Raw genomic sequence first — 40696 nt, forward strand, 5'->3', positions numbered from 1 at the left:
GGGCCGCGGGCCGGCGGCGGCCGGACCGGTGCGGTGCGGTGCGGAGTCCCTCGAAGCGGCGGCGCCCGCCGCGCCGGAGGACGGAGCGGCGCCACGGCCCCGCATCCTGGTCGCCGAGGACCATCCGACCAACCGGCAGGTCATCCAGCGGCAGCTCGCCCTGTTGGGACAGACGGCGGACATGGCGGAGGACGGCGCCCAGGCGCTGGCCCTCTGGCGCGAGAGGGATTACGCGCTGCTGCTGAGCGATTGCCAGATGCCGGAGATGGACGGTTTCGAACTGGCCCGCCGCATCCGCGCGGAGGAGGAGACCGGCGGACGTCCCCGCCTGCCCATCGTCGCGATCACCGCCAACGCCATGGCCGGCGAGGCCCAGCGTTGTCTGGCCGCGGGGATGGACGACAGCGTGCCGAAGCCGCTGGAGATCGGCCAGTTGCGCCGCATGCTGGACCGCTATCTGCCGTCCGGCGCCGCGCCCGGACCGGAGGGGCCCCCCTCACTTTCCGAGGCGGCGGACAGCGGTCCCGATGGGCCGCCAATCGACGGCCCTCCCATTGATGTGGGCGTCCTGGCGACGCTGTTCGACGGGGACATGGAGTTCGTCGGGCAACTGCTGCAGGAGTTCATCGTCTCCAACAGCGCCAGCCGCGACCGGCTGGTCGCCGCCCACGAGGCGGGGGATTGGGACACGGTGCGGCAGGCGGCTCACAAGCTGGCGGGGTCCTCCCGCACGGTCGGGGCGCGCGATCTGGCCGCGGTGAGCGACGCCATCGAGCTGGCCTGCGTGGACCGGCGCCTGGACGGGGTCGGCGCGCTGGTCGCCCGCGCCGACGCGGAACTGGGCCGCGCCGCCGTCTTCATTCACGGAATGGCGCCGGTTCGCTGAGACGGACCGGCGTCCGCTTCAGCAAACCGGCGCCGGTCTCACCGTTCCGTCAGGCGGCCATGGGCCGTAGGCCGCGGTCGCGGACCAATGCGTCGAGCCGCCGCTGGAAGCCGGCCTTCGCCTCGTCCGGCAATTCGAAATGGACGTGGCAGTTGTGGGCGTCCACCGAGACCACGCTGAAGGGCAGGGGAACGCCGATGCCCTCGATGTGCAGCGTGCCGCGCGTGCCGGCCATGGCGCCGTCCCAGACCTGCAACGCCGCGCCGCTGGACGACAGGTTCTGCAGGCGGCAGGTCCGGCTGCCGGTGGGCGTGTCGGCGCGGACGGGCAGTTCGACCGCGTAGCGGGTCTCGCGCCGCCGGTCCACCTCGCTCATGGACGTGCGGACGACACGGACCAGGATGTTGCGCAGATCGTCGATGCTGCCCGACACCTCGTCCGCGAAGACCCGGACGTCGGCGGCGCGGTCGCCGGTCACCTTGGCCTCGCCCGACACCTCGGCGATGCGGTGCGACACCTCCCGCGCGGCGTCGGCGGTCTGGTTGACGTTCCGGCTGATTTCCTGGGTGGCGGCCCCCTGCTCCTCCATCGCGGCGGCAATGGCGGCGGCCACCTGATCCACCTCGGCGATGCTGCCGGTGATGGCGGAGACGGCGGCCACCGCGTCACCCGTCGCCGCCTCGATCCCGGCGATCTGGACGGCGATGTCCTCGGTCGCCTTGGCGGTCTGGTTGGCGAGGCTCTTGACCTCGCTGGCCACCACGGCGAAGCCCTTGCCCGCCTCCCCGGCGCGGGCCGCCTCGATGGTGGCGTTCAGCGCCAGCAGGTTGGTCTGGCTGGCGATGTTCTGGATCAACTGGGCGACGTCGCCGATCTTCTGCACGGCGTCGGACAGGGATTGGATGGTGCCGCGCGCCTGATCGCCCTTCTGCACGGCGCTGCGGGTGATGCTGCTGGCCTGGGCGACCTGGGTGCCGATTTCGTGGATGGAGGCGGCCAGTTCCTCCGACGCGGCGGCGACGGTCTGGGCGTTGCGCAGGGCCTGTTCCGCGGCGGCGGCCACGGACTGGCTGTTCACCCCCACGGCGCCCGCCGACTGGGCCATCGCCTCGGCGTTGGAGCCCATGCGCGAGGTCTGTTCGGCCACCCGGTCCACGGCGTTCCGGGTTTCGCGCTCCACCGTCTGGGCCATGTTCTCCAGGGCGTTGCGCTTGGCGGCCTCCGCCTGCTCGCGCTGGCGTTCCTGCTCGTCGCGCATGCGCTGGTTCTCCAGCCCGTTGGCCTTGAACACCTCCACCGCGCGGGCCATCTCGCCGATCTCGTCGCGCCCCTCGGCCCCGGGAACGGCGGCTCCGTAATCGCCGCCGGCGATCCGCCGCATGGATTCGGTCAGCCCCCCCACGGGCCGCACGACGCGCAGCACCACCACCGCCATGCCGAGAAGTGCCATGGCGGTGCCGACTCCCAGCAGGATCCAGGAGGTCATGGCGGCGGCGCGATGGGTCGCCTGAGCCTCCTCGTAGTTTTCCCCGGCGATGCGGACCTGGAGGTCGATCAACAGGCCGATGCGGTCGGTGACGGGGTCGATGGTCTGGTACAGCTCCTTCCGGACGAAGCCGTCGAGCGCGCTGCCATCCTTGGCCGACAGAATGCCGATCAGCCGCTCGACCGCTTCGTCGGCCTTGGCCATGTCCGGCTTGATCTGGGCGGCGAGGGCCGCCTCCTCGGCGTTGAGCCTGTTGGCGAGGTAGGCGGACCAGCGCGATCGGATGTCGTCCTTCGCCTTGCGGACGGACGACAGGCTCTCGTCCCAGGTGAAGTTGCCGTTGCGGGCCTTGTGCGAGGCATCGACGACGAAGACGGCGTAGGCGTCCGAGATGATCTTCAGATCGCGCAACGGTAGCACGCGTTCGTCGTGGACGGAGCGCAGACCGTCGTTCGCGACGTTGAGCGCGCGCAGCCCGACCAGATCGCTGAGCCCCAGCAGAGCCCCCAGCAGGCCGAGGACTGCAAGCAGGATGGATTTAATAGTGAGTCGCATGAAATGCTCCCCGCGGGGTGTTCTTGTCCCCGCCTTTTCTTGATCGTCTGGGAGCGGAATACTGAATTTGAATTCGTAAAGAAAGAGAAAAGGCCGCTTTCGACATTCCGTCATACGATATCATAGACGCGGAAATGCATGGCGGCCTTTGATCGTTCCTTTTGCTTATTTCTTTTGCAGCGTCTTGCTTATTTCTTTTGCAGCGTCGTTTCGCCGCAGCAACAAAAGGTTTCAGTGAACCTTCGTCTCGTTCCCATGGTCGCGGCGATAGATATGGACATGATAGGCAGCCATGGGATTGCCCCGGACATAATCCACCAGACGCCGCTCCGTCTCGGGCGTGGCGTTGCGGATCAGCATCTGCCAGGCCGGTTCCATGGTGGCGCGCCGGGTTTCATCGTGGGGAAGCATGATGAAACCCGCCCATTCGGGCCGGAAATCGGACAGATAGCTTTCCGCGTAATGCCGCATCATGGCCGGGTCGTTGACGTTGACCGTTTCCATGTTCTCGAAGCAGACACGAAGCTGCATTTCCCGTCTCCCTCGTTCCGCAAGCGTCGATGCAACGGATATGTGAGGTTTCCGGCGCTTCTGCACCTGTCCGAAAGGCAGGGGCGGATATGCGGAAGATCGTTCCGGGGGGCGGCGCGGCGCGAAGAAACCCCTTTCCGCAGAGCGGAAAGGGGTTCTAGTCATGGCGGATAGGAGAGGGAGACGACCGGCACGCCGGCGGCGAAGGCCGTAGGCCCGCCGGTGCGTTCCTCAACCGAACTTATAACTGATGCCGTAACCGCCGCGCGGGTAGTCCCACTGAATATTTTCCTTGTCCTGGCAGACCACGCGGCAGGTGCCGCATTCCAGGCAGCCGTCGGTGGCCAGCGTCACGCTGCCGGTCTCGTTCTTGGTGTAGCAGGCCGCCGGGCAGCAGACGGTGCAGGCCTGGGACTCGCAGGACTTGCAGACCGCGTCGTTGCGGATCTGGATGTGCGGACGGCTCTCGTCCACGATGTAGCGGTTCTGGTACAGTTTCTCTTCGATCTTGACCATGATGCTCATCGCACGGCCCTCACCAGCTTGATTGCGTCGCCGACCAGCCCCAGGACCGACCGCTTCTTGACGAAGGACTTCATGATCTCCTTCTCCTTCGTCTTCTTGTCCACGCTGTCCACGGTGAACCAGTTGTGGGCGGCGGCGGTCAGCGTGTCGGGATAGGCGCCGAAGAACTGCTTGTTCTCGTGCATGATGCCCGGCAGGTTCCGGTACTTCTTCAGGTCCTTCATGATGAAGCTGTCGTCCAGTTTCTTCTTGTAGGCGGCGAGGTTGGCGGCGTTGAAGGACTTGCCGGCCTGCTTCAGCTCGATCACCGTCTCCGCCGCCATGCGGCCCGACGCCATGGCGAGGTTGGAGCCCTCGCGGTGGGCGGCGTTGTTGAAGTGGGCGGCGTCGCCGACCACCATCCAACCGTCGCCGTAGAGCTGCGGAACCGCCTTGTAGCCGCCCTCGGGGATCATGTGGGCGGCGTATTCCTTCATCTCCGCCCCTTCGATCAGCGGCTTGATGACGGGGTGGTTCTTCAGGTCCTCCAGCATCTTGTAGGGCGGGATGGCGCCCTGCTTGAAGTCGGAGATCAGGCAACCGATGCCGATCGTCAGCGATTCCTTGTTGGTGTAGAGGAACGCCGTGCCGACCATGCCCTTGGTCACCTTGCCCATGATCTCGATGACCACGCCCTCGTCGTCCTTCAGGCCGAAGCGCTGCTGGATCAGCTCGGGATCGATGAACAGGATCTCCTTGACCGCCAGCGCGACGTTCTGCGGCGCCAGCTCCGGCTGGAAGCCGGTGCGGCGGGCCAGCAGGGCGTTCACGCCGTCGGCCATGATGACCACGTCGGCGTGGATCTCGCCGCCCTCGCGATCGGTGCGCACGCCGATGACCTTGCCGGACGGGTCGCGGATCAGCTCCGTCACCGTGGTCTCGCAGATCTGGAGGCCGCCGGCCTCGCGGATCTTCTCGGAGAACCACTTGTCGATGTTGGCGCGGATGATCGTGTAGCGGTTCGGCGTCTCGCTGTTGAAGGCGTCCGACCGGTAGTTGGTGCCGATGTAGTTGTCGTCGCCGAGCAGCCAGATGCGCTGTTCGATGATGTGGCGCTCGGTCGGGCAATCCTCCCGGAAGTCCGGGATGATCTTTTCCAGCTCGGCGGCGTACATGATGCCGCCCTGGACGTTCTTGGCGCCGGGATATTCCCCGCGCTCAAGCTGAAGGACGCTGAGGCCCTGCTTGGCCAGCGTGTAGGCCGCCGCGTTGCCGGACGGGCCGGCACCGATGACGATGGCGTCGAACTTTTCGACCATGGTCCTTGTGGCTCCTTATCGTCCGGAAATCAGCCGGCCAGCCGGTTGACCGAGAGGCGCTTGCCGAAGGCGTCGGTCAGGGCAGGCAGGATGGTCAGCGCGTCGCCGACCAGCCCGAGATGGGCGAAGTCGAAAATCGGCGCGTTGGCGTCGGTGTTGATGGCCAGGATCAGGTCGGACTTCTCCATGCCGACCCGGTGCTGGATGGCGCCGGAGATGCCGGCGGCGATGTACAGTTTCGGGCGCACCGTCTTGCCGGTCTGCCCGACCTGACGGTCGAAGCCGGTCCAGCCGGCCTGCACCAGCGGGCGGGTCACCCCGACCTCGCCGCCCAGAACCTTGGCGAGGTCGAAGACCAGCTTCAGGTTCTCCGGCTTGCCCAGCCCCTTGCCCGCCGCCACGATGATGTCGGCGAAGGCGAGCTGCGCCTCGGTCTGCTCGCGGTCGGCGATGAAGCTCAGCACCTTGGTGATGACGTCGTCCTCGCGGAGCGTGGGGAACACCTCCACCACGCGGCCGGTGCGGCTGCCGTCGCGGTCGGGCATGGACATCACGCGCGGGCGCACCGTGGCCATCTGGGGGCGGTAGGCCAGCGTCTGGATGGTGCACAGCAGCGTGCCGCCGAAAGTCGGACGGGTGGCCGCCAGCGACCGGTTGTCCATGTAGATGTCCAGCTCGGTGCAGTCGGCGGTCAGGCCGGTGGCGAGCGTGGTGGCGATGGCGCCGGCCAGGTCGCGGCCCAGCGTGGTGGCGCCCAGCAGCACGATCTCCGGCTTGTAAGTGTTGACCACGTCGGTCATCACCCGCGTGTAGGGATCGGTGCGGTAGTCGGCCAGGACCGGATCGGTCACCTTGTAGACGACGTCCGCGCCATAGGTGAATGCGTCGGCGCAGATGGCGTTCAGGTCCGGGCTGTCGGCGCCCAGCACCACGGCCCCCACCTCGACCCCCAGCTTGTCGGCGAGCTTGCGGGCCTCGCCCACCAGCTCCCACGACACGGAATGGACGGAGCCGCGCTCCTGCTCCACGATCACCCAGATGCCCTTGTATTCCTTCAGGTGCTCGGGCAGTTGGAACTTGCGTCCCTGCGGCTTGCTTGGTTCGCTCATCGGGATGTCTCCGGCGGAGGATTCGTCAGGAACGGCGCGTCACAGCCCGGCGGCGGCGCGGGCGAGCAGCTCGTCGGCGAGTTTCGGCTGGGCGCCGAGGATGGCCTCGACCGCGGCGGCGGCCATCGCCTCAGCGCTGGGGGCCTCAGCACTGGGGGCCTCGGCCTCGATCATCTTGGCCTTCTGGGCGCGCGGCTTCGGCACGAAGACCTTCGACACGACGGTGGGCGAGCCCTTCAGGCCGACCTTCGTCTCCTCGGCGCCGGTGGTGTCCTTGCTCCAGGTCTTCAGGCTGTAGCGGGCGGAGCGGAACATGTCGTCCATCTTGCCGAAGCGGATGGTGTTCGTGCCCTCCAGCATCGTGATCATGCAGGGCAGGGCGGTCTTCAGCACCTGCACGCCGCCTTCGGAGCGGCGGTGCACGACGATCTCCTTCGCACCCTGGTCGATCGATTCGATCTTCGTGATGTAGGTGAGCTGCTGGAAGCCCAGCCGGGTCGCGATGCCCGGACCGACCTGCGCGGTGTCGCCGTCCACCGTCTGCTTGCCGCAGAAGACCAGATCGACCGTCTCTTCCTCCGACAGCTTCTTGATCGCCGACGTCAGGGCGTAGGAGGTGGCCAGCGTGTCCGAGCCCGCGAACTTGCGGTCGGTCAGCAGCACCGCGTCGTCGGCGCCCAGCGACAGCGCCTTGCGAAGCGAGGTTTCGGCCATCGGCGGCCCCATGGTCAGGACGGTCACGCGGGCGCCGACCTTGTCCTTGATCCGCAGCGCCTCCTCCAGCGAGAAGAGGTCGAAGGGGTTGATGATGGCCGGGACGCCCTGACGCATGATCGTGTTCGTCACGGGGTGGATGCGGATCTGGGCGCTGTCGGGCACCTGTTTGATACAGACAACGATGTGCATCCCGGTCTCCTTGACATTCCGCCGCCTGTCGCGCGGCGTGGCTATGGTCTTACCAGCAAGCGGCGTGCCAGTTTTGTGCGGATGCGGTAAGATACTGATATCAATCATTTTTTCCGGCGTTGAGGGATTGTCGCAAAAACGACAAAGGACGCGCGTGTCGGCTTCTCAACAGGGCGCCGCTCCGATGGCCGGTCCCGGGCCCCGGTCCGCCCGCGCCCGCCCGGCTTCTGTCGCCTACCGGACAAACCCGACAACGGCCGCCGGGCCATGGCCTGAAAACGAGACGGCCTGAAAACGAGACGGCCTGCGGACGCTCGCCGGGATGGCGGGTCCGCAGGCCGTTCTGGAAACGGAGGATGGCGGGGATCAACCCGGCAGCAGGGCGTCCAGCGGGACGAAGCGGTCGGCCATCCGGCGCGCCTCTTCCTTGTGGACCTTGAAGGTCTTCTCCGCGATGGCGTTGGACGCCACGAAGTCCTGGTAGGCGCGCTCCAGATGGGCGTGGTAGCGGGCGGCCATACCCTCGTCGTCCAGGGAGTCCAGCCCGGTGTCGGCGGACAGGTAGTCGTGGAAGCGCTGCAGGATGTGCAGGCGGTTCACGTGCACCACGCGCTGCTCGTAGGTGACGCCGAGGAAACGCAGGAAGTCCTCCGCGGTTTCCAGATCCTCCAGATCGTCCTTGAAGCTCATGGCGGGGTCCTTTCCGTTCAGATGACGTAGTGATCGGCGCGTGTGCCGGTGTCGTGGTTTGCGCAGGCGTCCTGGTCGCACAGGTTGCCGCAGCTCCGGCAGGCGATGCCGTCGAGCGGCAGGTCGTCCAGCCGGATGGCGTCGAGCGGGGCGGGACGCGCGGCGTCCTCCGCCGCGTGGGCCTCCAGCCGGGCCTCGATGCGGTTGATGTGGTCGATCAGGCAGGCGATGGCCTTGCCCACCGGGTCGGGCATCAGGTGGTGGTCCAGGTCGATGCCGTGGGCCGCCAGACGGCGCTGGGTGTCCGGGCGGACGACGCGGCCCGGGATGCCGACCACCGTCATGCCGTCCGGCACGTCCTTGGTCACCACCGAGTTGGCGCCGACGCGGCAGTTGGCGCCCACGGTGATCGGCCCCAGGATCTTGGCGCCGGACCCGACCAGCACGCCGTCGCCCAGCGTCGGGTGGCGCTTGCCTTTGGTCCAGGAGGTGCCGCCCAGCGTGACGCCGTGATAGAGCGTCACATCGTCGCCGACCTCCGCCGTCTCGCCGATGACGACGCCGGCCCCATGGTCGATGAAGAAGCGGCGGCCGATGGTGGCCCCGGGGTGGATGTCGATGTTGGTCAGCGCGCGGGCCAGATAGGACAGGAAGCGCGCCGGCCAGCGCAGGCCCCGCCGCCACGCGGCGTTGGACAGCCGGTGGATGACCAGCGCGTGGATGCCGGGGTAGCAGGTCAGCACGTCGAGGACGTTGCGCGCCGCCGGGTCGCGGTCGAAGACGCAGGCGACATCCTCGCGCAGGAGCCGCCAGAGGCTGGTCTCGTTCACGGCGAGGTCCGGGTGGGCGTCGATCGCGGCCATGGGGTCCTCCGGATCACGAGGGGGCGCAGCTCCAGCGCGTGGCGTCGTCGTGGAAGGCGACCAACTCCTCCGCGGTCGGGGCGCGCTTGGCGCGGGTGGCGAGCGCCCGTACCCGCGGCAGCACCGCCTGGGCGGTGGCGTCGTCGCAGGCGATGCCGAGCTGGCCGTAGGCCATCTTCACGCCCGCCGTGCCGGAATGTTTGCCCAGCACGATGCGATGCTCGCGCCCCACCTCGGCGGGGTCGAAATTCTGGTAGGTGGCGCGGTCGCGCAGCAGCCCGTCCACATGGATTCCGGCCTCGTGCGTGAAGACCGCGTCGCCGACGATGGACTTGTTGACCGCCACGGGACGGTTGGAGGCGCGCTCCACGAGGTCGGAGATCGCCCCCAGCGCGCGGGTGTCCACCCCGCTGTCCAGCCCGTAGAGCACCTTCAGCGACACCACCACCTCCTCCAGCGGGGCGTTGCCGGCGCGCTCGCCCAGGCCGTTGACGGTGGTGTTGACGTGGGTCGCCCCGCCCAGCACCGCGGCCAGCGAATTGGCGTTGGCGAGGCCGAGATCGTCGTGGGCGTGGATCTCGATCTCCAGGTCGGTGGCCCGGCGCAGCCGTTCGATGCAGGCGCGCGTCTGGAAGGGGTCGAGCACGCCCAGCGTGTCGGCGAAGCGGAAGCGGCGGGCGCCGGCCTCCTGCGCCACCGTCGCGGCGGCGATCAGGAAATCCATGTCGGCGCGCGAGGAATCCTCGCCGCCCAGGCTGACCTCCAGCCCGTGGTCGCGGGCCGTCTTGACCTTGCGTTCGATTTCCGACAGGGCCCAGGCGCGGCTGCGCTTCAGCTTCCTGGTGATGTGGATGTCGGAGACGGGCATCGACAGGTTGACGAAGCCGACCTTGCAGTCGAGCGCCGCCTTCAGGTCGGTGTCGTGCATGCGGCACCAGACCATCAGCCGGGCCTTCAGCCCCAGCGCGGCCACGGCGCGGATGCCCTCACGCTCCTCCGGACCCATGGCGGGGATGCCGATCTCAAGCTCCGGCACGCCGGCCTCGTCGAGCGCGCGGGCGATGGCGATCTTCTCGTCGAGCGTGAAGGCCACCCCCGCCGTCTGCTCCCCGTCGCGCAGCGTCGTGTCGTTGATGATGGTGGAACCGGCCTTCGGCATTCGGTCACATCCTCAATTGGGACTTAATCAGCGGCGGGTCTTGCCCCCTCCCTAACCCTCCCCTGCGAAGCGGGGGGAGGGAGGGGACCCACGAAGTGGGGAGGGTGGGGTCAACGGGGCCAGGAGGTGTGTCGCAGACCGGGCCGGGGAACCGCGTCCCGGCGGGTGTCGTCGGGCGGGTTGCCAGGGCGCGGGACCGGCCCGGCCTGCGATCTCGGTGTTACGAATAAAAGCTCTTACGAATAGACTGGCGCGAACTCCTTCGGAGCGCCCGCCTGCGACCAGTAAGGCGACAGCGAGCGCAGCTTCGCGATGATGCCGGGAACCACCGCGATCACCCGCTCGATCTCCTCCTCCGTCGTTTCGCGCGACAGGGAGAAGCGGGTGGCGCCGTGGGCGGCGGTGTAGGGCACGCCCATGGCCCGCATCACGTGGCTCGGCTCCAGCGACCCGGAGGTGCAGGCCGACCCCGACGAGGCGGCGATGCCGGCCTCGTTCAGCAGCAGGAGGATCGCCTCGCCCTCGATGTACTCGAAGGCGACGTTGCAGGTGTTGGGCAGGCGGTTGGCCGGGTTGCCGGTGACGAAGCAGTTCGGGACGGCGGCCAGGATGGCCTGCTCCAGCTTGTCGCGCAGCGCCTTCACCCGCGTGTTCTCGTCGGTCATGTGCAGCAGCGCGAGCTGCGCCGCCGCCCCCAGCCCGACGATGCCCGGCGCGTTCTCCGTGCCGGCGCGGCGCGAGCGCTCCTGGTGGCCGCCGCGCAGCATCGGGCGGAAGCGCAGGCCGCGCTTGACGTAGAGCGCGCCGATGCCCTTGGGGGCGTGCAGCTTGTGGCCGGACAGCGACAGCATGTCCACCGCGCTGTCGGCGAGCTTCATCGGGATCTTGCCGACCGCCTGCACCGCGTCGGTGTGGAACACCGCTCCCGCCGCCTTGGCGAGCTGGGCCAGCTCCTCGATCGGGAAGATCGTCCCGGTCTCGTTGTTCGCCCACATGATCGAGACGATGGCGACGTCGGGCGACAGGGCCGCCTTGTAGGCGTCGAGATCCAGGTTGCCCTGGCCGTCCACGGCGATGCGGTGAACGGTGTAGCCGCGCTTCTTCTCCAGATAGTCGCACAGCGCCAGAACGGCGGGATGCTCGACCACGCTGGTGACGATGCTCTTTTTCTTCGGATAGGCCTCCAGCGTGGACAGGATGGCGGTGTTGTCGCTCTCCGTGCCGCCGGAGGTGAAGACGATCTCGCTGTCGTGGGCGGCGCCCAGCAGCGCCTGCACCTGCTTGCGCGCCCATTCGATCTTGCCGCCCACCGCGGCGCCGAAGGCGTGCATGGAGGAGGGGTTGCCGAACTGCTCGGTGAACAGGGGCAGCATCTCCGCCAGCACTTCCGGATCGACGCGGGTGGTGGCGTTGTTGTCGAGGTAGATGCCTTGGGTCATGGCGTCACGCTCCCGCCGGCAGGAGGGAGGCGGGCTTGACGCGGACGAACTCGCCCAGCGCCTCGACCAGCTTGGCCTGCACGCCCATCATGGTGCCGGCGGACTGCGAACAGCCGGAGCAGGCGCCGGTCAGCCGGACGTAGATGTCCTTGCCGTCGATGTCCACCAGCTCCACGTCGCCGCCGTCGCGCTGGATCTGCGGGCGCAGCTCCTCGATGGCGACCATGATCTTCTGCATGCGCTGCACGTTGGTCAGCTTGGCCGGAGCCGCCGGGGCCTCGGCCTTCGGGGCCAGCGGCTTGATGGCGTCCAGCCCGACCGTGCCGGGGGCATGGGCCTTGGGCGGGGCCAGCGCGCCGGTCTTGGCGAGCACGGCCTCCAGCACCTCCTCGATCTTCTCGTGGCAGGTCTGGCAGGACCCGCCGGCCTTGGTGTAGTGGGTGACCTCTTCCAGCGTGGTCAGGTTGTTGACGGTCACCGCGCGCTCGATCATCGCCGCGTCGATGCCGAAGCACTTGCAGACCAGTTCGCCTTCCTCGTGGTCGTCCACCCACTCCTCGCCCTTGAAGTTGGCGATGGCGGCGCGGAGCGCCTCGGCGCCCATGACCGAACAGTGCATCTTCTCCGGAGGCAGGCCGCCCAGATACTCGGCGATGTCGCGGTTGGTGACGGCCAGAGCCTCGTCCACCGTCTTGCCGATGATCATCTCCGTCAGCGCCGACGAGGACGCGATGGCCGAGCCGCAGCCGAAGGTCTGGAACTTCGCGTCCTCGATGACCTGGCTGTCGGGATTGACCTTCATCATCAGCTTCAGGGCGTCACCGCAGGTGATCGACCCGACCTCGCCCACGGCGTTCGCCTCGTCCAGCGCGCCGGCGTTCTTCGGGTTGAAGAAGTGTTCCTTGACCTTGTCGGTGTAGTTCCACATGACGCCTTGCCTTTCCCGCGTTACCGGGCCCGAAGTGATCGGGTTGGGGAGTGTGTTCGGAGTTAGTGAGCGGTGCCGCAGCCGCCCGCCGACGGCGCGGAGGAGCAGCTTCCCCCCGGACCCGCCGAGAAGGACTTGCCGCAGCCGCAGGTGCTTCCCGCGTTCGGGTTGTCGAACTTGAAGCCCGCGCCCTCGACCCCTTCGACGAAATCGACCACCACGCCGGTCAGGAAGGGCTGGCTGGTCGGATCGACGAAGATCGTCACCGGGCCGAAGGTCAGCACGGCGTCTTCCTCGCCTGCCGCGGCCTCCAGCCCCATCTGGTACTTCATGCCGGCGCAGCCGCCGTCGGCCACCGCGATGCGCAGGCCGGCCGCAGCGCCGCCGGACTTCGCCAGCACGCGCTCCAGGGTGTTCACCGCCGCATCCGTCAGGGTCACCATGTCTGCCGCCTCCAAATGCTCCGTCGGGCATGCCGACCGATCTCGCCAACAGTGACAGCAAGCGGCGTGCCAATTCATAAGTAATTGATTTTTCGTGATTGTCGGATCGATGGGCTGACGCCTTCCCGACAATTGTCGGGTCGGACCCATGTCGGGTTTGCGACATCCTGCGACGAAAGGACGCACAATTTGTTTATGGGCTTTTCGGAAGGGCGCGGGCGGCCCATACAGGATCGTCGGTCGGGCGCACAATGGCGCACAACAACGGCCTGACAACTACAGATGGGGACAGGCGATGGACCGGCCGGTCGAACTGCGGATGTCCAACGGGCGCATGGCCTTCGGCGACGTGCCCGAACACATCGACGAAAAACTTCAGGCGGCGGTGAAGGCGCGCCCCGACGCCGCGGCCTGCGAAGCCCTGCTGTGGGAAGCGCACCGGCTGGGGCCGCGCGTGCTGCCGGTCTTCTACGCGCTCTACAAATTCTACTTCAACCGCAAGCGCTTCACGGACGCGGAGCGGGTGGCGATGATCGGGCTGGACGCGGCGGCGCGCGAAGGCGGCTATGCCGGCGATTGGCGGAGCCTGCGCGCGGACAGCACGGACTGGACGACGGAGGGCGCGCCGCGCTTCACCCTCTTCACCCTGAAGGCGCTGGCCTTCATCAGCCTGCGCAGTGAACGGGTGGAGGAGGCGACGGCGATCCTCGGCAAGCTGGCGGAGATCGACCCGCAGGATCAGGTCGGCTACGGCGTCATCGCCGCGCTGGCGAAGGGGTTGGACGGCGCGGCCGGTGGTCAGTAGCGGGGCAGAAGGCCCCGTACGTAATCGCGATCGACGTTGGCCTGTGCCCCGCCCACCGCTGCGGCGCGCAGGGCGGACGTCGAAAATTCCGGGGGAATGTCCACCCGCTGCACGCCGCCGCCGGGGGAGATTGCGTTCTGGAAGAAGGCGCGCAACCGATCGGCCTGACCTTCGAACGACGGTTCGGCGGCTTGGCCGGAACCGGCGGTTAACGGCTTGAAGACGGCATCCTCCAGGGAGAATTCCGAATTCTTCGCCACCTTGCGGGAAGAGGGCAGGCCGGCGCGCTCCGCCAGGATGGCGGCGGCGTCCTTCTCGCCAATACCGCGCAGCGCGTTGTCGATGCCGTCGAAATCGACGCCCAGCGACTTCAGCTTGTAGGCCGCATCGCCTTCCTTCCTGGTGTAGTTCAGGCGGGAGTCGGTGAAATCCATTCCGAAGAAGCCCGGCATGACCAGGCGGCTCATGCCGGAACGGTCCGCCGACAGAAGAGGATTGAGGCTGCGCGCCGCCAGGGTGTCCGAGGTGGCGGCCAGATCGCCCTCGCTCATCGCCGAGGCCAGCTTATCCATCAGGGAGGAGCGTTGCGTGAGCGTGCTGCCGAGCGCGTTGCGCAGGTCGTCGGCGCTGGTGGCGTCGTTCCGGAGCAGGGTGGCATGGTCGTTGTTGAACATGCGCGCGGTTGCGGCCACGGCGCTGCTGCGGGCCTGTTTAAGCCGTTGCGTCAGGGCGTCGTGAACCTCTTCGCCGGAGATCTTGCCGCTGTCGACGAGGCTGACCAGTTGGGAGCGCTGCTTGTCCGACAGGGCTTCGAACGCGGCGAGGGACTCGCCGCGCAGCGACTTTCCCAGTTCGCTGAGCGACACGCTGTCTTCCGTGGCCGCCCGCCCGCCGGACACCGCCTGGGTCTTGGCGGTTGCGGAAGACCTGGACGTTCCGAACGAACCGGCCAAGGGCGAGGATATGGACGTGGTATCGGACACATTCATTCCAGACCCTCCGCGGTTCGCCGCTCAACCGTTCATCGCAGGGTTCAGAATGACAACTTATCCTATGGTTGTCTTGGGCGATTTTGTCACGGGTTCCGGTGAACGCCTTCGGCGTCAGTCTCCGGCGCCGAAGCACACGGCTTCCGCGCCGCAGTCGCGGCAGACCGGGGCGCCGCAGGGGATCAGCCCGTCCCGTGCGCAGAGGAGGCGGTAGAGGAAGACCTTCCACCGGGTGCCGGTCGCGTTCAGCAGGGCCAGCGATTCGAAATGGCGCTCCATCAGCGCCGCGAGGTGGCTCGGTCCGGCCAGCCCCAAATCCCGCCACAGCTCGCCGCCGTCCAGCATGGCCCGCGCGATGATCGCGGCGAGCCATTCCTCCTCCTCGATGCCCAGCGAGCGGTGGGCCAGCAGGAGGGCGGCGATGTCGTCCGCCTCGCTCCGAAGAAGCGGGGGCAGGGGGGTGGGGGAGCAATCGGGAACCGGCATGCCCTCTTCGAAGGCACCGGGGTCGAAGGCGCCGGGAAAGTATTTTCCGAGGAGATGGGTCAGCGCCGGATCGTCGAGACCCAGCGCCCCCGGACCTGCCGGCCAGCGGCGGGCCAGGACGCAGGCGAACAGATGCGCGTCGAAGACATTGCAGCGTCCCTGGCGGTCGGTCAGCCAGCGGTACAGCAGCGTGGCGTCGCCCGCCCCCGGCGGGGCGGTGTGCAGGATGCCCATGGCGTCCATCCTCCGGGGGCGGGCGGGCGTCAGGCCGCCTTGGGCAAGTGGGTGATGCAGCTCTTCGAGCAGACCTTGCCGCAGCTCTCGCAGCCGATGCAGTTGCCGGCGTTCTTGACGCTCATGACCTTCTTCTCGGCCTCGTCGTCGAAGGCGTCCACGATGTCGCCGTCCTCGGTGATGCCGATCAGCTCCAGCACGTCGCGGCCACAGACCTTGAAGCAACGGCCGCAGCCGATGCACATCTTCTGGTCGATGTTTTCCACGAACTTCGGCGTCCAGGCGGCGCCGCCGCGGGTGGTGCCGGTCACGAACTCAGCCATCGTCTGCTCCTCAATCGGGCTTGGTGTGTCGTTTGGTGGGGTATGGGCGCTGCCGTTGCCCCACCCCGGCCTTCCCCCGCTATCGCAGGGGAGGGTGCCTTCTGCGAAGCGGCGGCCATCCCCTCCCCTGCGATAGCGGGGGAGGGTTAGGGAGGGGCAAGGTTTGTTCAGGCGGACGCCTTCTCCAGCGCCTTCAGCTCGGCGCGCTTCTCGGTCAGGGTCCTGTAGGCGTCGTAGGTTTCCTGGGCGACCTGGAGGATCGACTGCCAGTTCTGCGGCAGCTCCTCCGACAGGTCGTGCAGGTCCATCTTCTTCTGGGTCGCGCGGGCGTTCAGCTTCTTGACCTCGTCCTTCAGGGCGTCGATGTCGGACATGTCGGAAACCTCACAGATCGGCGACGTCGGGGTATTTGCGGATCAGCGCCACGGCCTCTCCCACGATCTTCGCGCCGTCGGCGGCCAGCTTCTCCAGCGACGGGAAGCCGAAGCGGTGGACGTCGCGCAGATGCTTGGACACGACGACCAGCCGGCCCGTGGTCAACACCATGCGGCCGAAGCCCTCGTGGCTCATCTTCATGATGGGGGAGGCGATCAGGCCGGTTTGCTTTTCGACCGTGATGCCCACGGCCTTGTAGAACAGCTCCAGCCGCCACAGCGTGTCGGGGTCCGGATCGCCCATGATCGGGATGGCGGCGCGGGCTTCCTTGTCCAGGATGAAGGGGGCGAGGATCGTCTCGTCGCTCTTGCCTTCCCAGGCGCCGTAGCTGTCTTCGGCGCGGAACAGCATGACCAGCGTCTTCAGGAAAGCCTCGGCGAGATCGCTCCCGGCGGCCACGGCGGTGTCGGTCATGCTCTCAATCCTCCTCGTCGAAGGCCAGCTCCTGCGGCTGGCCGGCGTTCAGGGCCTTGCGCAGCCAGGGCGGCGGGTTGCCGTTGATGGTTTCGACCAGACGGTCGAGCAGGGTGGTGATGCTGTCGGTGGCCTCCACCTTCACGGGGTGGATCTTCTTCGCCACCACGCGGGCGGCGGCGGAGGCGCCGATGGCCGACAGGTAGACGATGGCGCAGTCGGCCAGCGCGTCCAGCTTCGGGACCAGCTTGTCCTCGTTGCCGTCCTCGAACATCGAACCGCCGAACTGGCAGGTCTCGACCATCGTGTAGCCGGCCTTGTCCACCTCATAGATCACGATGTTCTTGGCCCAGCCGAAATGCGCATCGACGTGCTGCATGTCCTGGGTGCAGAAAGCGACCTTCATGTACCCTCCTTTGCGGGGCCGGCCTTCCTCGGCCTGGCCCACCACACTCAGCCGGCGCTGCATCCGCATGACCCGCTCCCGCAGTGCTGGCCGTGTTCATGCCCGTCCCCATGACCGTGACCTCCATGGCCGTGGCCATGCGCGTCGTGGTCCATCTCGCGGGACAGGAACAGGTTGCCGATCTCGAACAGAAGCTCGCGGGTGCCGCGGTAGCCGACATGGACCTTCAGCCCGGCGCCCAGGCGGTCGAACATGGGCAGGCCCATGCGGTGCAGCGGCACGCCGATGCGCGCCGCCCCCTGCCGCCCGTGCGAATTGGACACGATCAGGTCGGCGTCGCGGGCCAGCGTCTCCACGTCGGAATGGTCGCCGACCATGACCGTCGCGGCCTTCAGCTTCTCCAGGACGGCGGTCTGGGTGGGGGAGACGGCGGCGATGACCTCCGCCCCCATGTCCGACAGGAAGCCGGTCACGGCGTAGAGCAGGTCCGGCTCCAGCGCCACGGCGATCCGCTTGCGGCTGAAGAAGAAATGCCCGTCCAGCATGGCGTCCACCAGCGTCTCGCGCTGGCGCCGCAGCTTCGCCGGCACCGGGCGGCCCGACAACTCCGACAGGGTGCGGACGAGGCGGTCCGACGCCTCCAGCCCGGTCAGCCGGTCGAAGAAGAGGCTGCGCACGTCGGTCTTCAACTCCAGCGCGGCGGCGGCGACGCGCATGTGCTCGCCGATCACCAGCGTGGCTTCCGATGCGCCCATGGCGGCGATCCGCTCCACCGTCACGCCGCCCAGCGAGGTCGCCGTGAAATCGTCCGGCTGGCGGCCCGACATCGACAGCGACAGGTCGGGCAGAAAGATGGGCGACAGGCCGAAGCCCTCTATGATGTCGCGCAGTTCCTCCACGTCGCCGGGCGACAGGTGGCAGCCGGCCAGCACGTTGATCTGGCCCTTTACGGTGAAGTCCGCGGGCTGGACCACCTCCTCGACGATGCCGGTCACCGCGGCGGAGAAGCCGTCCTCGAAGCCGCCGGAGAAGTCGGGGGTGTTGGCGAAGACCAGCTTCAGGCCGGACAGCGCCGGGTTGCGCTGGCGGAACAGCGAATACTGCCCGGCCATGTCCTCGCCCTTGGTCTCGGTCACGCCGGTGGTGGCGACGCCGATCAGGGCGGGGGCGTTGCGCTCGTGGATGGTGCGGACGGCCTGTTCCAGATTGTCGTAGCCGCCGAGGATCGTGGACACCTGATCCATCGCGGTGGTCTGGAGCGGGATGGCCTCGCGGAAATGGCGGACCAGGAGGACCAGCCCGAAGGCGGTGCAGCCCTGGCTCCCGTGGAACAGCGGCATGCAGCGGTCCACCCCGAGGAAGGCGAGCGCCGCGCCCAGCGGCTGGCTCATCTTCAGCGGGTTGGTGGAGGCCGCCTTGGCGGAGTGGGGGAAGCGCTGGATGGTCCCCATGGCGGTCACGCCTCCACCGGCTTGGCGTCCGGCTTGGATTCCCAGGGAGCGGCGAGGCGCACCTGCCGCCAGATCGGGTTGGACAGGGTTTTGTCGATTTCCTCACACAGGTTGACGATGCCGTCATAGCCCGCGTAGGGGGTGTGGCGCTCCTGGTTCAGGTCGAGCCAGGGAACCTTGGCCTTCAGCGCGATGAACTGCGACCGGCCGCCGGACATCATGATGTCGGCCTCGCTGTCGCGCAGCATCTTGTAGATGTCGCGGGGCTTCAGGTCGTCCCACTGGTGGAATTCCTCGCCCTTCATCTTCTTGATGCGCTCCTTGTCCTCCTTGGTGGACTTCTTGGTGGAGGTGCCGACGATGGTCAGCCCGGCGCCTTCCAGCGCGGTGACCATCGACCAGCTCTTCACGCCGCCGGTGAACAGCAGGACGCGCTTGCCGTCGAAGCGCGGCTTGTAGGGTTCCAGACGCCGCCAGACGCGGCTTTCCTCGCGGGCGATGACGCCTTCGGTGCGGTCGATGATCGCCTTGTCGGCGCCGCGCTCCACCAGCAGGCGGGCCATGGTGCGCAGCGTGTCCGACATGTCCGACACGCCGTAGAAGGAGCCTTCGAAATAGGGGATGCCCCAGCGCTCCTGCATCTTGCGCCCGACATTCACCAGCGCCTGGGAGCAGACCACCATGGTCAGCCGCGCCCGGTGCGCCTGCGCCACCTCGTTGTAGCGCCCGTCGCCGGAGATGCAGGACAGGATGCGGATGCCGATCTCGTCGAGCAGCGGCTTCACCAGCCACAGTTCGCCGGCCAGATTGTATTCGCCGACGATGCAGATGTCGGTCGGGGTCGTGACTTCCGGCTCCACCGTGCCGATGACGTGGTCGAGCAGCGTCTCGCCGGCCAGCTTGTTGCCCAGGTTCTTCGACCCGACGAAGCCCGGCGCCATCACCGGGATCACCGGCTTGCCGAGCTTCTTCGCGGCGAACTTGCAGACCGCCTCGATGTCGTCGCCGATCATCGCCGGTACGCAGGTCTGGTAGACGAAGACCGCCGGCGGATCGTACTGCTGCACGATCTCCTTGATGGCCTTGTAGAGTTTCTTCTCGCCGCCGTGGATGATGTCGAGTTCCGACATGTCGGTGGTGAAGCCGGTGCGGTAGAGCTGCGAACCCGACGATTTGGTGCCGCGGTTGTCCCAGGAGTTGCCGAGGCAGGCGATCGGCCCGTGCACGAGGTGGGCGGCGTCGGCGATCGGCTGAAGCGCGATCATCGCGCCGTCATAGGCGCAGCCCCCGGCGGCGGCCCCCGGCTTCAGAGCCTTGGAGCAGCCCTTCTTGCGCTCCTTCTCCGATTTGGTCTGGTTGGTGGCGCAACCCGGCTCGTTGAAGACGTCCTGGAGCTTTTCCTGGAGCATGACCTTGCCTCCTCATGGCTGGCCAGAAGGGGAATGCATGGTGCGTGCCAATCGATCGGTTCGTGTTAACTCTTTGAATTATTGGAATTTGTCCGGTGCATGGCCTGTGTGCGATTGCTGACAATGGCCGCCCGGCGTGTCGGGTGTCGCACAGAGGGAGGCTGGCGGGTGTTTTCCCTTTGGGACTCTCCAAATAAGTGTTTTTGCAAGTAAGATTGATAATCTTGAAGCCAAGCAAATCGGATAAAAAACCTGTCGTGGCGAAACAGGAGGTTCGTGATGAGCAGACAATCCGGCCAGGAGGCCGGCGCGGCGGAAACCAGCCCTGACGGCGTGGATTCGGCGATCGCGTTGGATGACCAGCGGTGGTCGTGGCTTGCGGGCACCTACTGGTATGTGCCGGAGGTGTGCTTGCCGGCGCTTCGCCTGAAGAATTTCCGCGAAACCACCATCGAGACGGTGCAGGACCAGACCCTGTGGTGGTTCGAGGGCTTCGATGGCGGCTATCTGACGGGGCGCGCGGCGATCAGCATCGACGGCGGGGACTTCAAGTACCTCACGGTGTTCGGCTCCGTCACGCCGGACGGCGACGTGCTCCTGAGCTTCAGCCCGAGCGACGAGGACGGCGGCTCGTCGGGGGTGGGCACCGGCACGGACCCGCTGACGACCGGCTATGGCCGCCTGACGCGCTATCGGGGCGCCTGGGCCTTTCTCATGCAGATGACCAGCGGCACGAACGCCGTCGGCATGACCCATTGGGCCTACATGGTGCAGGCGACGCCGGACAGCGATGCGTGGACCAGCCTTCCCGGCGTGCCCGGCACCGGCATCGGGGACGTCTTTTCCTGAACCCCGTTTTCCCGGCCTGAATGAAAAACCGGAGCCCACCTTGCGGCGGACTCCGGCTTTCCGGGGAAGCGGCCGGGCGGGGGGATGGAGACCCCGCGCCGGCCGGGGAAATCAACGGACCAGATCGAAGGAGTAGTCGGTCTCGCCCACGATGTTCGTGTTCGCGTCCATGTCCTCGAAGATCCGATCCAGGATGCGCACCAGCACGTTCAGAGCGCCCTGGTAGCCCCAGGTCGGGTAACGGTGATGGTGGTGGCGGTCGAAGATCGGGTAGGTCAGGCGGATGAGCGGGATCTTGGTGTCGCGCTCCAGATATTTGCCGTAGCTGTTGCCGATGATGTAGTCGACCGTGTCGGTGAACAGCAGCGAGCGCAGGTGCCAGAGGTCCTTGCCGCCGTAGGCCTTGCCGGACTTGCCGAACGGCGAGGCGTCGAGCACCTTCTGGACCTGCTTCTCCCACTTCTTCGAGCCCGAGGTGGACAGGATGTGCACCGGCTCGGCACCCAGCTCCATCAGGAACTTCGACATGCCCAGGCAGAAGTCCGGGTCGCCGTACACGGCGAAGCGCTTGCCGTGCAGGTGGGTGTGGCTGTCGGCGATGGCGTCGACCAGACGGCCGCGCTCCAGCTTCAGCTCGGCCGGGACGGCCTTGCCGGACAGCTCCGCCAGCTTCAGGAGAAGCTCGTCGGTGGCCGCGACGCCCAGCGGGTAGTTGAACTTGGCGACCTGCTGGCCCTTCTCCTTGATGAACTGCAGGGACTGCGGGGTGCAGTATTCCTGCATGGAGATGGTGGCCTTGGCGTGGACGGCCTGCTTGGTGGCCTCCAGCGGGGTGCCGCCGTCATACATGCGGTACTCGCCGTCCGCGGGGGTGTCGAAGTTGTCCGACACGTCCGACAGGATGGTCATCTCGATGCCGAACAGGCCGGCGATGCGCTTCAGCTCGCGGTTGTTGCCGACCGCATAGCCGTCGAAGCCCGGGATCAGGTTGATCGTCTCGTTCTTCGGGGTGTCGAAGTTCTCCGACGTGCCCCAGAAGTAGGTCAGAACACCCTTGATCATGTTGTCGTAGCCGACGATGTGGCTGCCGACGAAGGCCGGGGTGTGGGCGAAGGGAACCGGGAAGTCCTGCGGGACGCTTTCCTTGTTCTTCGCGTTGTTGATGAAGCCGGACAGGTCGTCGCCGATGACTTCGGCCATGCAGGTCGTCAGCACGGCGATCATCTTCGGCTTGTACAGCGAATAGGCGTTGGCCAGGCCGTCGATCATGTTGTTCAGGCCGCCGAACACCGCCGCGTCTTCCGTCATCGACGAGGAGACCGCGGAGTTCGGCTCCTTGAAGTGGCGGGTGAGGTGCGTGCGGTAGTAGGCCACGCAGCCCTGCGAACCATGGACGAAGGGCAGGGTGCCCTCGAAGCCCTGGGCCGCGAACATCGCGCCGATCGGCTGGCAGGCCTTCGTCGGGTTGATGACGATCGCCTCACGGGCGAAGTTCTTTTCCTTGTACTCTTCCGTCTTGGTCCACGCGGAAACCCGGGCGACCTCTTCGTCGGAGTGGCCGTACTCGAACTCGGTTTTCTTACGCTCGAACAGCTCCTTGTATTCAGGCTGACGGAAGAGCGTAAAGTGGTCGATGACCTTGTCGGCGCTCTGGGAAACGGGGTGGGACATGTTCAATACTCCTATCTTCCAGAGGCCGCTATTAGAACGGAGCCTTCATGATGCCCCAGACGGGGTTGTTGATGGCCAGATCCATGTCGCGGGCGAAGATCGCGAACCCGTCGTAGCCGTGATACGGACCCGAGTAATCCCAGGAGTGCATCTGGCGGAAGGGCAGGCCCATCTTCTGGAAGACGTACTTTTCCTTGATGCCCGAGGCGACGAGATCGGGACGGATCGCCTCGACGAACTTCTCCAGTTCGAACGCGGTGACGTCGTCGTAGATCAGCGTGCCTTCCTTCACATAGTGCGGGGTGCGCTGATAGTCGTCGTTGTGGGCGAATTCGTAACCCGTGCCGACGATCTCCATGCCCAGGTCATGGTAGGCATCGACAACGTGGCGCGGACGCAGGCCGCCGACGTAGATCATGACCTTCTTGCCCTCAAGCCGCGGCTTGTACTTGGCAATCACGGCGTCGACCATCGGCTGGTACTTGGCGATGACCTTCTCCGCGTTCTCCTTGATCTTGTCGTCGAAGAGAGCGGCGATCTTGCGCAGGGACTCGGCGATCTGCGACGGGCCGAAGAAGTTGTACTCCATCCACGGAATACCGAACTTCTCTTCCATGTGGCGCGCGATGTAGTTCATCGAGCGGTAGCAGTGGATGAGGTTCACCTTCGCCTTCGGCGTGTTCTCCAGCTCGGCGAGCGTGCCGTCGCCCGACCACTGGGCGATCACGCGCAGGCCGATCTCTTCCAGCAGGATGCGGCTGGCCCAGGCGTCGCCACCGATGTTGTAGTCACCGATGATGGTGACGTCGTACGGGGTGGAGACGAAGCCTTCCTTCGGCTCGGTCTTCTCGAAGATCCAGTCGCGGATGACGTCGTTGGCGATGTGGTGGCCCAGCGACTGGGAGACGCCGCGGAAGCCTTCGCAGCGGACCGGAACGACCGGCTTGCCCAGCTCTTCCGCCTTGGCGCGGGCGACCGCCTCGATGTCGTCGCCGATCAGGCCGATCGGGCATTCCGACTGGATCGAGATGCCGTTGACGAGCGGGAACAGGTCGTTGATCTCGGCGATCGCCTGGTGCAGCTTCTTGTCGCCGCCGAAGACGATGTCCTTCTCCTGGAAGTCGGTGGTGAAGTGCATCGTGCCCCAGCTGTCCACGCCGGTGTCGCCGACGTAGTAGTTGCGGCGGCCGGACCAGGAGTAGTAGCCGCAGCCGACCGGGCCGTGGGAGATGTGGATCATGTCCTTGATCGGACCCCACACCACGCCCTTCGAACCGGCGTAGGCGCAACCACGGATGGTCATCACACCCGGGATCGACTTGATGTTCGACTTGACGCCGCAGTCCTTGGCCTCGGCCTCCAGCACGTTCAGGTGCTTGGCGCGGCGCTTGCGCGACTTGTCGGGATACGCTTCGAGAACCTTGTCGACGAGACCCTTGACGTCGACGCCTTCGTTCACGGACAGGCTCATGGTGCCAGTCTCCTGCTGCACTCATTATCCGCGCTACTGCAGCGCGGGACCGAGCCCCCTCTCTCCCACCCCGCGCACATGGTCGAGGTGGGCTGGGGAGGGGGCCAGTTCAGAACTGCGCCCCGTGGGGGACCCAGTCGTCAGGCCTTGGCGGCTTCCTTGGCCTGGAGCTCGGCGAGCTGCTGCTCCTCCGACTTCATGATGCCGAAGTCCATCAGCATCTCTTCCAGCTCTTCCATCGTGATCGGGGTCGGGATGGTGCCCTTGCCCTTGTTCGCGTGGACCTTGTTGGCGAGCTGGCGGTATTCCTGGGCCTGCTGGCTGTCCGGAGCGTATTCGATGACGGTCATGCGGCGCAGCTCGGCGTGCTGCACGATGTTGTCGCGCGGCACGAAGTGGATGAGCTGGGTGCCGAGGCGGCCGGCCAGGGCGGAGGCGAGGTCGATTTCCTTGTCGGTCTGGCGCTCGTTGCAGATCAGGCCGCCGAGGCGCACGCCGCCGCTGTGGGCGTACTTCAGAATGCCCTTGGCGATGTTGTTGGCGGCGTAGAGCGCCATCATCTCACCGGACATGACGATGTAGATTTCCTGGGCCTTGTTCTCGCGGATGGGCATGGCGAAGCCGCCGCACACCACGTCGCCCAGCACGTCGTAGGAGACGTAGTCCACGTCGTCGTACGCGCCGTTCTCTTCCAGGAAGTTGATCGAGGTGATCACGCCGCGGCCGGCGCAGCCGACCCCCGGCTCCGGACCGCCGGACTCGACGCACTTGATGCCCTTGTAGCCGATCTTCAGAACGTCCTCGAGCTCCAGGTCCTCGACCGAGCCGGCTTCGGCGGCGAGGTGCAGCACGGTGTCCTGCGCCTTGGCGTGGAGGATCAGACGGGTCGAGTCGGCCTTCGGATCGCAGCCGACGATCAGGATCTTCTGATCCAGCTCGACCAGCGCGGCCAGGGTGTTCTGGGAGGTGGTGGACTTGCCGATACCGCCCTTACCGTAGAACGCAATCTGGCGCAAAGACATGGGAGATTACTCCTTTGCTTGGGTCTACAGGGTGTCTTCAATTCCGGGGCGGCCAGCCCAGCGGCCGCTTCGACCCTCTATCTGCATGCCCCGTGCCAGTTTGCGAAAAAATTTCAAGTCATTGAAATTGAATGGAAAATCAGATCAAGGACGGGCGCGGTCCCCTTTGTCGGGCCTGTGACATACCCGACAAACCCCGACATTTTGTCGGGTCTCTCGCAATGCAAACGGGGATGGCGAAAGGGAATGGCGGCGGAGGCCGTCCGGGCGGTTCAGCCGGCGGCGTGGTTCAGCGCGTCGCGGGCGACGACGAGGCGCAGCGCCAGCGCTTCCAACTCGTCCCCGTCCTGGCCCATGTCATAGAGAAGCTGGGCCAGCGACTGGCCGCGGGCGAGCAGGCGGCGCGCCTTGGCCGGGTCGGCGGGGCGGGCCAGGATGGTGCCGACCAGCCGTTCCCCGGAGAGGCCCGCCAGCGCGCGGATGCGTTCGGCCAGACGGCGCTCCAGCGTGTCGAGGACCGGCGGGCGCCCGGCATGGTCCAGGTCGGTGCAGAACTGGTGCAGGGAACGGAGCTGGCGCAGCAGCGCCTCGAACAGCAGTTCGTCCAGGTCGCCGCCGTTTGCGGCCTTTCCGACGAGATCGAACAAGGTGTCGGAAAGCCGCCACGCCGCGGACAGGCAATCGTTCATCGCCTTGCGGTCGGCGGGTTCGACGAAGGCGTTGGCCTCCTCCCGGTGCTCCTCCTGGTCGTCCAAATTCCGCAGCGCGACGACGAGCAGCCCGTCCACCGAGGCCAGCGTGGCGAGGCTGGCGTGCAGCGCCTTGATGCCGCGGTCGGCGCCGAAGCCGTCCATCGCCTCCGCCGCGCGGCGCAGGGCGTGGCGGGTGAGGCGGCGCGACTGATAGACGACATCGCGCAGCGCGACGGTGGCGCCCAGCGCCTCCAGCATCAGCCGCCGGGCCTCGAAACGCAGCAGGGCGTGGGCGAGACCGTCCATCACGTTGGACGTGGCGTTGGCCGGATCGTCGTTCGCGCTCGTGTTCGGCGTTTCGCCGCGGACCAGCCGGTCGGCGTCGGCGCGGGCGTCCGCCTCGATGGCCGACACCACCGACAGCACGGCCCCCCGCCCGGCCCCGCGCAGCAGGGCCACCAGGGCACGCAGGGCGCCGGCCACCTCCAGCGCGCTGGGGAGCCCGTCCTCGGCGGAGCCCTTGTTGTGGACGATGCGGTCGATCAGATGGTCGCGCAGGCGGGGAAGCAGCACGTCCAGGATGATCGGCGCGGTGGGGCGCAGCAGCGCCTCCAGCAGGCGGCCCTGCGGCTGGCCCAGCATGGCGGCCAGCGGATTGATCGGCTTGGGCACCAGGCGTGGGCGGTGCGGCTCCAGCAGGGCCAGCACCTCGTCGCCGCGCAGGGGGGTGAGCGTCCCGCGCAGCAGACGGGCGAGCGTCACCGCGTCGCGGGCTTCCTTCGCGCCGCGCAGCGGTGCCGGTGCCGCGGCGCCGCGCATCGGCATCTTTTCCGAGACGGCGGAAGGAAGAAGAACGCGCGGGGGCTGTGCCGCCCGGTTGCGCGTCTCCTTTTCCTTTCGCTTCATCGGCCACATGGCCTTGCCTCGTCTTGCGGTGCGCTGAGTCCTCTTCGATCAACTATGGTGTCGCCTGACCATGCGTTCAAACGGATATTTTTCAGATATTTGGAGTAACCCGAAAGTTGTTTCGTCTCTTCGCCGGATTTGTTTCGGATTTCGAAATTCAGGGCGGGTGAGCCGGTGCCCCCTGCGATGACGCGGCCCCTTGGCGGACGCGCCGGTTCGCGGTATCCATGAAATAATTGTGGATTTGGGGACGCGATGGCGGACGGTTCGGCGAGCGGCGGGTTGAGGGATGCACGGGGGCGGCCGGTCGATCCGGATTCGCCGCTCGCGCTGAAGGCGCATCGCACCAACCTGCTGAACATTCCGGCGGAAACGCTGAGCGCGGAGTCGTTCAACGACGAGCCGCGGCGCCTGCGCATCGGCGCCACCCGCAGCGAACACGCGGCGCTGTTCGAGGCGCTGGACGAAAGCCCGACCAGCCTGATCGCCGCCGACATCTTCCAGCACTACATGGCCCGCACCTTCGGGCTGAACCCGGACTTTTCCGGCGCCGAGGGCGCGGACGGGCGGCGGCGCTACCGCGCCAGCTACCTGCGCCTTTTGAAAGGGTGGCTGTTCGACAGCAACAACGCCGAAGGGGCGGTGCTGAAGGGCTGGGTGGAGAGCCGCTTCGGCCTGCTGCCCACCTACCACAAGGAGCCGATCCTCCGCTTCGCCTCCGATGCCTGGAGGCTCTACGGCGAGGAGAAGGTCTCCTCCCGCTTCCACAACAACAACATCAACCTTCAGCTCGACCTGCTGTACGAATATTGCCAGTGGTGGATGCGCCGCGGCTGGCCGGACGCGCCGATGCCGTCGCGCGCCAGCCACATCCGGCTCTACCGCGGCGTCAACGATTTCGAGGAGCACCACATCGTCGCGCGCCCCGACAAGCGCACGGCGGTCCTGCGACTCAACAACCTCAGCTCCTTTTCCATCGAGCGCGACATCGCCGGCCAGTTCGGGGACTACATCCTCGAAACCTGGGTGCCGCTCACCAAGGTGGTCTTCTTCCGCGACATCCTGCCCCGCTACCCCTTCAAGGGGGAGGGCGAGTATCTGGTGGTCGGCGGGGACTACAGGGTGGGGGTGTCGCTTCTCTGACAACCGATCGCGGGACAGATCCGGCCCATGACCCAACATTCCATCCGTTCACGCGCGCTGGGCGCCTATCTCGGGCTTGCCTGCGGCGACGCGCTGGGCGCCACCGTCGAGTTTCTGACAAAGGGCGAGATCGCCCACCAGTACGGCGTCCACAAGCACATCAAGGGCGGCGGCTGGCTGAAGCTGCCCGCCGGTCAGGTGACCGACGACACGGAGATGTCGCTCCACCTCGGCCGCGCCATCCTGTCCGGCCCGGAGTGGGACGCCCGCCGCGCCGCGGAGGAGTTCGCCGTGTGGCTGAAGGGCGTTCCCGTCGATGTCGGGGACACGACACGGCGCGGCATCCGCCGCTTCATCATGCACGGCACCCTGTCGGAGCCGGAGAGCGAGTACCACGCCGGCAACGGCGCGGCGATGCGCAACCTGCCGGTTGCCCTGGCGACTCTGGGCGACGACGCGGCCTTCGAGCGCTGGACGGTGGAACAGGCGCACATCACCCATTGCAACGTCCTGTCCGATGCGGCGACCCTGACGCTGGGCCACATGGTGCGGCGTCTGGTGCTGGGCGGCGGCGTGCTCGACGTGCGTGACGAATCGAACAAGCTCATCGCGAAGCACCGGCAGTTCAAGTTCCAGCCCTACCGGGGCCTGTCCACCGCCTACATCGTCGATACGATGCAGACGGTGATGCACTACTATTTCCAGACCGATTCCGTGGAATCCTGCGTCGTCGAGACCGTCAACCAGGGCGGCGACGCCGACACCACCGGCGCCATCGCCGGCATGCTGGCCGGCGCCACCTATGGGGTGGAGAGCATCCCCCCGCGCTGGCTGCGCAAGCTCGACCGCGAGGTCTATGACGAAATCTGCGCCCAGGTGGACGGGCTGCTCGCCCGCTCCCCGGCGCTCAAGCAGGGGTGACCCCGACCATGGCCGACGTGATCTTCTTCGAAAAGCCCGGCTGCGCCGGCAACAACCGCCAGAAGGCGCTGCTGGCCGAGGCCGGACACACCGTCCACGCCCGCGACCTGCTGTCCGAACCCTGGACGGTGGAAACGCTGCGCCCCTTCTTCGGCGAGCGCCCGGTGGCCGAGTGGTTCAACCGCGCCGCCCCCGCGGTGAAGAACGGGGAGGTCGATCCGGACGCGCTGGACGAATCCGCCGCCCTGGCGCTGATGCTGAAGACGCCGCTGCTGATCCGCCGCCCGCTGATGCAGGTCGGCGACCGCCGCGACTGCGGCTTCGAGGCGGAGCGGGTGGACGCCTGGATCGGGCTGGCCGCCGGAGCCCCCGAAGGCAAGCTGGAAGGCTGCGCCCGCGCCGGCATGCCGCCCTGCCCACCACCCGCAAAGGGGTGACGGGACAACCCCGACTGTCGTAGGTTTGCCCCCGTCCTGTTTGAAACCCGACATACCTTCGATGGGGGCCGATCCATGTGCGAACTCCTGGGCATGAGCGCCAACGTGCCCACGGACATCTGCTTCAGCTTTCGCGGCCTGATGCGCCGCGGCGGGCAGACCGGCCCGCACCGCGACGGCTGGGGCATCGCCTTCTACGAGGGGAAGGGCTGCCGCACCTTCCACGACCCCGCGCCGAGCTGCGAGTCGGAGATCGCGCGGCTGGTCAGCAGCTATTCCATCAAGTCCTGCGTGGTGATTTCCCACATCCGGCGGGCCAACCGCGGGCGGGTGGCGCTGGAAAACACCCACCCCTTCACGCGGGAGCTGTGGGGCCGCGTCTGGACCTTCGCCCACAACGGCCAGCTCAAGGGCATCAAGGACCGGACGCTGACCTTCTACGCGCCGGTGGGTTCCACCGACAGCGAGCACGCCTTCTGCTGGCTGCTCGACCAGATCCGCATGCAGTATCCGGAGCCGCCGAAGAACAGCGCCGCCCTGATGCGGCTGATCCGCGACCTCGCCACCGACCTCGGCAAGCTGGGCGTCTTCAACATGCTGCTCAGCGACGGGCGGTATCTGTGGTGCCACTGCGCGACCAACCTCGCCTGGCTGACGCGCAAGGCCCCCTTCGGCCCGGCGACGCTGATCGACGAGGACATGAGCGTCGATTTCGCCAAGGAGACGACGCCCGACGACGTGGTGACCGTCGTCGCCACCCGCCCCCTGACCCGCGATGAGAACTGGACCGTCATGAAGAGCGGCGAGATGGTCGTGTTCCGCGGCGGAAATCTGGTGCGTTGACCGGCGATTGTTCCAATCCGCGCAACGAAGATTGGCGAAATCGGGGCTCAATCGAACGGCGTAAGCGGGCTTATGGTCACGTCCGAAACACACCGAAGCGATGACGGCGCCGCACCGGCGCCCCGCTTCCCGGACAGGACGGAATGACCATGAAGCTTCTCCACATCGACTCCAGCCCGCTGGCCGACGCCTCCGTTTCGCGCCAGCTCACCGCCTCCATCGTCGAGGCGCTGCGCCAGGCGACGCCGGACGCCGAGGTCTCCTACCGCGACCTGACCGTCGCCCCGCCGGACCACCTGACGGGCGAGCTGCTCCAGGTCGTGAAGTTCCGCAACCTGGAGGGCCTGTCCGCCCGCCAGCAGGAGGAGCTGGCCCTGACCGACGCTCTGGTGGACGAGTTCCTGGCCGCCGACGTGGTGGTGATCGGCGCCCCGATGTACAATTTCTCGGTCCCGACGCAGCTCAAGGCCTGGATCGACCGCATCGCCCAGGCGGGCCGCACCTTCCGCTACACCGAGAAGGGGCCGGTCGGTCTGGCCGGCGGCAAGAAGGTCTACATCGCCTCCACCCGCGGCGGCGTCTACTCCACCAACGCCGCGATGAGCGCGCTGGACCACCAGGAATCCTTCCTGCGCACGGTGCTGGGCTTCATGGGCGTCACCGACGTGACGGTGATCCGGGCCGAGGGCATCGGCATGGGTCCGGACGCCCGCGCCAGGGCGCTGGCCGCCGCCCAGCAGGAAATCGACGCCCTGGCCGTTCCGGTCGCGGCGTAAAGGGTTGACTGGCCCCTCTCCCCCCTGGGGAGAGGGGCTTTTCGTCACGCCCCCATCGCTTCCGCGATCCGCCGGATCGCCTCGTCCAGAGGCAGGTCGAGGCGGGTGATGTTGTGAAGCTCCAGGAAGCGGGCCTCGTTCCTCGACAGCTCGCCCTCGATGACCGCCCAGTGCTTGTCGGACGACCGCTTGGCGATCTGGCGGGCGAAGGTGCGCTGGATCTCCTGATCGAAGCGGCAGCCGAGATAGAGGAAGTTCTTCCCCGCCCGGCGTTCCTGCACGACGGCGGGGATCGGCGTCTGGATGTCGATTTCCGTCAGGATCTCGACAAAGTCGCTGTCGGAAATCAGGTAGTTCCCCGCCGGGGCCGCGCTGCCGGATGGCTTGTAGAGCAGGGTCTCCCAGCCGGACGCCGCGGCGGCCTCCACCTCCGCGCCGCCGGGGGCGTAGTATTTCACCCATTCGCCGACGCCCTGCGGGTGGGACAGGCCCTGGATCTGCCCCCAGCTCCGCCCCGCATCGGCGGTCAGCAGGCTTTCCAGCGCGTTGTCGTACCAGACATCGACGATCATCGGCGGGGCGGGCAGGGTGGCCAGCCAAGTGTGCACCGGCGTGGCCGGCACCTCGCGTTTGAAGATCTCGTTCAGGATGTTGTCGAGCGTCTTGCGGTGACGCCGCGATTCGATGAACTGGGCGACCGCGGTCAGTTGGCTGCGGATGCGGCCCGGTGCGGCGACCTTGGCGTTCAGCCGCCGGGCCAGTTCCAGCGAATTGCGCGGGATGGGGCAGTCGGCCTCCGGCAGCAGCGCGAAGGCGCCCGGCCCGAGATAGGGCACCACGCCCCGCGCCTTCAGCGCCGTGGCGATCTCCGCGATGAGGGTGTCCGTGCTGTCGATGACGGCGGTGTCGGTCATGCTAACCCCGTTCGGCTTGCGTTTGCCCCCTCCCTGACCCTCCCCCGCTGCGCAGGGGAGGGGATTTCAGTTGGAAAGGGGCGCGTTTCACAAATAGATCGCCGCGCCCGCCCCGGTGTTGACGGTGGCGTCCTTCAGCGTGTCCACGATGAACTGCACCTCGTCGGCGGTGACCTTGTGGTGCAGCGGCAGGGCCAGCACACGGTCCACCGTCTTCTGGCAGACCGGGCAGTCGGCCCGGCTGGCGCCGCGCTCCTGGTAATATTGCTGGGTGTAGAGCGCCTGCCCGTAGTCGGACGCCTCCACGTCGTGCGTGGACAGATCCTCCAGCACCGCCTTGCGCCCCGACGCCGTGAAGCGGGTGCCCAGGTGCACGGCGTAGACCATGGGATGCACGTCGTCGGCGCCCGGCCCCTTGTAGGGCGGCTTGATGCCTTCGAAGGAGGCCATGGCCGCCTCGTAGAAGCCGACCACCGCCCGGCGCTTCGCCAGGATCTCCGGCAGGCGCTTCAACTGGACGAGGCCGAGCGCCGCGGTCAGGTTGCTCATCCCCGCCTGGAAGGGGATGGTGCGGGTGATGACCACCGTGTTGCGGTGTTCCATCTCGCGGCGGCGCAGGTAGCGGAGCTGGTGGGCGAGGTTGCGGTCGTCGGTGACGATCATCCCGCCTTCGCCGGTCACCAGAACGCCGGGTTCGGAAAAGTCGAAAATCGCGCAGTCGCCGAAGCTGCCGACCAGCCGCCCCTTGTAGGAGGAGCCGATCGCTTCCGTCGAATCCTCGATCAGGATCAGCCCCTTGTCCGTGGCGAGCGTGCGCAGCTCGTCCCAATGGGCGGGGTGGCCGTTGACGTTTCCGGCCAGGATGGCCTTGGTGCGCGGCGTGATCTTCGCCTCGGCCTTGGCCGGGTTGATGGTGTGCTGCCAGTAGTCGATGTCCACGAAGACCGGCTCCGCCCCGGCCAACGCAATGGCGTGCTGCACCTGATGCCAGCCGAAGGGGGAGCAGAGAACCTCGTCCCCGGGGCCGATGCCGTAGGCTTTCAGAACCATCAGGGTGGCGATGGTGCCGCTGGAAACCGCCACCGCGTGGGCGCGGCCGAGATACGCGGCGAAGGCGTTCTCGAATCCCTCCGTCATCCGCCCGTCGCCGAGGCTGCCGGAGGTCAGGATGCGGCTGACCACCGCCAGCTCGGCCTCCGAAATGTCCGGGTCGATCAGCGGGATGTAGTCGCCGGGTTCGCCGTCCGCATCGTCTTCGGGCATCGTCATTCCGCCATCCTCATTCAATCGTCCTCGTCCCGCTGCGCGATCACCACGCCGGTCGCCGTCTCCGGCTTGTTGGTGATGAGCCAGCAATGGTTGCTGCCGTCCACGAGGTAGAGGTTGAAACCGGCCTCCTCCCGGAAGGCGTCCTCCGCCATCACCGCGGCGTGCGCCCCGGTGACGTTGGACAGGTCCGGGTTCGCCTCGCGCACGGCGCGGACGACGTCGTCGAGCCGGATGCCGTCCGCGAAGAGCTTGCCGGCCAAAGCGGCGATGAAATCGATCCGTTCCGGGGTCAGGGCCATGGCCGTCACTCCGCGCCGCGCTTCTTGGCCTCGACGGTGATGGGCAGGCGGGTGTCCGCCGGCATCTCGGGCATGTCCAGCGTCCAGCCGTTGGCGACCTTGACCCAGCCGCCCCACACGCCCGGCTTCTCCATCTCCACGATGGGCTCTTCCAGGTCCTTCTTGGCGACGTAGATCGTGTATTGCTCACCGGCCTTGCGCAGCATCACCTTCATGTCACTCTCCAGTCGTCGTGTGTTTGGCTGTTGTTCTGTCAGGCCGTGATCCGCGCGTAGAGCGCGGGGAACTCGTTCAGGACCGACTCCACCTCCGCCGCCGTGCTGAAGCGGCCGAGGGAGAAGCGCAGGCTGGCCGCGGCCTCCGCCGGGGACAGGCCCATGGCGGTCAGGACGTGGCTCGGCTCGTTGCCGCCCGTCGCACAGGCCGCCCCCATGGAGACGGCGATGCCGGCGCGGTCGAGCCGCATCAGCAGTTCCTCCGCATCCACCGGGCGGCCCTGCGGGTCGGCGAAGCGGATGTTGCTGGTGTTGGACAGGCGGGTGGCCCCCTCGCCGTTGACGCGGCTGCCCGGCCATGCGGCGAGCACGCCACGCTCCAGCCGGTCGCGCAGGATCGCCATGCCGCCGGCCTCCGCCACCGTGGCGGCGGCGCGGTCGGCGGCGACGCCGAAGCCGACGATGGCCGGCACATTCTCCGTCCCGCCGCGGCGGTGGCGCTCCTGATGGCCGTGGATCAGCGGGGCGAAGGGCACGCCCTTGCGGATGAAGAGGGCGCCGGCGCCCTTCGGCCCGTGCATCTTGTGGGCGGACAGGGTCAGCAGGTCGGCGTTCACCGCGTCCACCCGGATGGGCAGCCGCCCGGCGGCCTGCACCGCGTCGGTGTGGAACAGCGCGCCGCGCGCCTGGGCGATGTCGGCGGCGGCGCCGACCGGCTGGATCGCCCCGGTCTCGTTGTTCGCCCACATCACGGAAACCAGCGCCGTCTCCGCCGTCACCGCGTCGCGCAGGTCGGAGAGCGCGATGGTGCCGGTGCCGTCCACCGGCAGGACGGTGACCCGCCAGCCCTGCCGCTCCAGATCCCCGGCCAGCAGCAGGGTGGAGGGATGCTCCACCGCCGTGGTGACGAGGTGGCGGCGCTCCGGACGCTCCGCCGCGACGGCGCGCAGCGTGCCGAGCAGGGCGGTGTGGTTGGCCTCCGTCGCGCTGGCGGTGAAGAGGATCTCGGCGCTCTTCGCACCGACCAGCGCCGCCACCCGGGCGCGCGCCTCGCCCACCGCCCGTTTGGCCGCCATGCCGGCGGCGTGCGGGCTGGAGGGGTTGCCGAACTCCCCGGACAGGTGCGGCAGCATCGCCTCCCGCACCTCGGGCGCCAGCGGGGTCGTCGCGTTGTTGTCGAGATAGATCATGAGTCCATCGGGAGCCGTGGCACGAACGGGCGGAAGCGGTCAGTCCATCACGCCGGGAACGCCGCGGCGGCGGCCGTCGGCGGGAACGATCTCCTCCTCCAGGCAGCCGACGACGACACCGGCGGGGAACTCCACGAGGTAGACGGGGATCTGCGTGCCCTCGGCGTGGCCGATGCGCACGATGGTGCCGGGCGTTCCCTGGGGGACCAGCAGGGCGCCTTCGGCGGCGCTGGGGTGGCTGCCGTCGTTGTGCAGGTCCACCGCGGCGGTGACCGCCAAGCCCCAATCGTAGAGCGGCTCGCGCGGCGGGATGAAGCCGGGCTTCTTCGCTTCGGTAACGGCGTCGCTCATCGCGTGCTCCTTAGGCGGGAGGGTTGCGGAAGGGAAGGGTCACTGGGGGTCGTTGCAGTGGGCATCGACCAGTTCGAGTTCCTTGGCGCGCATGCCGACGATGATGCGCTTCTCGTAAAAATCGATTCCGTAGATGTAATACATCTGAAGGTAGGTACCGATCGACTTGACGTAGCCGATGTCGCCGGTGCGGATCAGGAAATCGCCCATCGGGCGTCCGGGATAGGTGCCGTCGTTGCGCACATCCCGAAGCGCGCGGACCTTCTGGCCTTCCTCGAAGGCGGGGCGGTCTTCCAGTTCGATCGGTTCGTTGGGATCGCGGGCGCGCTCGCGCATTCGATGCTCCTGGGGCGGGGGCGGGGGCGTCAGTCGGGAATCAGGTCGCCGGTGGCGGGCAGTCCGGCGCGGCGCTTCTGCGCCACGGTGCGGACGTCGTCCACCGGGTCTTCGGTCAGCGGGCCGAGGTCTTCGGGCGGGAGGCGGCTGGCCACGACGAAGCGCACGCACCAGTCCGCGTCGCCGGTCAGGGCGGACAGCTTTTCCGGCGGCAGGCGCCGGGCCACGACCATGCGCACGCGGGCGCTGTCGTCCCAGGCCATGCTCATCAGCCATTCCAGCCCGATGCGGTTGGCGACCTCCAGCCGGATTTCCGGGTCCTCGTCGTGCATCATGGCCGGCAACATGCCTTCGGGCACGCGCCGGGCGACGCGCAGCCGCACGGAATAGTCGGAGTCGCGCATCAGCGGGGCGAGGTCGGCGTCCTCCAGCCGGGAGGCGACGGCGATGCGCACCTCGCGGTCGGGGTCGCCGCGCATCTTCAGCAGCAGGCGGCGGGGCAGGCGGCGGGCGACGGCGGCGCGCACCGTCTCGTCCGGGTCCTCCATCAGCCGCGGCACGATGAAGATCGGCGCGAAGCGGGCGGCGTTGGCCCGGACCTCGAAATAGGGATGGTCGAGATGCTCGCCCGCCAGATCGTCGTTCCATTGAAAGAAGCGCTGGATGCGCTTGGCGTAGCGGTCGTGCACGCAGGCGCGCAGCGGTTCGCAGCGCCCCTCCGCCTTGCGCCCGAGATAGGCGCAGCCGCCGCAATCGACGGGGTTGCCCAGCCAGTCCAGCGCGCTGTCGATGTCGTCGCTCATGCGTCGTCGTCCTCCGGGCCGGCTTCGTGGCGGTCGGCAACGGCGAGCAGGCGGGCGGTGCCGAAGCGGTCCTTCGGGTCCAGTTCCCGGACCTTGTTCAGGGCTTCGCGCCCTTCGGCCAGACGGCCCAGGCGCAGCAGCAGGTAGCCGACCGCGGTCAGAGCGAACAGGAACAGGCGTGGGGCCGGCTCCAGACCCGCGAAAGGCGCGTGGTCCCGGCCGACCGTGCGCCAGTCGGTGTGGTTCAGGCCGATGGCCGCCATGGCGTGGCCGAGCATCCGCTCGCCGTACATCAGGGCGGTGTCCAGGTTCGCCTTGTAGAAGTGAAACTTGTAATGGCCGAGATCGACCAGCCGGTGCCCCGGCGCCAGTTCGGCGGCGCGGGCAAGGTACCGCTGCGCCGCGTCGGCGTCGGCATAGCTGGCGGCGGCCAGATGCAGGAACCGCTCCGCCTCGGGCGGCAGGTCGCCGCCGTAGTAACGGCGGTTGAGCCAGCCTTCATCCACCTCGTCCAGCATGGCGGTGCGCTCCATGGACGCCCTCTCCCGTGCCGGGACGGGAGAGGGGCTGTCGGGCGATCAGGCCGGGACGCAGCAGTCGGCCGGGCAGACCGAGGCGCACTGCGGGCTGGAGAACTGGCCCTTGCACTCGGTGCACAGGTCCGCGTTGATGGCGTAGGCGCCCTTCTTGAAGCTGATGGCGTTGTTCGGGCACTCGGCCTCGCAGGCGCCGCAGGCGGTGCAGTCGGAAGCCTTGATCTTGTAAGCCATGACACTCTCCTTGGGTGTGGTGGCGGCTGTTGCGGTGGGCCGCCGGTTAAGTCCGTGGGGTCGATCGGTCCTGTGGGTGTCAGGCGCGCCGGGCGGTGAAGGCGCCGGTGCGGATCACCGCGTCCTGCCCTTCTCGCGCGTTGACGGCACCTTGGCTGAGGCGCTCGGCATAGTCCTTGAAGTAGGTCAATGCCGACTCCTCGATGTATTCGAAGGCGAAGCGGTCAACCGGCTCGATGCCCGCGTCCTTGAGATTCTGCGACGGGCAGCCGCCGATCTTGGCGACGAAGACCGCGGTGCAGTCGTTGATCGCCGACAGCACGCTGCCGAGCGCGTCCGCGTCGCCCGAACCGCCTTCGCAATACTGGTCGACGCGGCGGTGGCCGACGAACTTGGCGCCTTTCGGGCCGACCTCGTAGATCTGGAATTCCTTGGCGTGGCCGAAATGCTCGTTGATGCGCTCCCCGCCCTTGGTGGCGACGGCGATCAGGATCGGCTGCACTTCGATGCCGACCGTCTCGACCACCTCGGCCTGGGCGGCGGCCTTGGCGGCATGGCGCCCGGCGCGTTCGCCCTCGACATGCTCGCGGTAGGTGCGGGCGGCCTCCTGGTCGTACTCCACCTCGCCCATCGCCTCGATCCGGTCGATGGTGAATTCGGAGCCGCGGTCCTCGCCCAGCAGGCCGACCGCGTCGGCGCGGCACTGGCGGCAGTGGCGCATCAGCTTGGCCCCGCCCTCGCACTGGTCCTGCAGCGCCTTCAGCTCCTGCGCGGTCGGGCCGCGCTGGCCGGTCAGGCCGAAATGGGTGCCGTGCGCGGGGTCGGAGATCAGCGGCATGATGTTGTGCAGGAAGGCGCCGCGGGACTTCACCGCCTTGTTCACGTCCATCAGGTGCTCGTCGTTGATCCCCGGGATCATGACGGAGTTCACCTTCACCAGGATGCCGCGCGACGTCAGCATCTCCAGCCCGAGCATTTGGCGCTCGTGCAGGATCTTGGCGGCGTCCAGCCCGGTCCAGCGGCGGTGGTCGTGGAAGATCCAGGGATAGATGTGCTGCCCGATCTCCGGATCGACCATGTTGATGGTGATCGTGACGTGGTCGATGTTGTAGTTCGCGATGGTGTCCACATGGTCGGGCAGGGCCAGACCGTTGGTGGACAGGCACAGCTTCAGGTCCGGCGCCTTCTTCTGCAGCATCTCGAACGTCTTGAAGGTGTTCCTGCCGCCCGCCGCCAGGCTGTCGCCGGGGCCGGCGATGCCGATGACGGAGAGCTGCGGAATCTCCTGCGCGACGGCCAGGATCTTGCGGAGCGCCTGATCGGGGGTCAGCTTCTCGGAGACCACGCCCGGCCGGCTCTCGTTCGAGCAGTCGTATTTGCGGTTGCAGTAGTTGCACTGGATGTTGCAGGCCGGCGCCACCGCGACGTGCATGCGGGCGAAATAGTGATGCGCCTCCTCGGAGTAGCAGGGATGGTTCTTCACCTTCTCCCACACCTCCGGCGCCATGTCGGCGGGGCCGTCCGACGAGCCGCAGGAGGAGGACGCGCAGCCGGAAGCGGCGGCGGGCGGCGCCTCGGCGGGAGCCTTCAGCTCACCCACGCCCAGGATGCTGTCGAGCGAAATAACGTTGGCCATCGTCCACTCCCTTCCCAGCCGCGCCATCGGCGCCCTTGGTCGGTTCCTTAAAAGCAAGTTCGGGGCCAACCGGGTGAATTGTGTATTTTCAGTGGGTTGGGATGGTGTGTCGGGCCTGCGGACCATGTCGGCAATCCGACAAAGGCGGACAAAGCCAAACAATGGCCGACAAAGACGCCGCCTGTCGGGGACCCGACACGGGGGGTGCGACCCCTCAGGCGGTGCCGACGCGGAAGGTCAGGACGTGGTCCTCGTCCGGTCCCAGCGGCTCCGCCCCGAACCCGATCAGTCCGGTTCCGGCCAGCTTCGTCGAATCGCGGCGCAGCAGCAGCGACGGGGAGTCGCCCGTGCGGATGAAGGTCCCATTGGTCGAATGGTCGGTCAGCAGGAAGCCGCCGCGGCTGAAGTCGATCACCGCGTGCTGGCGCGAGGTCCGGCGGGAGGGGATGCGCAGGCCGCAGCTCTCGTCGCGCCCCACCGTGACACGGGGCAGCAGGGGGGTCAGCGTCGCGTCGGTGCAACGCCCGGACAGGCGCAGGGACGGCAGGCCGCGCCCGCTGCCGGGCACCGATGTGGTCAGCGCGACGGTCGCGTTGTCCTCGGCCTCCGGCACCGCGTCGCCGCTGCGGATCTGATGGACGCGCACCGGGGCGGCCTTTCCCTTCACCGCGACGCTGTTCAGAAGGCGCGCCCGTCTCAGCAGGGGCGGGGAGAGGCGGTGGACCAGATCGTCGGTCGCCAGGATCTCGCCGGGGCGGGCGATGGACTCCAGCCGGGCGGCGACGTTGCAGGCGTCGCCGTAGAGGTCGCCGGGGCCGGCGATCACCGGTCCGAAATGCAGCCCGGCGCGCAGGCGCAGCCCGAAGTCCGCCTGCCGCTCCGTCATGGCGAGCGCGGCGCGGGCGGCCCCGTCGGCGGCGGGGAAGCAGGCGAGCAAGCCGTCGCCCAGGCTTTTCACCACCGTTCCGGCGTTCTCCACGACGATCCGACGCAGATCCTCCAGCACCCGCTGGGTCAGCGCCGCCGCCTTCCGGTCGCCGGCCAGTTCATAGAGCAGCGTGCTGTCGGCGATATCCACGAAGAGGAGCGCGAGGGGCTTTTCCATCTCGTGCAAAGCCCTGAAGCCGGAGGTTGCGGGAGGCTCGGCGCGGCGTACAGCCGTTAGTCTTCCTTCATAACACAATACAGCCGGAAGCGGTGGGGGCGATCTTGAGGCGATCGGCAAGGCGCTGCGCAAGGCCGGCGAAGGGGACGCCGCCGCCATCCTGGTGGAGCGGGCGGGCCTGCCCACGGCGCGGAAGGTGGCGGGCGATCAGGATTGCTTCGTGGACGACGCCCTCGTGAAGCCCCGGACCGCGCCATCGGGCGGTTCGGTGCCGGATGCTCTTACCTACAGCGGAAAACGGCGGTCGTTCCTCCAAGCCTCTTCGGCGGAAGCCCGCAAGGTCGGCACGTTCGCAGGCCATGCGGTTTATCAGGTCCGATGGGCGGTGCGCGCTCCGTCCCTCGGCTTCGACACGCCTTTTCCGATCGGGACCGTCGGATCAGCCTTCCGAGACTGTCTCCGCGCCGTCGTTCCGTGCGCGCTGCTCGGCCAGACGCTGCTTCAATTCCTTGACGGTGACACCCCCGACCGCGATGTCCTCGTCCGGCAGTTCGTGGATCGACACCAGGAAAAGCTCCTTCGGGATCCCGGTGATCCGCACGGAAACGTCCGTCAACTGCCGGATCAGCTCCGCCTTGACCTCCTTGTTCAGCGCTCCGGATTCAAAAACGATCACAGGCATGACCTGTCCTCCGACATGTGTGGTTGCGGCGCCAGAATGAGAGTCCCAGACGCCACCAACATTTATCAAAGGTTGAAAAATCATCCATCAACACGCCCGGACGCCATGTGACAGTTCGTCTCACGGCGGCCGGGATGCGTTGGGTCCGGTCCGGCGCCGTCTCCGATGGGCGTCGCCGTTGCCCAGGCGCAGGAAGCGCAAATCAGATACATGACCGGTCTGGCCACCGGCTGTCGGGGGCCGCCATCGAGGGGCCGCCATCGAGGGTGATGGCGGAGGCACCGGCCGTCAGAAGCGCTTGATCTCGATGTTGTACTTGCGCAGGGCGTAGCTCACCTGACGGGTGGTCATGCCGAGCAGGCGGGCGGCCTTGGCCTGCACCCAGCCGGTGCGCTCCATCGCCCAGAGCAGCCGGTCGCGCAGCGATCCCGACTCGGGTTCGTCCAGCGGCACCTCCGCGGCGGGCGGGGGAGCGGCGGCGGCAGGAGATGCGGGGATCGCGGCGGCGGGAGCGCTCGGTTCCGGCAGCGGCAGCGGAATCAGCGGAACTGGAACCACCGGCTGGGCGGCGCCGCAGACCGGCGACGGCCCGGCGGAACAGCCGGACGCGCAGGCGGGCCAAGCC

Annotated in this window: 45 protein-coding genes and 1 pseudogene; 8 read left to right on the forward strand and 38 right to left on the reverse strand. The window is 67.5% G+C overall.

Annotated features, from left to right (window positions below):
- Positions 1 to 886, forward strand: an 886-nt coding sequence (locus QSG27_RS10110; RefSeq protein WP_306705704.1) for a response regulator, incomplete at its 5' end; no start/stop codon positions are given.
- A 49-nt stretch (positions 887 to 935) separates the two neighbouring features.
- Here the strand turns inward: QSG27_RS10110 and QSG27_RS10115 are convergent.
- The 12 genes from QSG27_RS10115 to QSG27_RS10170 form a co-directional block, all read right to left on the reverse strand.
- Positions 936 to 2927, reverse strand: coding sequence for a methyl-accepting chemotaxis protein (locus tag QSG27_RS10115; protein ID WP_306705706.1), 1992 nt, complete (start codon positions 2925 to 2927; stop codon positions 936 to 938).
- 231 nt (positions 2928 to 3158) lie between these two features.
- Positions 3159 to 3458 (reverse strand): hypothetical protein, encoded by a 300-nt coding sequence (locus tag QSG27_RS10120; RefSeq protein WP_306705709.1) that lies wholly within the window; start codon positions 3456 to 3458, stop codon positions 3159 to 3161.
- Positions 3459 to 3689: 231 nt separating this feature from the next.
- Positions 3690 to 3983 carry a ferredoxin family protein gene (locus tag QSG27_RS10125; protein WP_306705711.1) on the reverse strand — a complete coding sequence of 98 codons (294 nt, stop codon included), beginning with the start codon at positions 3981 to 3983 and terminating at the stop codon, positions 3690 to 3692.
- Positions 3980 to 5281: an FAD-dependent oxidoreductase gene (locus QSG27_RS10130; RefSeq protein ID WP_306705713.1), complete on the reverse strand. Its 1302-nt coding sequence runs from the start codon at positions 5279 to 5281 to the stop codon at positions 3980 to 3982. The genes QSG27_RS10125 and QSG27_RS10130 overlap by 4 nt, the downstream gene beginning before the upstream one ends.
- 29 nt (positions 5282 to 5310) lie before the next feature.
- Complete coding sequence (locus QSG27_RS10135) at positions 5311 to 6390, reverse strand: electron transfer flavoprotein subunit alpha/FixB family protein (protein ID WP_306705714.1); 1080 nt, start codon at positions 6388 to 6390, stop codon at positions 5311 to 5313.
- A 39-nt stretch (positions 6391 to 6429) separates the two neighbouring features.
- Positions 6430 to 7296 (reverse strand): electron transfer flavoprotein subunit beta/FixA family protein, encoded by an 867-nt coding sequence (locus QSG27_RS10140; protein ID WP_306705716.1) that lies wholly within the window; start codon positions 7294 to 7296, stop codon positions 6430 to 6432.
- Between the two features lie 366 nt (positions 7297 to 7662).
- Positions 7663 to 7986: a nitrogenase-stabilizing/protective protein NifW gene (nifW, locus tag QSG27_RS10145; protein ID WP_306705718.1), complete on the reverse strand. Its 324-nt coding sequence runs from the start codon at positions 7984 to 7986 to the stop codon at positions 7663 to 7665.
- A 17-nt stretch (positions 7987 to 8003) separates the two neighbouring features.
- On the reverse strand, positions 8004 to 8849 hold the full coding sequence (gene cysE, locus QSG27_RS10150) for a serine O-acetyltransferase (RefSeq protein ID WP_306705720.1): 846 nt from the start codon (positions 8847 to 8849) through the stop codon (positions 8004 to 8006).
- 13 nt (positions 8850 to 8862) lie between these two features.
- Entirely contained in the window at positions 8863 to 10008 is a 1146-nt protein-coding gene (gene nifV / locus QSG27_RS10155) for a homocitrate synthase (RefSeq protein ID WP_306705722.1), read from the reverse strand.
- Between the two features lie 236 nt (positions 10009 to 10244).
- On the reverse strand, positions 10245 to 11447 hold the full coding sequence (nifS, locus tag QSG27_RS10160; RefSeq protein WP_306705725.1) for a cysteine desulfurase NifS: 1203 nt from the start codon (positions 11445 to 11447) through the stop codon (positions 10245 to 10247).
- 4 nt (positions 11448 to 11451) lie between these two features.
- Positions 11452 to 12375 carry a Fe-S cluster assembly protein NifU gene (nifU, locus tag QSG27_RS10165; protein ID WP_306705726.1) on the reverse strand — a complete coding sequence of 308 codons (924 nt, stop codon included), beginning with the start codon at positions 12373 to 12375 and terminating at the stop codon, positions 11452 to 11454.
- 62 nt (positions 12376 to 12437) lie between these two features.
- Positions 12438 to 12818: a HesB/IscA family protein gene (locus QSG27_RS10170; RefSeq protein ID WP_306705728.1), complete on the reverse strand. Its 381-nt coding sequence runs from the start codon at positions 12816 to 12818 to the stop codon at positions 12438 to 12440.
- A gap of 295 nt (positions 12819 to 13113) precedes the next feature.
- On the opposite strand from QSG27_RS10170, the gene QSG27_RS10175 reads away from it, so the two are divergent.
- Positions 13114 to 13623, forward strand: coding sequence for a hypothetical protein (locus QSG27_RS10175; protein ID WP_306705730.1), 510 nt, complete (start codon positions 13114 to 13116; stop codon positions 13621 to 13623).
- Here the strand turns inward: QSG27_RS10175 and QSG27_RS10180 are convergent.
- The 8 genes from QSG27_RS10180 to nifE form a co-directional block, all read right to left on the reverse strand.
- The gene (locus QSG27_RS10180; RefSeq protein WP_306705732.1) at positions 13617 to 14612 is read right to left on the reverse strand and encodes a hypothetical protein; all 996 of its coding nucleotides are present in this window, start codon (positions 14610 to 14612) and stop codon (positions 13617 to 13619) included. The genes QSG27_RS10175 and QSG27_RS10180 overlap by 7 nt on opposite strands.
- Before the next feature lie 114 nt (positions 14613 to 14726).
- Positions 14727 to 15332 (reverse strand): nitrogen fixation protein NifQ, encoded by a 606-nt coding sequence (locus QSG27_RS10185; RefSeq protein ID WP_306705733.1) that lies wholly within the window; start codon positions 15330 to 15332, stop codon positions 14727 to 14729.
- 29 nt (positions 15333 to 15361) lie between these two features.
- Positions 15362 to 15655 carry a ferredoxin III, nif-specific gene (gene fdxB / locus QSG27_RS10190; protein ID WP_306705735.1) on the reverse strand — a complete coding sequence of 98 codons (294 nt, stop codon included), beginning with the start codon at positions 15653 to 15655 and terminating at the stop codon, positions 15362 to 15364.
- Positions 15656 to 15822: 167 nt separating this feature from the next.
- Entirely contained in the window at positions 15823 to 16029 is a 207-nt protein-coding gene (locus QSG27_RS10195; protein ID WP_149468954.1) for a CCE_0567 family metalloprotein, read from the reverse strand.
- Between the two features lie 10 nt (positions 16030 to 16039).
- Positions 16040 to 16504: a NifX-associated nitrogen fixation protein gene (locus QSG27_RS10200; protein ID WP_306705738.1), complete on the reverse strand. Its 465-nt coding sequence runs from the start codon at positions 16502 to 16504 to the stop codon at positions 16040 to 16042.
- Positions 16505 to 16508: 4 nt separating this feature from the next.
- Positions 16509 to 16910 carry a nitrogen fixation protein NifX gene (gene nifX / locus QSG27_RS10205; protein ID WP_306705740.1) on the reverse strand — a complete coding sequence of 134 codons (402 nt, stop codon included), beginning with the start codon at positions 16908 to 16910 and terminating at the stop codon, positions 16509 to 16511.
- A gap of 47 nt (positions 16911 to 16957) precedes the next feature.
- The gene (gene nifN / locus QSG27_RS10210; protein WP_306705742.1) at positions 16958 to 18361 is read right to left on the reverse strand and encodes a nitrogenase iron-molybdenum cofactor biosynthesis protein NifN; all 1404 of its coding nucleotides are present in this window, start codon (positions 18359 to 18361) and stop codon (positions 16958 to 16960) included.
- A 5-nt stretch (positions 18362 to 18366) separates the two neighbouring features.
- Positions 18367 to 19770 carry a nitrogenase iron-molybdenum cofactor biosynthesis protein NifE gene (nifE, locus tag QSG27_RS10215; protein WP_306705744.1) on the reverse strand — a complete coding sequence of 468 codons (1404 nt, stop codon included), beginning with the start codon at positions 19768 to 19770 and terminating at the stop codon, positions 18367 to 18369.
- Positions 19771 to 20049: 279 nt separating this feature from the next.
- On the opposite strand from nifE, the gene QSG27_RS10220 reads away from it, so the two are divergent.
- Positions 20050 to 20619, forward strand: coding sequence for a hypothetical protein (locus tag QSG27_RS10220; protein ID WP_306705746.1), 570 nt, complete (start codon positions 20050 to 20052; stop codon positions 20617 to 20619).
- A 111-nt stretch (positions 20620 to 20730) separates the two neighbouring features.
- Here the strand turns inward: QSG27_RS10220 and nifK are convergent, their stop codons facing one another.
- The 4 genes from nifK to QSG27_RS10240 form a co-directional block, all read right to left on the reverse strand.
- Positions 20731 to 22290 carry a nitrogenase molybdenum-iron protein subunit beta gene (gene nifK, locus QSG27_RS10225; RefSeq protein ID WP_306705748.1) on the reverse strand — a complete coding sequence of 520 codons (1560 nt, stop codon included), beginning with the start codon at positions 22288 to 22290 and terminating at the stop codon, positions 20731 to 20733.
- Between the two features lie 31 nt (positions 22291 to 22321).
- Complete coding sequence (nifD, locus tag QSG27_RS10230) at positions 22322 to 23761, reverse strand: nitrogenase molybdenum-iron protein alpha chain (protein ID WP_149468960.1); 1440 nt, start codon at positions 23759 to 23761, stop codon at positions 22322 to 22324.
- Positions 23762 to 23901: 140 nt separating this feature from the next.
- The gene (gene nifH, locus QSG27_RS10235; protein WP_038528978.1) at positions 23902 to 24783 is read right to left on the reverse strand and encodes a nitrogenase iron protein; all 882 of its coding nucleotides are present in this window, start codon (positions 24781 to 24783) and stop codon (positions 23902 to 23904) included.
- A 272-nt stretch (positions 24784 to 25055) separates the two neighbouring features.
- Positions 25056 to 26294 carry a hypothetical protein gene (locus QSG27_RS10240; RefSeq protein ID WP_306705754.1) on the reverse strand — a complete coding sequence of 413 codons (1239 nt, stop codon included), beginning with the start codon at positions 26292 to 26294 and terminating at the stop codon, positions 25056 to 25058.
- Positions 26295 to 26636: 342 nt separating this feature from the next.
- Here QSG27_RS10240 and QSG27_RS10245 point away from each other — a divergent pair, with 342 nt between their 5' ends.
- The 5 genes from QSG27_RS10245 (at position 26637) to QSG27_RS10265 (ending at position 30501) form a co-directional block, all read left to right on the forward strand.
- Entirely contained in the window at positions 26637 to 27524 is an 888-nt protein-coding gene (locus tag QSG27_RS10245; protein ID WP_306705756.1) for an NAD(+)--dinitrogen-reductase ADP-D-ribosyltransferase, read from the forward strand.
- Between the two features lie 27 nt (positions 27525 to 27551).
- Positions 27552 to 28445 (forward strand): ADP-ribosyl-[dinitrogen reductase] hydrolase, encoded by an 894-nt coding sequence (gene draG / locus QSG27_RS10250; protein ID WP_306705758.1) that lies wholly within the window; start codon positions 27552 to 27554, stop codon positions 28443 to 28445.
- An 8-nt stretch (positions 28446 to 28453) separates the two neighbouring features.
- Positions 28454 to 28882, forward strand: a complete 429-nt coding sequence (locus QSG27_RS10255; RefSeq protein ID WP_306705760.1) for an ArsC/Spx/MgsR family protein — start codon at positions 28454 to 28456, stop codon at positions 28880 to 28882.
- Between the two features lie 75 nt (positions 28883 to 28957).
- Complete coding sequence (locus tag QSG27_RS10260) at positions 28958 to 29725, forward strand: class II glutamine amidotransferase (protein ID WP_306705762.1); 768 nt, start codon at positions 28958 to 28960, stop codon at positions 29723 to 29725.
- Between the two features lie 149 nt (positions 29726 to 29874).
- Positions 29875 to 30501, forward strand: a complete 627-nt coding sequence (locus QSG27_RS10265) for an FMN-dependent NADH-azoreductase (protein WP_306705764.1) — start codon at positions 29875 to 29877, stop codon at positions 30499 to 30501.
- A gap of 44 nt (positions 30502 to 30545) precedes the next feature.
- On the opposite strand, the gene QSG27_RS10270 is transcribed toward QSG27_RS10265, so the two are convergent.
- The 14 genes and pseudogenes from QSG27_RS10270 to QSG27_RS10335 all read right to left on the reverse strand — a co-directional run.
- Entirely contained in the window at positions 30546 to 31415 is an 870-nt protein-coding gene (locus QSG27_RS10270) for an SIR2 family protein (RefSeq protein ID WP_306705766.1), read from the reverse strand.
- Between the two features lie 87 nt (positions 31416 to 31502).
- Positions 31503 to 32684, reverse strand: a complete 1182-nt coding sequence (locus QSG27_RS10275; RefSeq protein WP_306705768.1) for a DegT/DnrJ/EryC1/StrS family aminotransferase — start codon at positions 32682 to 32684, stop codon at positions 31503 to 31505.
- 14 nt (positions 32685 to 32698) lie between these two features.
- On the reverse strand, positions 32699 to 32983 hold the full coding sequence (locus QSG27_RS10280) for a hypothetical protein (protein WP_306705770.1): 285 nt from the start codon (positions 32981 to 32983) through the stop codon (positions 32699 to 32701).
- Between the two features lie 5 nt (positions 32984 to 32988).
- A complete protein-coding gene (nifT, locus tag QSG27_RS10285) occupies positions 32989 to 33198 on the reverse strand; it encodes a putative nitrogen fixation protein NifT (RefSeq protein WP_094307453.1) in 210 nt (69 codons plus the stop codon).
- Between the two features lie 38 nt (positions 33199 to 33236).
- Complete coding sequence (locus tag QSG27_RS10290; protein WP_306705773.1) at positions 33237 to 34388, reverse strand: cysteine desulfurase family protein; 1152 nt, start codon at positions 34386 to 34388, stop codon at positions 33237 to 33239.
- Between the two features lie 39 nt (positions 34389 to 34427).
- Entirely contained in the window at positions 34428 to 34739 is a 312-nt protein-coding gene (locus QSG27_RS10295; protein WP_306705774.1) for a nitrogen fixation protein NifZ, read from the reverse strand.
- Positions 34740 to 34778: 39 nt separating this feature from the next.
- Positions 34779 to 35075, reverse strand: a complete 297-nt coding sequence (locus tag QSG27_RS10300; RefSeq protein ID WP_306705775.1) for a nitrogen fixation protein NifZ — start codon at positions 35073 to 35075, stop codon at positions 34779 to 34781.
- Between the two features lie 29 nt (positions 35076 to 35104).
- Entirely contained in the window at positions 35105 to 35878 is a 774-nt protein-coding gene (locus QSG27_RS10305) for a 4Fe4S-binding leucine-rich repeat protein (RefSeq protein ID WP_306705776.1), read from the reverse strand.
- Positions 35875 to 36411, reverse strand: a complete 537-nt coding sequence (locus QSG27_RS10310) for a hypothetical protein (RefSeq protein ID WP_306705777.1) — start codon at positions 36409 to 36411, stop codon at positions 35875 to 35877. The genes QSG27_RS10305 and QSG27_RS10310 overlap by 4 nt, the downstream gene beginning before the upstream one ends.
- 45 nt (positions 36412 to 36456) lie before the next feature.
- Positions 36457 to 36696 (reverse strand): annotated as a pseudogene (locus QSG27_RS10315) (4Fe-4S dicluster domain-containing protein); the annotation flags it as partial.
- A 31-nt stretch (positions 36697 to 36727) separates the two neighbouring features.
- Entirely contained in the window at positions 36728 to 38284 is a 1557-nt protein-coding gene (nifB, locus tag QSG27_RS10320; protein ID WP_306705778.1) for a nitrogenase cofactor biosynthesis protein NifB, read from the reverse strand.
- Positions 38285 to 38498: 214 nt separating this feature from the next.
- Entirely contained in the window at positions 38499 to 39389 is an 891-nt protein-coding gene (locus QSG27_RS10325) for an adenylate/guanylate cyclase domain-containing protein (RefSeq protein WP_306705781.1), read from the reverse strand.
- Between the two features lie 439 nt (positions 39390 to 39828).
- Entirely contained in the window at positions 39829 to 40071 is a 243-nt protein-coding gene (dmpI, locus tag QSG27_RS10330) for a 4-oxalocrotonate tautomerase DmpI (RefSeq protein ID WP_306705783.1), read from the reverse strand.
- Positions 40072 to 40359: 288 nt separating this feature from the next.
- Positions 40360 to 40696: helix-turn-helix domain-containing protein (locus QSG27_RS10335; protein ID WP_306705785.1), on the reverse strand; the 337-nt coding region annotated here is incomplete at its 5' end.

Source organism: Azospirillum isscasi (genome assembly GCF_030849505.1).
Classification (GTDB): Bacteria; Pseudomonadota; Alphaproteobacteria; order Azospirillales; family Azospirillaceae; genus Azospirillum; species Azospirillum isscasi.

What these genes read in the sequence shown, in the direction of transcription:
- QSG27_RS10115 (WP_306705706.1), bottom strand. Translation starts at nt 2,927, where the DNA reads ATGCGACTCACTATTAAATCCATCCTGCTTGCAGTCCTCGGCCTGCTG.
- QSG27_RS10120 (WP_306705709.1), bottom strand. Translation starts at nt 3,458, where the DNA reads ATGCAGCTTCGTGTCTGCTTCGAGAACATGGAAACGGTCAACGTCAAC.
- QSG27_RS10125 (WP_306705711.1), bottom strand. Translation starts at nt 3,983, where the DNA reads ATGAGCATCATGGTCAAGATCGAAGAGAAACTGTACCAGAACCGCTAC.
- QSG27_RS10130 (WP_306705713.1), bottom strand. Translation starts at nt 5,281, where the DNA reads ATGGTCGAAAAGTTCGACGCCATCGTCATCGGTGCCGGCCCGTCCGGC.
- QSG27_RS10135 (WP_306705714.1), bottom strand. Translation starts at nt 6,390, where the DNA reads ATGAGCGAACCAAGCAAGCCGCAGGGACGCAAGTTCCAACTGCCCGAG.
- QSG27_RS10140 (WP_306705716.1), bottom strand. Translation starts at nt 7,296, where the DNA reads ATGCACATCGTTGTCTGTATCAAACAGGTGCCCGACAGCGCCCAGATC.
- nifW (WP_306705718.1), bottom strand. Translation starts at nt 7,986, where the DNA reads ATGAGCTTCAAGGACGATCTGGAGGATCTGGAAACCGCGGAGGACTTC.
- cysE (WP_306705720.1), bottom strand. Translation starts at nt 8,849, where the DNA reads ATGGCCGCGATCGACGCCCACCCGGACCTCGCCGTGAACGAGACCAGC.
- nifV (WP_306705722.1), bottom strand. Translation starts at nt 10,008, where the DNA reads ATGCCGAAGGCCGGTTCCACCATCATCAACGACACGACGCTGCGCGAC.
- nifS (WP_306705725.1), bottom strand. Translation starts at nt 11,447, where the DNA reads ATGACCCAAGGCATCTACCTCGACAACAACGCCACCACCCGCGTCGAT.
- nifU (WP_306705726.1), bottom strand. Translation starts at nt 12,375, where the DNA reads ATGTGGAACTACACCGACAAGGTCAAGGAACACTTCTTCAACCCGAAG.
- QSG27_RS10170 (WP_306705728.1), bottom strand. Translation starts at nt 12,818, where the DNA reads ATGGTGACCCTGACGGATGCGGCGGTGAACACCCTGGAGCGCGTGCTG.
- QSG27_RS10175 (WP_306705730.1), top strand. Translation starts at nt 13,114, where the DNA reads ATGGACCGGCCGGTCGAACTGCGGATGTCCAACGGGCGCATGGCCTTC.
- QSG27_RS10180 (WP_306705732.1), bottom strand. Translation starts at nt 14,612, where the DNA reads ATGAATGTGTCCGATACCACGTCCATATCCTCGCCCTTGGCCGGTTCG.
- QSG27_RS10185 (WP_306705733.1), bottom strand. Translation starts at nt 15,332, where the DNA reads ATGGGCATCCTGCACACCGCCCCGCCGGGGGCGGGCGACGCCACGCTG.
- fdxB (WP_306705735.1), bottom strand. Translation starts at nt 15,655, where the DNA reads ATGGCTGAGTTCGTGACCGGCACCACCCGCGGCGGCGCCGCCTGGACG.
- QSG27_RS10195 (WP_149468954.1), bottom strand. Translation starts at nt 16,029, where the DNA reads ATGTCCGACATCGACGCCCTGAAGGACGAGGTCAAGAAGCTGAACGCC.
- QSG27_RS10200 (WP_306705738.1), bottom strand. Translation starts at nt 16,504, where the DNA reads ATGACCGACACCGCCGTGGCCGCCGGGAGCGATCTCGCCGAGGCTTTC.
- nifX (WP_306705740.1), bottom strand. Translation starts at nt 16,910, where the DNA reads ATGAAGGTCGCTTTCTGCACCCAGGACATGCAGCACGTCGATGCGCAT.
- nifN (WP_306705742.1), bottom strand. Translation starts at nt 18,361, where the DNA reads ATGGGGACCATCCAGCGCTTCCCCCACTCCGCCAAGGCGGCCTCCACC.
- nifE (WP_306705744.1), bottom strand. Translation starts at nt 19,770, where the DNA reads ATGCTCCAGGAAAAGCTCCAGGACGTCTTCAACGAGCCGGGTTGCGCC.
- QSG27_RS10220 (WP_306705746.1), top strand. Translation starts at nt 20,050, where the DNA reads ATGAGCAGACAATCCGGCCAGGAGGCCGGCGCGGCGGAAACCAGCCCT.
- nifK (WP_306705748.1), bottom strand. Translation starts at nt 22,290, where the DNA reads ATGTCCCACCCCGTTTCCCAGAGCGCCGACAAGGTCATCGACCACTTT.
- nifD (WP_149468960.1), bottom strand. Translation starts at nt 23,761, where the DNA reads ATGAGCCTGTCCGTGAACGAAGGCGTCGACGTCAAGGGTCTCGTCGAC.
- nifH (WP_038528978.1), bottom strand. Translation starts at nt 24,783, where the DNA reads ATGTCTTTGCGCCAGATTGCGTTCTACGGTAAGGGCGGTATCGGCAAG.
- QSG27_RS10240 (WP_306705754.1), bottom strand. Translation starts at nt 26,294, where the DNA reads ATGCGCGGCGCCGCGGCACCGGCACCGCTGCGCGGCGCGAAGGAAGCC.
- QSG27_RS10245 (WP_306705756.1), top strand. Translation starts at nt 26,637, where the DNA reads ATGGCGGACGGTTCGGCGAGCGGCGGGTTGAGGGATGCACGGGGGCGG.
- draG (WP_306705758.1), top strand. Translation starts at nt 27,552, where the DNA reads ATGACCCAACATTCCATCCGTTCACGCGCGCTGGGCGCCTATCTCGGG.
- QSG27_RS10255 (WP_306705760.1), top strand. Translation starts at nt 28,454, where the DNA reads ATGGCCGACGTGATCTTCTTCGAAAAGCCCGGCTGCGCCGGCAACAAC.
- QSG27_RS10260 (WP_306705762.1), top strand. Translation starts at nt 28,958, where the DNA reads ATGTGCGAACTCCTGGGCATGAGCGCCAACGTGCCCACGGACATCTGC.
- QSG27_RS10265 (WP_306705764.1), top strand. Translation starts at nt 29,875, where the DNA reads ATGAAGCTTCTCCACATCGACTCCAGCCCGCTGGCCGACGCCTCCGTT.
- QSG27_RS10270 (WP_306705766.1), bottom strand. Translation starts at nt 31,415, where the DNA reads ATGACCGACACCGCCGTCATCGACAGCACGGACACCCTCATCGCGGAG.
- QSG27_RS10275 (WP_306705768.1), bottom strand. Translation starts at nt 32,684, where the DNA reads ATGACGATGCCCGAAGACGATGCGGACGGCGAACCCGGCGACTACATC.
- QSG27_RS10280 (WP_306705770.1), bottom strand. Translation starts at nt 32,983, where the DNA reads ATGGCCCTGACCCCGGAACGGATCGATTTCATCGCCGCTTTGGCCGGC.
- nifT (WP_094307453.1), bottom strand. Translation starts at nt 33,198, where the DNA reads ATGAAGGTGATGCTGCGCAAGGCCGGTGAGCAATACACGATCTACGTC.
- QSG27_RS10290 (WP_306705773.1), bottom strand. Translation starts at nt 34,388, where the DNA reads ATGATCTATCTCGACAACAACGCGACGACCCCGCTGGCGCCCGAGGTG.
- QSG27_RS10295 (WP_306705774.1), bottom strand. Translation starts at nt 34,739, where the DNA reads ATGAGCGACGCCGTTACCGAAGCGAAGAAGCCCGGCTTCATCCCGCCG.
- QSG27_RS10300 (WP_306705775.1), bottom strand. Translation starts at nt 35,075, where the DNA reads ATGCGCGAGCGCGCCCGCGATCCCAACGAACCGATCGAACTGGAAGAC.
- QSG27_RS10305 (WP_306705776.1), bottom strand. Translation starts at nt 35,878, where the DNA reads ATGAGCGACGACATCGACAGCGCGCTGGACTGGCTGGGCAACCCCGTC.
- QSG27_RS10310 (WP_306705777.1), bottom strand. Translation starts at nt 36,411, where the DNA reads ATGGAGCGCACCGCCATGCTGGACGAGGTGGATGAAGGCTGGCTCAAC.
- nifB (WP_306705778.1), bottom strand. Translation starts at nt 38,284, where the DNA reads ATGGCCAACGTTATTTCGCTCGACAGCATCCTGGGCGTGGGTGAGCTG.
- QSG27_RS10325 (WP_306705781.1), bottom strand. Translation starts at nt 39,389, where the DNA reads ATGGAAAAGCCCCTCGCGCTCCTCTTCGTGGATATCGCCGACAGCACG.
- dmpI (WP_306705783.1), bottom strand. Translation starts at nt 40,071, where the DNA reads ATGCCTGTGATCGTTTTTGAATCCGGAGCGCTGAACAAGGAGGTCAAG.